Annotated in this window: 58 protein-coding genes, 1 tRNA gene and 1 pseudogene (1 of these 60 only partly in view); 26 read left to right on the plus strand and 34 right to left on the minus strand. The window is 59.3% G+C overall.

The annotated features are described in order from the left end of the window. Nucleotides 1–83 precede the first annotated feature (83 nt). The 7 genes from B9Z31_RS09060 to B9Z31_RS09090 are packed head-to-tail and all read right to left on the minus strand — an operon-like array spanning nucleotide 84 to nucleotide 9,887. The gene (locus tag B9Z31_RS09060) at nucleotides 84–1,577 is read right to left on the minus strand and encodes a sodium:solute symporter family protein (protein ID WP_100119243.1); all 1,494 of its coding nucleotides are present in this window, start codon (nucleotides 1,575–1,577) and stop codon (nucleotides 84–86) included. Between the two features lie 24 nt (nucleotides 1,578–1,601). After that, nucleotides 1,602–3,179: a ubiquinone biosynthesis regulatory protein kinase UbiB gene (ubiB, locus tag B9Z31_RS09065; protein WP_100119244.1), complete on the minus strand. Its 1,578-nt coding sequence runs from the start codon at nucleotides 3,177–3,179 to the stop codon at nucleotides 1,602–1,604. Continuing rightward, nucleotides 3,176–3,748: a hypothetical protein gene (locus B9Z31_RS09070; protein ID WP_100119245.1), complete on the minus strand. Its 573-nt coding sequence runs from the start codon at nucleotides 3,746–3,748 to the stop codon at nucleotides 3,176–3,178. Before B9Z31_RS09070 ends, ubiB begins: the two co-directional genes overlap by 4 nt. 46 nt (nucleotides 3,749–3,794) lie before the next feature. After that, the gene (locus B9Z31_RS09075) at nucleotides 3,795–4,796 is read right to left on the minus strand and encodes a Tim44 domain-containing protein (protein WP_100119246.1); all 1,002 of its coding nucleotides are present in this window, start codon (nucleotides 4,794–4,796) and stop codon (nucleotides 3,795–3,797) included. A gap of 35 nt (nucleotides 4,797–4,831) precedes the next feature. Then, entirely contained in the window at nucleotides 4,832–5,563 is a 732-nt protein-coding gene (gene ubiE, locus B9Z31_RS09080) for a bifunctional demethylmenaquinone methyltransferase/2-methoxy-6-polyprenyl-1,4-benzoquinol methylase UbiE (protein ID WP_100119247.1), read from the minus strand. 10 nt (nucleotides 5,564–5,573) lie between these two features. Continuing rightward, entirely contained in the window at nucleotides 5,574–5,993 is a 420-nt protein-coding gene (locus B9Z31_RS09085; RefSeq protein ID WP_100119248.1) for a gamma-butyrobetaine hydroxylase-like domain-containing protein, read from the minus strand. A gap of 15 nt (nucleotides 5,994–6,008) precedes the next feature. Further along, entirely contained in the window at nucleotides 6,009–9,887 is a 3,879-nt protein-coding gene (locus B9Z31_RS09090; RefSeq protein WP_100119474.1) for a DUF3683 domain-containing protein, read from the minus strand. Between the two features lie 278 nt (nucleotides 9,888–10,165). Here B9Z31_RS09090 and ugpB point away from each other — a divergent pair, with 278 nt between their 5' ends. The 5 genes from ugpB to ugpQ all read left to right on the plus strand — a co-directional run bounded on the left by ugpB (nucleotide 10,166) and on the right by ugpQ (nucleotide 15,269). Next, complete coding sequence (gene ugpB, locus B9Z31_RS09095) at nucleotides 10,166–11,470, plus strand: sn-glycerol-3-phosphate ABC transporter substrate-binding protein UgpB (protein WP_100119249.1); 1,305 nt, start codon at nucleotides 10,166–10,168, stop codon at nucleotides 11,468–11,470. 117 nt (nucleotides 11,471–11,587) lie between these two features. After that, entirely contained in the window at nucleotides 11,588–12,469 is an 882-nt protein-coding gene (ugpA, locus tag B9Z31_RS09100) for a sn-glycerol-3-phosphate ABC transporter permease UgpA (RefSeq protein WP_100119250.1), read from the plus strand. 34 nt (nucleotides 12,470–12,503) lie between these two features. Continuing rightward, nucleotides 12,504–13,358: a sn-glycerol-3-phosphate ABC transporter permease UgpE gene (ugpE, locus tag B9Z31_RS09105; protein ID WP_100119251.1), complete on the plus strand. Its 855-nt coding sequence runs from the start codon at nucleotides 12,504–12,506 to the stop codon at nucleotides 13,356–13,358. A 157-nt stretch (nucleotides 13,359–13,515) separates the two neighbouring features. Continuing rightward, nucleotides 13,516–14,538: a sn-glycerol-3-phosphate ABC transporter ATP-binding protein UgpC gene (gene ugpC, locus B9Z31_RS09110; RefSeq protein WP_100119252.1), complete on the plus strand. Its 1,023-nt coding sequence runs from the start codon at nucleotides 13,516–13,518 to the stop codon at nucleotides 14,536–14,538. Beyond that, nucleotides 14,535–15,269 (plus strand): glycerophosphodiester phosphodiesterase, encoded by a 735-nt coding sequence (ugpQ, locus tag B9Z31_RS09115; protein WP_199174469.1) that lies wholly within the window; start codon nucleotides 14,535–14,537, stop codon nucleotides 15,267–15,269. Before ugpC ends, ugpQ begins: the two co-directional genes overlap by 4 nt. A gap of 10 nt (nucleotides 15,270–15,279) precedes the next feature. Here the strand turns inward: ugpQ and B9Z31_RS09120 are convergent, their stop codons facing one another. Then, a complete protein-coding gene (locus tag B9Z31_RS09120) occupies nucleotides 15,280–15,555 on the minus strand; it encodes a hypothetical protein (protein ID WP_100119254.1) in 276 nt (91 codons plus the stop codon). A 138-nt stretch (nucleotides 15,556–15,693) separates the two neighbouring features. On the opposite strand from B9Z31_RS09120, the gene hemA reads away from it, so the two are divergent. The 4 genes from hemA to grxD all read left to right on the plus strand — a co-directional run bounded on the left by hemA (nucleotide 15,694) and on the right by grxD (nucleotide 19,411). Then, entirely contained in the window at nucleotides 15,694–16,965 is a 1,272-nt protein-coding gene (gene hemA, locus B9Z31_RS09125) for a glutamyl-tRNA reductase (RefSeq protein ID WP_100119255.1), read from the plus strand. A 103-nt stretch (nucleotides 16,966–17,068) separates the two neighbouring features. Next, entirely contained in the window at nucleotides 17,069–18,157 is a 1,089-nt protein-coding gene (prfA, locus tag B9Z31_RS09130; protein WP_100119256.1) for a peptide chain release factor 1, read from the plus strand. Beyond that, nucleotides 18,157–19,002 (plus strand): peptide chain release factor N(5)-glutamine methyltransferase, encoded by an 846-nt coding sequence (prmC, locus tag B9Z31_RS09135; protein WP_100119257.1) that lies wholly within the window; start codon nucleotides 18,157–18,159, stop codon nucleotides 19,000–19,002. The genes prfA and prmC overlap by 1 nt, the downstream gene beginning before the upstream one ends. Before the next feature lie 85 nt (nucleotides 19,003–19,087). Continuing rightward, nucleotides 19,088–19,411, plus strand: a complete 324-nt coding sequence (gene grxD / locus B9Z31_RS09140; RefSeq protein WP_053171770.1) for a Grx4 family monothiol glutaredoxin — start codon at nucleotides 19,088–19,090, stop codon at nucleotides 19,409–19,411. A gap of 108 nt (nucleotides 19,412–19,519) precedes the next feature. Here grxD and B9Z31_RS09145 read toward each other — a convergent pair whose 3' ends face one another. Then, complete coding sequence (locus tag B9Z31_RS09145; protein ID WP_100119258.1) at nucleotides 19,520–20,179, minus strand: cytochrome c; 660 nt, start codon at nucleotides 20,177–20,179, stop codon at nucleotides 19,520–19,522. 106 nt (nucleotides 20,180–20,285) lie between these two features. Between B9Z31_RS09145 and B9Z31_RS09150 the strand changes: the two genes are divergently transcribed. The 5 genes from B9Z31_RS09150 to B9Z31_RS09170 all read left to right on the plus strand — a co-directional run bounded on the left by B9Z31_RS09150 (nucleotide 20,286) and on the right by B9Z31_RS09170 (nucleotide 23,314). After that, nucleotides 20,286–21,128, plus strand: a complete 843-nt coding sequence (locus B9Z31_RS09150) for a MoxR family ATPase (protein WP_100119259.1) — start codon at nucleotides 20,286–20,288, stop codon at nucleotides 21,126–21,128. Between the two features lie 10 nt (nucleotides 21,129–21,138). Next, a complete protein-coding gene (locus tag B9Z31_RS09155) occupies nucleotides 21,139–21,378 on the plus strand; it encodes a hypothetical protein (RefSeq protein ID WP_100119260.1) in 240 nt (79 codons plus the stop codon). Next, nucleotides 21,375–21,986 carry a GNAT family N-acetyltransferase gene (locus B9Z31_RS09160; protein WP_100119261.1) on the plus strand — a complete coding sequence of 204 codons (612 nt, stop codon included), beginning with the start codon at nucleotides 21,375–21,377 and terminating at the stop codon, nucleotides 21,984–21,986. Before B9Z31_RS09155 ends, B9Z31_RS09160 begins: the two co-directional genes overlap by 4 nt. Before the next feature lie 15 nt (nucleotides 21,987–22,001). Beyond that, a complete protein-coding gene (locus B9Z31_RS09165) occupies nucleotides 22,002–23,186 on the plus strand; it encodes a VWA domain-containing protein (RefSeq protein WP_100119262.1) in 1,185 nt (394 codons plus the stop codon). 53 nt (nucleotides 23,187–23,239) lie between these two features. Further along, nucleotides 23,240–23,314: transfer RNA gene (locus B9Z31_RS09170), tRNA-Arg, on the plus strand. A gap of 147 nt (nucleotides 23,315–23,461) precedes the next feature. Here the strand turns inward: B9Z31_RS09170 and B9Z31_RS15490 are convergent. From B9Z31_RS15490 to B9Z31_RS09195, 5 genes are read right to left on the minus strand one after another with little or no spacing between them, the layout of a single operon-like run. Further along, the gene (locus B9Z31_RS15490) at nucleotides 23,462–23,863 is read right to left on the minus strand and encodes a hypothetical protein (RefSeq protein ID WP_158235674.1); all 402 of its coding nucleotides are present in this window, start codon (nucleotides 23,861–23,863) and stop codon (nucleotides 23,462–23,464) included. A 26-nt stretch (nucleotides 23,864–23,889) separates the two neighbouring features. Then, on the minus strand, nucleotides 23,890–25,620 hold the full coding sequence (locus B9Z31_RS09180) for a SulP family inorganic anion transporter (RefSeq protein WP_100119264.1): 1,731 nt from the start codon (nucleotides 25,618–25,620) through the stop codon (nucleotides 23,890–23,892). Between the two features lie 40 nt (nucleotides 25,621–25,660). Further along, entirely contained in the window at nucleotides 25,661–26,125 is a 465-nt protein-coding gene (locus B9Z31_RS09185; RefSeq protein WP_100119265.1) for a DUF6691 family protein, read from the minus strand. A 10-nt stretch (nucleotides 26,126–26,135) separates the two neighbouring features. After that, a complete protein-coding gene (locus B9Z31_RS09190) occupies nucleotides 26,136–26,573 on the minus strand; it encodes a YeeE/YedE family protein (protein WP_100119266.1) in 438 nt (145 codons plus the stop codon). Continuing rightward, the gene (locus B9Z31_RS09195; protein WP_100119267.1) at nucleotides 26,570–26,899 is read right to left on the minus strand and encodes a helix-turn-helix transcriptional regulator; all 330 of its coding nucleotides are present in this window, start codon (nucleotides 26,897–26,899) and stop codon (nucleotides 26,570–26,572) included. Before B9Z31_RS09195 ends, B9Z31_RS09190 begins: the two co-directional genes overlap by 4 nt. Before the next feature lie 101 nt (nucleotides 26,900–27,000). On the opposite strand from B9Z31_RS09195, the gene B9Z31_RS09200 reads away from it, so the two are divergent. Next, on the plus strand, nucleotides 27,001–27,876 hold the full coding sequence (locus B9Z31_RS09200) for an MBL fold metallo-hydrolase (RefSeq protein ID WP_100119268.1): 876 nt from the start codon (nucleotides 27,001–27,003) through the stop codon (nucleotides 27,874–27,876). A gap of 108 nt (nucleotides 27,877–27,984) precedes the next feature. Here B9Z31_RS09200 and B9Z31_RS09205 read toward each other — a convergent pair whose 3' ends face one another. The 10 genes from B9Z31_RS09205 to B9Z31_RS09250 all read right to left on the minus strand — a co-directional run bounded on the left by B9Z31_RS09205 (nucleotide 27,985) and on the right by B9Z31_RS09250 (nucleotide 36,864). After that, on the minus strand, nucleotides 27,985–28,983 hold the full coding sequence (locus B9Z31_RS09205; protein ID WP_100119475.1) for an MBL fold metallo-hydrolase: 999 nt from the start codon (nucleotides 28,981–28,983) through the stop codon (nucleotides 27,985–27,987). A 60-nt stretch (nucleotides 28,984–29,043) separates the two neighbouring features. After that, nucleotides 29,044–30,777: a thiosulfohydrolase SoxB gene (gene soxB / locus B9Z31_RS09210; protein ID WP_100119269.1), complete on the minus strand. Its 1,734-nt coding sequence runs from the start codon at nucleotides 30,775–30,777 to the stop codon at nucleotides 29,044–29,046. Between the two features lie 60 nt (nucleotides 30,778–30,837). Continuing rightward, nucleotides 30,838–31,494 carry a sulfur oxidation c-type cytochrome SoxX gene (soxX, locus tag B9Z31_RS09215; protein ID WP_100119270.1) on the minus strand — a complete coding sequence of 219 codons (657 nt, stop codon included), beginning with the start codon at nucleotides 31,492–31,494 and terminating at the stop codon, nucleotides 30,838–30,840. Between the two features lie 18 nt (nucleotides 31,495–31,512). After that, on the minus strand, nucleotides 31,513–32,316 hold the full coding sequence (gene soxA, locus B9Z31_RS09220) for a sulfur oxidation c-type cytochrome SoxA (protein ID WP_100119271.1): 804 nt from the start codon (nucleotides 32,314–32,316) through the stop codon (nucleotides 31,513–31,515). 76 nt (nucleotides 32,317–32,392) lie between these two features. Continuing rightward, nucleotides 32,393–32,704 carry a thiosulfate oxidation carrier complex protein SoxZ gene (soxZ, locus tag B9Z31_RS09225; protein ID WP_199174470.1) on the minus strand — a complete coding sequence of 104 codons (312 nt, stop codon included), beginning with the start codon at nucleotides 32,702–32,704 and terminating at the stop codon, nucleotides 32,393–32,395. A gap of 54 nt (nucleotides 32,705–32,758) precedes the next feature. Then, entirely contained in the window at nucleotides 32,759–33,214 is a 456-nt protein-coding gene (soxY, locus tag B9Z31_RS09230) for a thiosulfate oxidation carrier protein SoxY (protein WP_100119273.1), read from the minus strand. A 69-nt stretch (nucleotides 33,215–33,283) separates the two neighbouring features. Beyond that, nucleotides 33,284–34,357 carry a c-type cytochrome gene (locus B9Z31_RS09235; RefSeq protein WP_100119274.1) on the minus strand — a complete coding sequence of 358 codons (1,074 nt, stop codon included), beginning with the start codon at nucleotides 34,355–34,357 and terminating at the stop codon, nucleotides 33,284–33,286. After that, a complete protein-coding gene (gene soxC, locus B9Z31_RS09240; protein WP_100119476.1) occupies nucleotides 34,341–35,648 on the minus strand; it encodes a sulfite dehydrogenase in 1,308 nt (435 codons plus the stop codon). Before soxC ends, B9Z31_RS09235 begins: the two co-directional genes overlap by 17 nt. Before the next feature lie 461 nt (nucleotides 35,649–36,109). Next, a complete protein-coding gene (locus B9Z31_RS09245; RefSeq protein ID WP_100119275.1) occupies nucleotides 36,110–36,433 on the minus strand; it encodes a hypothetical protein in 324 nt (107 codons plus the stop codon). A 119-nt stretch (nucleotides 36,434–36,552) separates the two neighbouring features. Further along, complete coding sequence (locus B9Z31_RS09250) at nucleotides 36,553–36,864, minus strand: c-type cytochrome (RefSeq protein WP_100119276.1); 312 nt, start codon at nucleotides 36,862–36,864, stop codon at nucleotides 36,553–36,555. Nucleotides 36,865–37,274: 410 nt separating this feature from the next. Between B9Z31_RS09250 and B9Z31_RS09255 the strand changes: the two genes are divergently transcribed. Further along, on the plus strand, nucleotides 37,275–37,784 hold the full coding sequence (locus B9Z31_RS09255) for a demethoxyubiquinone hydroxylase family protein (RefSeq protein ID WP_100119277.1): 510 nt from the start codon (nucleotides 37,275–37,277) through the stop codon (nucleotides 37,782–37,784). 39 nt (nucleotides 37,785–37,823) lie between these two features. Beyond that, complete coding sequence (locus tag B9Z31_RS09260; protein ID WP_100119278.1) at nucleotides 37,824–38,444, plus strand: bifunctional 2-polyprenyl-6-hydroxyphenol methylase/3-demethylubiquinol 3-O-methyltransferase UbiG; 621 nt, start codon at nucleotides 37,824–37,826, stop codon at nucleotides 38,442–38,444. Between the two features lie 77 nt (nucleotides 38,445–38,521). Here B9Z31_RS09260 and B9Z31_RS09265 read toward each other — a convergent pair whose 3' ends face one another. Together B9Z31_RS09265 and B9Z31_RS09270 are read right to left on the minus strand one after the other, a co-directional pair. Then, nucleotides 38,522–39,223 carry a Crp/Fnr family transcriptional regulator gene (locus B9Z31_RS09265; RefSeq protein ID WP_100119279.1) on the minus strand — a complete coding sequence of 234 codons (702 nt, stop codon included), beginning with the start codon at nucleotides 39,221–39,223 and terminating at the stop codon, nucleotides 38,522–38,524. A gap of 51 nt (nucleotides 39,224–39,274) precedes the next feature. Next, a complete protein-coding gene (locus tag B9Z31_RS09270) occupies nucleotides 39,275–39,745 on the minus strand; it encodes a thioredoxin fold domain-containing protein (protein ID WP_233200870.1) in 471 nt (156 codons plus the stop codon). A 129-nt stretch (nucleotides 39,746–39,874) separates the two neighbouring features. Between B9Z31_RS09270 and B9Z31_RS09275 the strand changes: the two genes are divergently transcribed. Next, the gene (locus B9Z31_RS09275; protein ID WP_233200871.1) at nucleotides 39,875–40,939 is read left to right on the plus strand and encodes a YeeE/YedE family protein; all 1,065 of its coding nucleotides are present in this window, start codon (nucleotides 39,875–39,877) and stop codon (nucleotides 40,937–40,939) included. Between the two features lie 112 nt (nucleotides 40,940–41,051). Here B9Z31_RS09275 and B9Z31_RS09280 read toward each other — a convergent pair whose 3' ends face one another. The 4 genes from B9Z31_RS09280 to B9Z31_RS09295 all read right to left on the minus strand — a co-directional run bounded on the left by B9Z31_RS09280 (nucleotide 41,052) and on the right by B9Z31_RS09295 (nucleotide 43,522). Beyond that, complete coding sequence (locus B9Z31_RS09280) at nucleotides 41,052–42,326, minus strand: FCSD flavin-binding domain-containing protein (RefSeq protein ID WP_100119282.1); 1,275 nt, start codon at nucleotides 42,324–42,326, stop codon at nucleotides 41,052–41,054. 12 nt (nucleotides 42,327–42,338) lie between these two features. Continuing rightward, complete coding sequence (locus tag B9Z31_RS09285) at nucleotides 42,339–42,647, minus strand: c-type cytochrome (RefSeq protein WP_100119283.1); 309 nt, start codon at nucleotides 42,645–42,647, stop codon at nucleotides 42,339–42,341. Between the two features lie 49 nt (nucleotides 42,648–42,696). Further along, complete coding sequence (locus tag B9Z31_RS09290; RefSeq protein WP_100119284.1) at nucleotides 42,697–43,107, minus strand: DsrE family protein; 411 nt, start codon at nucleotides 43,105–43,107, stop codon at nucleotides 42,697–42,699. An 85-nt stretch (nucleotides 43,108–43,192) separates the two neighbouring features. Then, on the minus strand, nucleotides 43,193–43,522 hold the full coding sequence (locus tag B9Z31_RS09295) for a metalloregulator ArsR/SmtB family transcription factor (RefSeq protein ID WP_100119285.1): 330 nt from the start codon (nucleotides 43,520–43,522) through the stop codon (nucleotides 43,193–43,195). A gap of 514 nt (nucleotides 43,523–44,036) precedes the next feature. Here B9Z31_RS09295 and B9Z31_RS09305 point away from each other — a divergent pair. Next, nucleotides 44,037–44,981, plus strand: a complete 945-nt coding sequence (locus B9Z31_RS09305; protein WP_100119287.1) for an ion transporter — start codon at nucleotides 44,037–44,039, stop codon at nucleotides 44,979–44,981. A 44-nt stretch (nucleotides 44,982–45,025) separates the two neighbouring features. Here B9Z31_RS09305 and B9Z31_RS09310 read toward each other — a convergent pair whose 3' ends face one another. Continuing rightward, on the minus strand, nucleotides 45,026–46,660 hold the full coding sequence (locus B9Z31_RS09310) for an iron ABC transporter permease (RefSeq protein WP_100119288.1): 1,635 nt from the start codon (nucleotides 46,658–46,660) through the stop codon (nucleotides 45,026–45,028). Between the two features lie 47 nt (nucleotides 46,661–46,707). Between B9Z31_RS09310 and B9Z31_RS09315 the strand changes: the two genes are divergently transcribed. Next, a complete protein-coding gene (locus tag B9Z31_RS09315) occupies nucleotides 46,708–47,871 on the plus strand; it encodes an ABC transporter ATP-binding protein (RefSeq protein WP_100119289.1) in 1,164 nt (387 codons plus the stop codon). Nucleotides 47,872–47,926: 55 nt separating this feature from the next. Here the strand turns inward: B9Z31_RS09315 and B9Z31_RS09320 are convergent, their stop codons facing one another. Next, entirely contained in the window at nucleotides 47,927–48,877 is a 951-nt protein-coding gene (locus B9Z31_RS09320) for a hypothetical protein (protein WP_100119290.1), read from the minus strand. 212 nt (nucleotides 48,878–49,089) lie between these two features. Between B9Z31_RS09320 and B9Z31_RS09325 the strand changes: the two are divergent. From B9Z31_RS09325 to B9Z31_RS09350, 6 genes and pseudogenes are all read left to right on the plus strand, one after another. Further along, nucleotides 49,090–50,268: pseudogene (locus B9Z31_RS09325) on the plus strand (GspE/PulE family protein); the annotation flags it as partial. Beyond that, complete coding sequence (locus tag B9Z31_RS09330) at nucleotides 50,265–51,473, plus strand: type II secretion system F family protein (RefSeq protein ID WP_100119291.1); 1,209 nt, start codon at nucleotides 50,265–50,267, stop codon at nucleotides 51,471–51,473. The pseudogene B9Z31_RS09325 and the gene B9Z31_RS09330, both read left to right, overlap by 4 nt. A 1-nt stretch (nucleotide 51,474) precedes the next feature. Beyond that, nucleotides 51,475–52,317 (plus strand): A24 family peptidase, encoded by an 843-nt coding sequence (locus tag B9Z31_RS09335; RefSeq protein WP_100119292.1) that lies wholly within the window; start codon nucleotides 51,475–51,477, stop codon nucleotides 52,315–52,317. 3 nt (nucleotides 52,318–52,320) lie between these two features. After that, complete coding sequence (gene coaE / locus B9Z31_RS09340; protein ID WP_100119293.1) at nucleotides 52,321–52,938, plus strand: dephospho-CoA kinase; 618 nt, start codon at nucleotides 52,321–52,323, stop codon at nucleotides 52,936–52,938. A 22-nt stretch (nucleotides 52,939–52,960) separates the two neighbouring features. Further along, the gene (gene zapD / locus B9Z31_RS09345) at nucleotides 52,961–53,716 is read left to right on the plus strand and encodes a cell division protein ZapD (RefSeq protein ID WP_100119294.1); all 756 of its coding nucleotides are present in this window, start codon (nucleotides 52,961–52,963) and stop codon (nucleotides 53,714–53,716) included. Further along, nucleotides 53,713–53,928, plus strand: a complete 216-nt coding sequence (locus tag B9Z31_RS09350) for a DNA gyrase inhibitor YacG (protein ID WP_100119295.1) — start codon at nucleotides 53,713–53,715, stop codon at nucleotides 53,926–53,928. The genes zapD and B9Z31_RS09350 overlap by 4 nt, the downstream gene beginning before the upstream one ends. A gap of 22 nt (nucleotides 53,929–53,950) precedes the next feature. Here the strand turns inward: B9Z31_RS09350 and B9Z31_RS09355 are convergent, their stop codons facing one another. Further along, a complete protein-coding gene (locus tag B9Z31_RS09355) occupies nucleotides 53,951–54,433 on the minus strand; it encodes an NUDIX domain-containing protein (RefSeq protein ID WP_100119296.1) in 483 nt (160 codons plus the stop codon). Continuing rightward, nucleotides 54,430–54,602: the end of an ATP-binding protein gene (locus tag B9Z31_RS09360; protein ID WP_100119297.1), read on the minus strand. 718 nt of this gene lie beyond the right edge of the window; the window shows 173 of its 891 coding nt (coding positions 719–891); the start codon falls outside the window, past its right edge; the stop codon is at nucleotides 54,430–54,432. Before B9Z31_RS09360 ends, B9Z31_RS09355 begins: the two co-directional genes overlap by 4 nt.

The following is a 54,602-nucleotide window of genomic DNA, read 5'->3' on the forward strand; positions in this document are numbered from 1 at the left end:
AAAGGCCTTTGAGGGTGATGCAAGAAAACCTTCAATTATAGGCTTTGCAACGCTGTCCCCCTAGGACCTTTGGACTTGTCGGGTCACTTCACCGGGGCATCTTTGGCGCCATGGTGTGCGCCGCTCGCGTGATGCAGCGCACTCACCACCGATTGCCCTTGGTTGCGGACAAGCGATGGCAACAAGGAGCCCACCCACATCCCCACAACAGAGGCCAAAAGACCCCACAAATTGGCAGGCACCAGGGTTTCAAGGCCCAACAGGGTCAATGCGAGCCAAGTCCCCACGCCGCTGAGCACCGACAGCAGCGCACCTTGCGTATTGGCGCGGCGCCAAAATGCGCCCGCCATCAAAGGAACAAAGGCGCCAGTCAAGGTGACGTTGTAAGCGTTTTGGACCATTTCATACATGGTGCTGGTGCTGTTGAGCGCAAACAGCAAGGCACACGCGGTGAAAGTCACCAGGATGACACGCAGCAAGAGCAGGAATTGGCGGTCACTCATGCGGGGAACAAAAGGCTTGAGCACGTTCTCGGTGAATGTCGCGGTAGGCGCCAGCAAGGCACCGCTTGCGGTCGACAAAATGGCAGAAAGCAAAGCACCAAAGAACAAAATTTGCGCCCACAAAGGCATTTTTCCCAACACCAAATCGGGCAAGATGCGCTGGATGGTCCGTGCGTCCTCCGACTCAAACAAGGCCTTGAGTTCGGGGTGAGCCATCAGCGCCGCGTAGGCGATGTAGAGCGGAATGAAAGCGATCACGAAATACAGCAAGCCCCCCAAAATGGTGCCGCGCTGGGCTGTTTTTTCGTCTTTCGCACTGGTCATCTGTTGGAACACGTCTTGCTGCGGGATAGAACCAAAAGCGAAAGCGAAAAATGCACCGGCCATGGCCCACCATGCCGCGCCATCCATGTCTGCCGGGAACATGTCGAATTTGCCATCGGCCGCGGCTTGGGCCACCACCTTTTCAAAGCCACCCGCGTTGCCCCCCACCAGCCAGGCCACCAGCACCAAGCCCACGACAATGATCACCGACTGGAACAAGTCCGTGAAGGCCACCGACCACATCCCGCCAAAGACGGTGTAGACCAAGACCACGGCAGCGCCCATCATGATGGCGTGGTTCAACTCAATGGAACCTGCGGACAAGACATGGATGACCAAACCCAAAGCCGTCAACTGCGCTGAGGTCCAGCCCAGATAAGAGACGACGATGGCCACACTGGTCAAAACCTCTACCGACTTGCCGTAGCGCACTTTGTAAAAGTCACCGATGGTCAAGAGGTTCAAGCGGTAAAACAATTTGGCGAACAACAAGGCGGCCAAAACCAAACAAAAGGTGGCGCCAAATGGGTCGCCCGGTATGCCATTCAAACCGTCTTTGGCAAAGGTTGCCGATACCGACAACACCGTTTCAGCGCCGAACCAGGTGGCAAACACTGTGGCCACATTCATGTAAAGCGGCAAACTTCGGCCCGCCACCAAATAATCCTTGGCCCCATGGACCCGGCGCGCAGCCAACAAACCGATGCCGATGGTCACGGCCAAATATGCGATCACAAATGTCAGCAACACCTTCGTCCCCTCTTGATACAGCGTTTAAAAGAACCCATGCAAGCGTGTTCCGACTTGCAAGACCAACAAAGACAGCACAAAACCCAAACCCGCATACACCAGGGTTTGCAACAATTTGTTGGTGCGCTTTTGCTCAGCCAACAACTGATCGATCTGCTTGGCATCGTGCGATCGGTTTTGTTGCAAATAGTCATGCAACAAGCGCGGCAACTGAGGCAGCAGCTTGGCGTAATGCGGCGCTTGTCCCTTCAACTCTTCCCACAACTTCTTGGGGCCAATTTGCTCCAGCATCCAAGTCTCTAGAAAGGGTTTGGCGGTGCTCCACAGGTCCAACTCAGGGTCCAAATCGCGGCCCAAGCCTTCGATGTTGAGCAAGGTTTTCTGCAAAAGAACCAGTTGCGGCTGAATCTCCACCTGAAAGCGGCGCGAGGTCTGAAACAACCGCATGAGCACCATGCCCAGCGAAATTTCTTTGAGTGGGCGATCGAAATAGGGCTCACAAACGGCGCGGATGGCCGACTCCAATTCGTCCACACGCGTCTCGGCCGGAACCCAGCCCGACTCGATGTGCAGCTCCGCCACGCGCTTGTAGTCGCGGCGGAAAAAAGCAGTGAAGTTCTGTGCCAAGTACTCTTTGTCGTACTCGGTGAGGGTGCCCACGATACCGAAATCGAGCGAGATGTAGCGCCCAAAAGTTTCAGGCGCCAAGCTCACCTGGATGTTGCCAGGGTGCATGTCCGCATGAAAGAACCCGTCGCGAAACACCTGCGTGAAGAACAGGGTCACGCCATCGCGCGCCAATTTGGGAATGTCCACACCCGCTTCGCGCAAACGGTCGACCTGGCTGATGGGCACGCCGTGCATGCGCTCCATGACGATGACCTCAGGGTGACAAAAGTCCCAGATCATCTCGGGGATCAGCACCAAATGGAGGCCTTGCATGTTGCGGCGCAGCTGCGCGGCGTTGGCGGCTTCGCGCACCAGGTCCAATTCGTCGTGCAGGTATTTGTCAAACTCGGCCACCACCTCGCGCGGCTTGAGGCGTTTGCCGTCAGCGCTCAGGTTTTCCACCCAGCCGGCCATCATGCGCATCAGGCTCAGGTCTTTGTCGATGACGGGCAGCATGCCCGGGCGCAAAACTTTGACCGCCACCTCACGCAAGTCGCCTGTTTTGCCACGCAGGGTGGCAAAGTGGACCTGCGCGATCGAAGCGCTGGCCACGGGCTCGCGTTCAAACGTCTCAAAAATATCGTCCACCGGGCGGCTGAAGGCCCGCTCAATCGAGGCCACGGCAATGGCTGAACTGAAGGGCGGCACGCGGTCTTGCAGCTTGGCCAACTCCTCGGCGATGTCCGGGGCCAGCAAGTCACGGCGTGTGGACAAGACCTGTCCAAATTTCACAAAAATCGGACCCAAGCGCTCAAGGGCTTCACGCAGGCGCACGGCCCGTGGTGAGCGCAAATCGCGCCCCACCGACAGCACGCGCGCCAACACACGCAGCCATGGTTTTTGAAAGCTCGAGAGCACCAATTCGTCCAGGCCATAGCGCAAGACGATGAAGACAATGAAGGCGCCGCGTCCAAAACGGCTCCAGCGCATCATGCTGCGCCGCCTGTGCGAAGTTCAGTGCCAGGGCGCTTGGCCACAAAGCTGCGCAAAGCGCTCGCCGCTTGACGGGCAGCTTGCGCCAGGGTGTGCGCTGCTGCGTCCCCGATCAAGCGGGCCAAGTCCTCTTCGGCATCCCAGCGCACGTGATCGATCAGCCAATTGACTTCTGCGGCCAGTTGCACATCGCCTTCAATGCGCACCTTGGGCTTGTCGCCCCGCGCCAAAGCCGACACCAGTGTGGTGACCGATTCTTCGGTCACGGTCAGGCGCAAATCAAAGCCATCAAATCGGCCGCGCTCCAGCAGCCCCGCAGGGGTGGGCGTCAATTGCAATTCCAAGCGATCCCACACCAGCGCGATGCGCTGGTTTTTTTGGCGCGCCAAACGCGCCATGGCCTCAGGCTCGCTCATCAGGACATGGTTGAGAAACAGGACCAAACGGTTCACGGTTTCATCGATCACCCATTCAGGGGGGTGAAAAGAAGTGCTGAACTGCTTGGCCATTTGAGCGGCCAGGTCGGGAAGCGCCTGAGCGGCCCATGAAAAAGGGGACTGTGTTGCCATAGTCCCCGATTATTCCCGAAAGTGCAGGCCCCAAAGAGCCAGGGCTTTATTGCAGTGCTTGCACGCCAGCCACCAGCCAGCCACCGCCCTGCTTGGACTTGGTCATGTTCCAGACTTCGCGGAATGGGCTCGGGCCAGAAGCAGCGTCCTCACGGATCATGCCGTTGAACTCGACACTGGCCATGTAAGCATCGGCCTGCTCTTCAATGCCCAAGAGCTGGGCGTCGAGCATGACCACTTCGGTCTTGTTGGGCTGACCAGGGAACTGCGCTTCGCGCTCAGCCAACTGGTTGCGGATTTCCACCACCATGGCGTCCGTCATCATGGAGCGCAGTGCGCTGATGTCCGAACGGTCCCAGGCGTCTTGCAAGGTCACGAAATTGCGTTTGGCGGCTGTGATGAAACTGTCCACATCAAAGCCGGCTGGGATGCCCCAGGTTTGCGAACCACTCAGACCTGAGCCAATGCCCGAGCCGATCATGGAGCCCGTCGATTGGGAAGCAGCCGAGCTGTCGAAGCGGGTGTTTTGGCCTTCCCATGGGCGAGCCGAGGCGTCGTTGCCCACGTTTTGGGGGCTGTACTGTTTGTAGGTGGCCGGGTTTTCCGCAGAAGCGCCGGCCCCTTGGTAAGCCAGACCACCGTTTTGAGAAGCAGCGCCACGACGGGCCCGCATGACCATGCCAATCACCGCGACCACAGCCACACCGATCAACAAAGCCATCAAGATGTTGCCAAAAGCTTCACCCATACCGAGGGAGCTGGCCAACCAAGCCAGGCCCAGACCCGCGGCCAAACCACCCAGCATGGCACCCCAAGGCTTCTTGGGTGCGGCAGCAGCAGCAGGTGCAGCAGCCGGTTTGGCGACGTTCGCAGGTGCCGCATTTTGGGCAGGTGCAGCAGGTGTTTGAGGCGCGGCATCGCGCTTGGTGACCTGGTTCGACTGCTGACCAATGGATTTGCCACCCCCCATGCGGCGTGCGGCTTCAGCATTCAGACTGCCCAGTGCCATCACGCCAGCGAGCATCAGGGTCATCAACTTGTTGTTCATGGTGTCTCCAACTCAGGAAATTCGGTTTGTGGGCCTCAGCACTTGATGCCCATGTGCAAGGCTACCACCCCGGCCGATAAATTGTGAAAATCCACATGCCCAAATCCGGCATTTTTCATAAGGGTTTTCAAATCCTCTTGGCTGGGATGCATGCGAATCGATTCGGCCAGATAGCGGTAACTGTCGGCGTCTCCCGCCACCAGCTTGCCCAATTGGGGCAGTATCTTGAAGCTGTACCAGTCGTAAGCTTTTTCCAGGGGTTTGGCCACTTTGGAAAACTCCAGCACCAGCAATTTTCCGCCCGGCTTGAGCACACGGCACATTTCCTTCAGCGCCACGTCTTTGTGGGTCATATTGCGCAGCCCAAAAGCCACACTGACCACGTTGAAATGGGCATCTGGAAATGGCAGTTTTTCGGCATCGCACACCAGCGTGGGCAAGGCCAGGCCGTGATCGACCAAACGGTCACGGCCGGTGGACAACATGGCTTCGTTGATGTCGGTGTGAACCACGCGGCCCGTGGCACCCACTTTTTTGGCGAACGCCATGGACAAATCGCCCGTACCGCCTGCGATGTCGAGCACCTGATCGCCCTCTTTGAGGTTGGCCACCTGCACGGTGTAGGCCTTCCACACGCGGTGCAAGCCCATGGACATCAGGTCGTTCATCACATCGTATTTGGACGCAACCGAGTCGAACACGCCGCGCACATGCTTGGCTTTTTCTGTTTCATCGACGGTCTTGAAACCGAAATGGGTGGTGCTCATGACGGGGCCCTCAATGTTGGTGACCGCAACTGCCGCCGGCAGCGGCCTCGACCATGGGCGCATCGCGGCTCATGCCTGCAGCTTGCAGGCGGTCTTCGTATTGTTTCCACAAGGCCTCTTGCTGGTCACCCAAGAAGTACAGGTATTCCCATGTGAACAGGCCCGACTCGTGGCCATCGGTGAAGGTCGGCTTCACCGCGTAATTGCCCACAGGTTCGATTTCGGCAATGCCGACCTCGCGCTTGCCGGTTTGCAGCACTTCCTGTCCCGGGCCATGGCCTTGTACCTCGGCCGAGGGCGAATAAACACGCATCAGCTCAAAAGGGATGCGGAACTGCGCGCCATCGGAAAACCCGATTTCCAGAACCCGGGTCTGACCGTGCACGGTCAAGGACTCGGGGGTGGGCATGTCTTTTTTCAATCCGGCCATGTTCCGCTTTCCAATTTAAACCAACACGCGCTCAATGCCGCCCGCATTGGCTGCACTCACGTATTCGGGCATCCATGCTTCGCCCAGGATGTGCTTGGCCATCTCGACCACGATGTAGTCGGCTTCGAGCAGACCGTTTTTCATGTCGTCGCCAAAACGCGACAAGCCTTGCAGGCAGCTGGGGCAGCTGGTCAGGATTTTCACGTTGGCCTGAGGGGCCAGCGCACCGCTGCTGCGCAAAGCCGCTTCGCCTTTGAGCAGCTCTTCTTCTTTGCGAAAGCGCACCTGGGTCGAAATATCGGGGCGCGTCACGCCCAGCGTGCCCGACTCGCCGCAGCAGCGTTTGCTCTCGAGCACGTTATCCCCCATCAAGGCATTGACGGTCTTCATGGGCTCTTGCTGCTTCATGGGGCTGTGGCAAGGGTCGTGGTACAGATAGGCCCCGCCTGCGTCCAGCTTCATGCCTTTTTCGAGCAAGAACTCGTGGATGTCGATGATGCGGCAGCCCGGGAAGATCTTGTCGAACTGGTAGCCCTGCAGCTGGTCATAACAAGTACCGCAGCTCACCACCACGGTCTTGATGTCCAGGTAGTTGAGCGTGTTGGCCACGCGGTGGAACAGCACACGGTTGTCGGTGATGATCTTCTCGGCCTTGTCAAACTGGCCCGAGCCTTTTTGCGGGTAGCCGCAGCACAGGTAGCCCGGCGGCAACACGGTCTGCACACCCACATGCCAGAGCATGGCCTGGGTGGCCAAACCCACTTGGCTGAACAGGCGCTCGGAGCCGCAACCGGGGAAGTAAAACACCGCTTCGGATTCTGAGGTGGTGGCCTTTGGGTTGCGGATGATGGGCACGTAGTCGTTGTCTTCGATGTCCAGCAAAGCACGCGCGGTTTTCTTGGGCAAGTTGCCCGGCATCTTTTTGTTGATGAAGTGGATCACCTGCTCTTTGATGGGCGCGGTGCCCACCGAGGCCGGTGGCGCACTCGTTTGCTTGCGGGCCACGCCCTTGAGCAACCCAGCCACAAAGCGCTGCGCACGCATGCCCACGCCCACCATGGCGGCACGCGCCAACTTGATGGTTTCGGGGTTGGTGGCGTTGAGCATGAACATGGCCGCTGCGTTGCCGGGGCGGAAGCTTTTCTGACCCATCTTGCGCAGCAGGTTGCGCATGTTCATGGACACATCGCCAAAGTCGATGTTGACCGGGCAAGGCGTCAGGCACTTGTGGCACACGGTGCAGTGGTCGGCCACGTCTTCGAATTCCTGCCAGTGCTTGATCGAGATGCCACGGCGGGTTTGTTCTTCGTAGAGGAATGCCTCGACCAGCAAGGAGGTCGCCAAAATTTTGTTGCGCGGGCTGTAGAGCAAATTGGCGCGCGGCACGTGCGTGGCGCACACGGGTTTGCATTTGCCGCAGCGCAAACAGTCTTTCACGCTGGCGGCAATCGCACCGATGTCCGACTGCTGCATGATCAGCGACTCGTGGCCCATCAGGCCAAAGCTGGGGGTGTAGGCGTGGGTCAAATCGGCGGCATGCACATCGTCGCCCAAGCCCGTGAGGGCCGCGCCGCGCAGCAGCTTGCCTTTGTTGAAGCGCCCTTCGGGGTCCACTTTGGCTTTGTAGGCGGTGAAGTTGGCCAACTCGGCGTCGGTCAAAAACTCCAGCTTGGTGATGCCAATGCCGTGTTCGCCCGAGATCACGCCGTCCAGGCTGCGGGCCAGCACCATGATGCGGGCGACCGCCTCGTGCGCGGTCTGCAGCATCTCGTAGTTGTCGGAGTTGACCGGAATATTGGTGTGCACATTGCCGTCACCCGCATGCATGTGCAGCGCCACCCACACACGGCCTTTGAGGACGCGTTGGTGAATGGCCGTGACTTCGGTCAGGATCGGCAAAAAGGCCGAGCCCGAGAAAATGTTTTGGAAAGCCGGGCGAATTTGCGTTTTCCAGCTGGCGCGCAGGCTGTGCTCTTGCAACTGTGGAAACAAGGCGTCGACATCGGTCAACCAACCTTGCCACTGCGCACGCACCTCGCGCACCACGGCCAGGGCTTGCGCCACGCGGTCTTCCAACAACTCGGCCGAAGGCATGTCGTTGGCATCGTCTTGTTTGCCCAAAGGCAGGTTGCCCTTGACCAGAAAATCTTCCAGCTCGCGGCAAAACTGCAGCTTGTTGCGCAGGCTCAGCTCGATGTTGATGCGCTCGATGCCGTCGGTGTACTCGGCCATGCGCGGCAGCGGAATGACCACGTCCTCGTTGACCTTGAAGGCGTTGGTGTGGCGCGAAATAGCCGCTGTCTTTTTGCGGTCGTGCCAAAACTTTTTGCGCGCTTCGGGGCTGATGGCAATGAAACCTTCGCCACTGCGCGAGTTGGCAATGCGCACGATCTCGCTGGTCGCCTTGGCCACGTCGTCGGCGTTGTCACCGGCAATGTCACCGATCAAGACCATCTTGGGGAAACCGCCGCGCTTGCTCTTGGTCGAATAACCCACGGCCCGCAAATAGCGGTCGTCCAGGTGTTCCAAACCGGCCATCACGGTGCCGGTGCGCTTTTGCTCGGCAAACATGAAGTCCTTGATCTCGACGATGCTGGGCACCGCCTCGCGGGCGTGGCCAAAGAACTCCATGCACACGGTGCGGGTGTGCGTGGGCATGCGGTGCACCACCCAACGGGCGCTGGTGATCAGGCCGTCGCAGCCTTCTTTTTGCACGCCCGGCAAACCGCTCAAAAACTTGTCGGTCACGTCCTTGCCCAGGCCTTCTTTGCGGAAAGTCTTGCCCGGGATCACCAGGGTTTCGGTGCGGATCGGGGTTTTGCCATCGGCCTTGAAGTAGCGCAACTCAAAAGTGGCAACTTCGGCGTCGTGGATCTTGCCCATGTTGTGGTCCATGCGCACCACGTCCAGCCATTCGGCGTCGGGCGTGACCATGCGCCAGCTGGCCAGGTTGTCGAGCGCAGTGCCCCACAAAACCGCTTTTTTGCCGCCCGCGTTCATGGCGATGTTGCCGCCCACGCAGCTGGCTTCGGCCGAAGTCGGGTCCACCGCAAAGACAAAACCACCGCGCTCGGCCGCATCGGCCACGCGTTGGGTCACCACACCGGCTTCGGTGTAGATGGTCGGGATGGGGTGCGCGATGCCGGGCAGGTCGACCATCTCGACCTCGGTCATGGCTTCGAGCTTTTCGGTGTTGATGACCGCGCTCTTCCAGGTCAAGGGAATCGCGCCACCGGTGTAGCCCGTGCCGCCGCCGCGCGGGACGATGGTCAGCCCCAAGTCGATGCAGCCCTTGACCAGCCCCGCCATTTCGGTCTCGCTGTCGGGGGTCAGCACCACAAAGGGGTACTCCACGCGCCAGTCGGTCGCGTCGGTCACATGACTCACGCGCGAGAGGCCGTCGAACTTGATGTTGTCCTTGGCGGTCAGGCGCCCCAGCGTTTTTTGCACTTGGCTGCGCAGCTTGGCCATGCGGGTGAAACGTTCGCTGAACTGTGTCACGGCTTGGGTGGCCATGGCGAGCAACTGGCCCACCAGCTTGTCACGGGCCGTGTCGGCCTCGGGCGTGCGGCGCTTTTGGACCTCGCCCAAGCGGTGCTGCAAGGCTTCCACCAGCAATTTGCGGCGTGCCGGGTTGTCCAACAAGTCGTCTTGTAAATAGGGGTTGCGCTCCACCACCCAGATGTCGCCCAGGACTTCGTACAACATCCGAGCCGATCGACCCGTGCCCCGCTCTTGGCGCAATTGGTTCAAAAGATCCCAAGCCGATTCGCCCAGCAAACGCAGCACGATTTCGCGGTCAGAGAAGCTCGTGTAGTTGTAGGGGATCTCGCGCAGGCGCGGCGCATCGGCGTCGGCTTGCATCAAATGTTGGAGCGTGGTGGGTGCATTCATGGGTATGGCGCAGTCAAAGGCGTCGCTGAAGACGCTGTCAGCCAGACCCAAAACAGGTGTCAAAGCGGCTGAGGGGCAATGTTACCGCAGTGCAACAAACACACGCCGGGGGTGGGGGCACCTGTCACCCACAGGTCTGCGCTCATGGAAACCCCGGATTGCCTTGCAACTGTCACACAGTTTTAATCCATTTGACATCAACAGCCACGAAAGTGAAGCCTCGGAATTGCCTGTTTGTATTGGGCAAATCAAGACTTCCTTACTTTTCAGGAAACGCCATGAAATTCAAACTTACCCTCTCCGCCCTGGCTTTGGGCCTGGCCAGCCTCTCCGCCCAAGCCCAGACCGAGATCCAGTGGTGGCACTCGATGGGCGGCGCCCTGGGTGAGTGGGTCAACGATCTGGCCAAAGACTTCAACGCCAGCCAAAAAGACTACAAAATAGTGCCCACCTTCAAGGGCAGCTACGACGAGTCCATGACCGCTGCCATTGCCGCCTACCGTGCGGGCAATGCGCCCCACATCCTGCAGGTGTTCGAAGTGGGCACGGCCACCATGATGGCCAGCAAGGGCGCCATCGTGCCCGTGGGCAAGGTCATGCAAGATGCTGGCCTCAAATTTGACCAAAACGCCTATGTGCCCGCCGTGGCCGGTTACTACACCGCCCCCAACGGCCAAATGTTGAGCTTCCCATTCAACAGCTCCACCCCCGTCTTTCATTACAACAAGGACGCTTTCAAGGCCGCAGGCCTGGACCCCAACACCCCGCCCACCACCTGGCCTGAAGTGGCTTTGGCCGCCGCCAAGCTCAAAGCCAGCGGCCACAAGTGCCCCTTCACCACCAGTTGGATCAGCTGGACGCAGCTCGAGAGCTTCTCGGCCTGGCACAACACCGAATTCGCCACCAAGGGCAACGGCATGCGCGGCATGGACGCACGTTTGAGCTTCAACACCCCATTGCATGTGCGCCACATTGACAACCTGGCCAACATGGCCAAGCAGGGCCTGTTTGTCTACAAAGGCCGTGGCAACGCAGCCGACGCGACTTTTGTTTCGGGCGAATGCGCCATGGCCACCGGCTCCTCGGCTTTGTATGGCAGCGTGGTGCGCAACGGCAAATTTGGCTACGGCATCGGCACCCTGCCCTATTACCCCGATGTCAACGGTGCGCCCCAAAACACCGTGATTGGCGGCGCCAGCCTCTGGGTCATGAGCGGCAAAAAAGCCCCTGAATACAAAGGCGTGGCGCAGTTCTTTGCCCACCTGTCCAAAGACAATGTGGCGGCCGCCAGCCACCAGCGCACCGGCTACCTGCCCGTGACCAAGTCCTCTTTTGAGGTGACCGAAAAGTCGGGCTTCTACAAGAAGAACCCCGGCACCGACGTTTCTGTCACCCAGATGATCCGCAAGACCACCGACAAGTCGCGTGGCGTGCGTCTGGGCAACTTTGTGCAAATCCGCACCATCATCGACGAGGAGCTGGAAGGCGTGTGGAGCGGCAAAAAGGGCACCCAAGAAGCCCTGGACATGGCCATCAAGCGTGGCAATGAACAGCTCGAACGCTTCGAAAAAGCCAACAAGTGATGCAGTGACCGCTTGACCGTTCCATGGGGCGGCCAGCAGCAAAATGGAGCAGAGGCATGTCCTCTGCTCTTGCGCATTTTGGGGTGACACTTCAGACCCCAGCTTTGCAAAGAATTTATGGAAAAACGCGTCCGTTTCAAATCCCGCTGGCTGCCCTGGCTGCTGATTGCGCCCCAGCTGAGCATCGTGCTGGTGTTTTTTTTCTGGCCTGCCGGGCAAGCGCTTTACCAAAGCGTGCTGCAAGAGGATGCCTTTGGCGCTTCGCGTGAGTTTGTGGGCCTGGAGAACTTCTCTCGCCTGTGGAACGACAGCGGCTACCTGGACTCTTTCAAAACCACCGCCGTGTTTTCTGTCTTGGTGGCGGTCACAGGCCTGTCGGTCTCGCTGCTGTTGGCCGTGATGGCCGACCGGGTCGGGCGCGGTGCGGGCCTGTACAAAACCCTGCTGATCTGGCCTTACGCGGTGGCCCCGGTCGTCGCGGGCGTGTTGTGGCTGTTCATGTTTGCCTCGCCGATGGGCGTGGTGGGCTACGCGCTCAGGGCCATGGGCATCGAGTGGAACCACCTGCTCAACCCCAACCACGCCATGGCGCTGATCGTGATGGCGGCGGTCTGGAAGCAAATTTCCTACAACTTTCTGTTTTTTCTGGCGGGCTTGCAGTCCATCCCCAAATCGTTGATTGAAGCGGCTGCCATCGACGGGGCCAGCCCCTGGAGGCGTTTTTGGACCATCGTGTTCCCGCTTTTGTCGCCCACCACCTTCTTTTTGCTGGTGATCAACATTGTTTACGCCTTCTTTGACACCTTCGCCATCGTGGACGCCACCACCCACGGCGGCCCCGGCAAAGACACGGCCATCCTGGTTTACAAGGTGTATTACGACGGCTTCAAGGCGCTGGACATGGGCAGCTCAGCCGCGCAATCGGTGGTGCTGATGGTGATCGTGGTCTCGCTCACCGTGTTGCAGTTCAAGTTTGTCGAGAAGAAAGTGCAGTACTGATGTCGCCCTCACCCCTGGCCACTGGAGGCCGCACATGATCGAACGACGCCCTGGCCTGCAACTCTTACGGCATGTCATCTTGCTGATTGGCGTGGCCATCGTGGCCTTTCCGCTCTACCTGACCTTGGTCGGCTCAACCCAAACCGCCCAGCAAATCAACCAAAGTGTGCCCATGTCCATGGTGCCGGGCAGCCATTTTTGGGAAACCTACCGCCTGACATTGTTTGGCGGCAGCAACTCGCAAGGCAGTCCCTTGCCGGCCATGTGGCCCATGATGCAAGTCAGCCTGATCAGTGCCTTGGGCATCGCCATCGGCAAGATCGCCATCTCGCTGCTGTCGGCCTTTGCCATCGTGTATTTCCGCTTCCCGCTGCGCAACATGGTGTTCTGGATGATTTTTGTCACCCTGATGCTGCCGGTCGAAGTGCGCATCAGCCCCACCTACGAGGTGGTGGCAGGCCTGGGCTTGCTCAACAGCTTTGCGGGCCTGACGGTGCCGCTGATCGCCTCGGCCACGGCCACCTTTTTGTTTCGACAGTTTTTCCTGACCATTCCCGACGAGCTGGTGGAAGCCGCCCGCATGGATGGGGCTGGACCCATGCGCTTTTTCAAAGACGTGCTGCTGCCTTTGTCGGCCACCAACATCGCGGCGCTGTTTGTGATCCAGTTCATCTATGGCTGGAACCAGTACCTGTGGCCCCTGCTGGTGACCACCAACGAAGACATGTACCCCGTCGTGCTGGGCATCAAACGTCTGATTTCGGGCGAGTCTTGGACCGAATGGAACGTGGTCATGGCCGCGGCCATCCTGGCCATGTTGCCGCCGGCGCTGGTCGTGGTCCTGATGCAAAAATGGTTCGTCAAGGGCCTGGTCGATACGGAGAAATAATTACACCGGGGACAGACCGCTGCGAAGCGGCGCTCTGTCCTCGTCTGACTAAAACCGGGGACAGTCCGCTGCGAAGCGGCGCTCTGTCCTCGTCTGACTAAAACCGGGGACAGACCGCTGCGAAGCGGCGCTCTGTCCTCGTCTGATCAAAGAATTTATGGCTGCCATTACCCTCTCGCACATCCTCAAAACCTATGGCGCTGGCGCCAAGGCCAACACCGTCATCCACGACCTGAACGCCAGCATTGCCGACGGCGAGTTTGTGGTCATCGTCGGGCCTTCGGGCTGCGGCAAGTCCACCTTGCTGCGCATGGTGGCGGGCCTCGAGGACATCTCGGGGGGCACCATCTCGATTGGAGATCGGGTGGTCAACGATCTGGAGCCGGCCGAGCGCGACATCGCCATGGTGTTCCAGAACTACGCGCTGTACCCGCACATGAGCGTGTTCGACAACATGGCCTATGGCCTGAAGATTGCCAAGCGCCCCAAGGAAGAAATCCAGGCGCGGGTGGACAAAGCGGCAGGCATTCTGGAATTGAGCCACTTGCTGCAACGCAAGCCGCGCGAGTTGTCCGGTGGCCAGCGCCAGCGCGTGGCCATGGGCCGCGCCATCGTGCGCCAACCGCAGGTGTTCTTGTTTGACGAGCCGCTGTCGAATCTGGACGCCAAGCTGCGCGCACAAACGCGGTTAGAAATTCAAAAACTGCACCGCGAGCTGGGCATCACCAGTTTGTTTGTGACACACGACCAGGTCGAAGCCATGACGCTGGCCCAGCGCATGATCGTGATGAACGGCGGCCACATGGAGCAGTTCGGCACACCCGAAGAGGTCTACAACCGCCCGTCCAGCACCTTTGTGGCCAGCTTCATCGGCTCGCCGCCCATGAACCTGCTCAAGCAAGCACCAGGCACACCGGCTGGGCAGATCCTGGGCATTCGCCCTGAGCATCTGGACATCACCCCCTCGGGGGGCTGGACCCTGACGGTGGACACGGTTGAACTGCTGGGCGCCGAACGTTTGGTGCATGCCCGGCTGGGGGATGAGACGCTCACCTTGCGCGTGGACGAATCGGTCACGCCGCCGCAGCCCGGAAGCACCTTCCGCGCCACACCCCGCCCAGACCGTGTGCACGGGTTTGACGCGACAACCCAAAAACGCATCGCCCCATCAGCACCATGACACACTGGCCCTACCCCCGCTGGATCGCCCACCGAGGCGCTGGCCAACTCGCCCCAGAAAACACCTTGGCGGCCTTCCGGCTGGGAGCGACCTACGGCTACCGCATGTTCGAGTGCGACGCCAAGCTCAGCGCGGACGGCGTGGTGTTCCTGATGCACGACGCCACGCTGGAGCGCACCACCAACGGGCAGGGCATGGGCGGCGACTGGCCTTGGCATGCCTTGTCCCAGCTGGACGCAGGCGGCTGGCACTCACGCACCTACGCCGGCGAAGCGGTGCCGACGCTCGAAGCGCTGGCGCAGTTCTGTCGCGCGAATGGGCATTTGCTGAACATCGAAATCAAACCCACACCGGGCAGCGAGGCGGCCACCGGTGAGGCTGTGGCTCGACTGGCCAAACGCCTGTGGGCGGGCGAGCGCGTGCCGCCACTTTTGACCTCGTTCAAACCCGAGGCATTGGCCGCCGCTCAGCAAACCGCCCCCGAATTGCCGCGCGGCTTGCTGATCGACACGCTGTGGACAGGTTGGTTTGAAAAAGCCCAAGCGCTCGCTTGTGTGGCTGTGGTGGCCCACTACGCCTTGTGGGACGCGGCCACCGTGGCCCAAGTCCACAACGCCGGCATGCGGTGCCTGAGCTACACCGTCAACGACGACTCGGCGGCGCAGCACCTGCTGGACCTGGGCACCGACGGCATCATCACCGACCGCGTGGATCTCTTGCCCCCCCACTGAGCAGCGCCAGTCAACGGCCTTTCCAGGCCCGCTGCATCCCCCACTCCAGCGTCGCCGCCACCAGCACCAAAGCGATGTAGGTGCTCATTTTTCCGTCTTGGCCGTGCAGCCACAGCCCCGCCACGAGCACCACCACCCCGCTCACGGCATGCACCGCCATGCGCCGGCGAATGGGCCAGGGGCCTTTCCCCAAGGCCCAACGGCTGGCCCAAGGCATCAAAACCGCCATGGCCAGTGCAGGCATGACGAATCCCCAAAGGTGCAACAGCAACAAACCCAATGTCATTTGGCCTCTCATGGATACGAGGGATGCACCTGTTTGGCGTCACCCTTTCGGTCAAATTGTGCCTCGAATGCCACGTCAACGGCGAAAGCCACCAAAAGTGTCAAGCAAAGTTGACATGCCATGCCTATAATCACCTTCATGGCTGTCTGGACCTTGGGTTTGAACCACACGACTGCACCGCTGGATCTGCGCGGTCGGTTTGCGTTCGCCGTGGACAAACTGGTGCCCACCCTCCAAGGCCTGCGGCGCGATCTGGCCCACCGCATGGCGCAAGAGCCTGAAGCGGCCATTCTGTCGACCTGCAACCGCACCGAAATTTATTGCGCCGCCGACCAGGCCGCCACCAACGACACGCTGCGCTGGCTGGCCCAAACCGGCGGGGTGAGTGCCTCCGAGTTGCACGCGCACACCTATTTACTTGAAGGCAATGAAGCTGCCCGTCACGCCTTTCGCGTGGCCAGCGGTCTGGACTCCATGGTGCTGGGCGAGGCCCAGATTTTGGGTCAGCTCAAAGATGCTGTTCGGGCGGCCGAGCAAGCCGGCGCTTTGGGCAGCACCCTGAACCAATTGTTTCAGCGCAGCTTTGCCGTGGCCAAAGAGGTGCGCAGCGCCACCGAAATCGGGGCCCACTCGATCAGCATGGCCGCTGCTTCGGTACGTCTGGCCAGCCAGTTGTTCGAAGACCTCAAAGACATCCGCGTCCTGTTTGTTGGCGCCGGCGAAATGGTCGAGTTGGTGGCCACCCACTTTGCAGCCAAGCAACCCAAAAGCATGGCCATCGCCAACCGGAGCATGGACAGGGGTGAGTTGCTCGCCAGCCGTTTCGGGGCCGAAGTGATGCGCCTGGCCGATCTGCCTGACCGCCTGCACGAGTTCGATGCGGTCATCAGCTGCACCGCGAGCACCCTGCCCCTGATCGGTTTGGGCGCGGTTGAGCGGGCCCTGAAAAAACGCAAATACCGCCCCATGTTCATGGTCGACCTGGCTGTGCCCCGGGACATTGAGCCTGAGGTGAAATCGCTGGAAGACGTCTACCTCTACACCGTGGACGATTTGGCCAGCGTGGTCCAAGCCGGTCAGGCGCACCGACAAGCCGCCGTGGCCGAGGCAGAAGTCATCATCGACGCGGGCGTTCAAAGTTTCAGCCACTGGCTGGGCCAACGTGACACCGTGCCGCTGATCCAGCAACTGCAAAACCAAGCCGATGCTTGGCGCGAAGCCGAATTGGCCCGCGCTCGCAAGTTGCTGTCACGGGGCGATGACCCGATCGCGGTCATGGAAGCCCTGTCCAAGGGTCTGACCCAAAAAATGCTGCATGGTGCCATGGCCGAGTTGCGGGGGGCTGACCCCGAGCACCGCGAGCAGACCATGCACACGGTGCAACGCGTTTTCTTGCGCAAAGAGCGTTAGCGGCTGAATTTGCAGGTCGGCACTTCAGCGCCGACAAAACCTCGGCGCACCCGCGTGCACTGCTCGTCGGAGTTCAAGCTCTGACCTCCAAAAATTTGGCCGCATGAAACCCTTTTTGATCCAACAACTCGAACGCTACGCCTTGCGCTTGACGGAGCTGGACTTTTTGTTGTCGCGCGAAGACATCATGGCCGACATGACCCAGTTTCTGAAACTCTCGCGCGAACACGCCGAGGTCAGCGCAGTGGCTTCGCGGTTTTCCCGCTTCCAGCAACGCAGCGCCGATCTGACCGCCGCCCAAACCCTGCTGGCCGACGAGGACATGCGCGAGATGGCCGAAGAAGAAGTGGCCAGTGCCCGTGCCGAGTTGCAAAATTTGGAAGCGGAGTTGCAGCGCATGCTGCTGCCCAAAGACCCGGATGACGCACGCCCGGCGTTTGTCGAAATCCGGGCCGGCACCGGGGGCGACGAGTCGGCGCTGTTTGCGGCCGACTTGCTGCGCATGTACACCCGCTACGCCGAAAGCCAGGCTTGGAAGTGCGAGATCGTGTCTGAATCGGTGAGCGAGCTGGGCGGCTACAAGGAGGTGGTGGTGCGCGTTGATGGCGAGAACGTGTATGGCGCCCTCAAATTTGAGTCGGGCGGGCACCGGGTGCAACGCGTGCCGGCCACCGAAATCCAAGGCCGCATCCACACCAGCGCTTGCACCGTGGCGGTGCTGGCCGAGCCGGACGAAGCAGAGGCCATCAAAATCAACCCCTCGGATTTGCGCATCGACACCTACCGCGCCAGCGGCGCCGGTGGGCAGCACATCAACAAAACCGATTCGGCCGTGCGCATCACCCATTTGCCCACCGGCATCGTGGCCGAATGCCAGGACGGCCGAAGCCAGCACAGCAACAAGGCCCAGGCCCTGAAAGTGTTGACCGCCCGCATCCAAGAAAAAGACCGATCTGAACGCGCCGCCAAAGACGCGGCCGAGCGCAAAAGCTTGATCGGCAGCGGCGACCGTTCGGACCGCATCCGCACCTACAACTTCCCGCAAGGGCGCCTGACCGACCACCGCATCAACCTGACTTTGTACAAGCTGCTCACCATCATGGAAGGCGATTTGCAGGACGTGGTTCACGCGCTGCAAAGCTACGAAGCCGCTGAACAGCTGGCCGCGCTGGAGATCGGAGCCAACGCCTGATGCACAACGCTGCCACCGTCGACCAATGCCTGCGCCATGCGCAATCCCTGGGTTTGGCCCGGGTGGACGCGCAGATGTTGCTGCTGCACAGCCTGCAGCGCCCGCTGCACGAGCGCGCCTGGCTCTTGGCCCATGACAGCGACACCTTGACGGCGGCGCAATCGACCGCGTGGCAAGACGCACTGCAGCGCCGCCTGAGCGGCGAACCCGTGGCCTACATCACCGGCCGCAAGGACTTTTTTGGCCTGAGTTTGGCCGTGGACGCCCGCGTTCTGGACCCTCGCCCCGACACCGAAACCTTGGTGGAATGGGCCCTGGATTGCCTGCCAGAAACCGGCACGCCGCGCATTTTGGACCTGGGCACGGGCAGCGGCGCGGTGGCCTTGGCACTGCAACACAAGCGGCCCAATGCCACGGTCTGGGCCGTGGACGCCAGCGAGGACGCATTGGCCGTGGCCCGTGCCAATGCCACGCGCTTGCACTTGGGCGTGCAGTTCATCGCCAGCAACTGGCTCAAAGCGGTGGATGTGCAAGGGACGGGCCGCTTTGAGCTCATCGTCTCCAACCCACCCTATGTGGCCGAGGGCGACCCGCACCTGGCCGCCCTGAGGCACGAGCCCCTGCAAGCGTTGACCAGCGGCTCTGACGGGCTGGATGACATCCGCCAGATCATCGCCCAAGCCCCTGCCTTTCTAGCCCCGGGCGGCTGGCTGCTGCTCGAGCATGGCTGGGACCAAGCCGCCGCTGTGCAGGCCCTGCTGGGCGAGGCCGGTTTTGTGCAGGTGCAATCTCGCCGAGACTTAGGCGGCATGGCGCGCTGCACCGGCGCGGCCTGGCCTGTTTGACACCAACACCCCTGTGACGGTTGCAGACATTCAATCAGAGAGATAATCTCCCCCACACGATACCGACCCCATTTGGAGCAACACCATGAGCGACACCCAACAACGCATCGACGAACTCGTCAAAGGCAACGAGATCACCCTGTTCATGAAGGGCAGCGCCAGCTTCCCCATGTGCGGCTTTTCCGGCCGTGCCATCCAGATCCTCAAGGCCGTGGGCGTTGACCCCAAGACCGTCAAAACCGTGAACGTGCTGGACGACGCCGAAATCCGCCAAGGCATCAAGGAATACAGCAACTGGCCCACCATCCCGCAGCTGTATGTCAAGGGTGAGTTCATCGGTGGCTCGGACATCATGATGGAGATGTACGAGTCTGGCGAACTGCAGCAAGTGATCAACGGCCAAGCCTGAACCGGGCCAGGCGGGTCCGCCCCTTGACCGCAAGGGGCCATCCAAGCCAGCCGACACAAGAAAAAAGCCAGTCAACAGACTGGCTTTTTTGCTTGGAGGTGACTCAGATCAACGGAATTTGGACTGAGGCACCACTTTCATGTCGCCATCCAAAGAACCGATGTAACCGGCCATGGCCTTCAGTTCGGCATTGGAGAACTGCTTGGCAATGCCACCCATCACGCCGTTGTTGCGGCCCCATGTGGACTGGTTTTCAACTTTGTAGGACTTGAGCGCCACAAACAGAAAGTCTTTGTGCTGACCAGCAATTTTGGGGTAGCTGGGGTCAATGGGCTTGGCGAAGTTATCACCGTGGCAAGAAATGCAAGCGCCCTTTTGCAGCAAAGCGGCCACTTTGGCATCGGGTGTTTTGGGGGCTGTGGCCACAGGCTCGGTCTTGCCGTGCTGCTCGTAATAAGCGCCCAGATCGGCCATGTCCTGGTCGCTCAGGGTGTCGGCAATGCCGCGCATGGTGGGGTGCTTGCGCTCACCTTTTTTGTAGGCATTGAGGGCCGACACGATGTACTTGGCGTTTTGGCCAGAGATCATGGGCACGCGGTACACCTCAGGGAAACTGGCTTGGTAGCCTTTGATGCCGTGGCAGCCGATGCACATGGCAATCTTTTGCTCAGCGGCTTTGGCATCGCCCTTGATTTCTTGGGCTTGGGCGGAGATGGCGGTCACGGAAGCGACAGCCAAGGCGAACATCGAGGTCAACAGCTTATTCATTTTGCTCACACAATCCAAATGATTGATAAAAATCAACTGCGGATTATATCGGGCTGGCCCTCATAATCCTGACAAGCTTTATTCCTGTTTTTGAGAACTGCTCACCATGAAATTCCAAGGTACCGAAAACTACGTCGCCACACCGGACTTGATGCTGGCCGTGAATGCCGCCATCACCCTCAAACGCCCACTGCTGGTCAAAGGCGAACCTGGCACGGGCAAAACCATGTTGGCCGAGGAAGTGGCCGAGGCCTTGGGCCTGCCACTGCTGCAGTGGCACATCAAATCGACCACCAAGGCGCAACAAGGCCTGTACGAATACGATGCGGTGAGCCGTTTGCGCGACAGCCAGCTGGGTGAGGAAAAGGTCAAAGACATCGAGAACTACATCATCAAGGGCGTGCTCTGGCAGGCGTTCACCTCTGAGGTGCCCGTGGCCATCCTGATCGATGAGATCGACAAGGCCGACATTGAATTCCCGAACGACCTGCTGCGCGAGATCGACCGCATGGAGTTTTATTGCTACGAGACGCGCCAGCTGATCAAGGCCAAAACCCGCCCGCTGGTGTTCATCACCTCCAACAACGAAAAAGAGCTGCCTGACGCCTTCCTGCGCCGCTGCTTCTTCCACTACATCAAGTTTCCCGAAGCGGAAACCATGAAGCAGATCGTGGATGTGCACTTCCCCACCCTCAAAAAAGACCTGCTGGCCCTGGCGCTCAAGACCTTTTATGACGTGCGCGGACTGCCCGGCCTGAAGAAAAAGCCCTCCACCAGTGAGCTGCTCGACTGGCTCAAGCTGCTGGTGGCCGAAGACATCCCCCTCGAAGCCCTGCAAAGCGCCGACCAAAAGGTCTCGGTGCCGCCGCTGGTGGGCGCACTGCTCAAAAACGAGCAAGACGTGACCTTGTTTGAAAAGCTGGTGTTCATGAACCAGCGCAACCGCTGATCCAGACGCGATGACCACACCCAACCCCTTCATGGAAGGCATCTCGGATGCCGTGGGCTTTGTCGGCGGCGCCTTGACCGGTTATTGGGCGGGGCAATGGCTGGGCCTGAACATCTTCAGCGCCGGCTACGACAACGCCAGCATCGGTGGCATTTTGCTGGTGGGCTTGGGCGGTGGCGCGGGCTTGCATTTGGCCCGCTATTGGCGCAGCAAACAAAAAGCCAAAGACGCTGACACAGACGCATCATGAGCCCCTGGATTTCGCCCCTCACCCTATCGGCTCGGCACGTCCAGCTTGCGCCGCTGTCGCATGCACACCACGACGCGCTGCTTGAAGCGGTGCGTGACGGCGAACTCTGGAACCATTGGTACACCGCCATCCCCACGCCCGAAGGCATGCAGGCCGAAATCACCCGCCGTTTGGACCTGCAAGCCAAAGGCAGCATGTGCCCCTTCGCGGTGATCGATCCGGCAACCAACCAAGCCGTGGGCATGACCACCTACATGAACATCGACGCGGCCAACCGCCGTGTTGAAATTGGCTCCACTTGGTACCGCCAAAGTGTGCAGCGCAGCCCCCTCAATACCGAAGCCAAGCGCCTGCTGCTGGCACACGCCTTTGAGCAACTGAACTGCATCGCGGTGGAATTTCGCACGCATTTCTTCAACCAGCAAAGCCGCCGCGCCATCGAGCGCTTGGGTGCCAAGCTCGACGGTGTGTTGCGCAGCCACCAGATCAACCCACACCCCATGGCACCCGGTGCACTGCGCGACACCTGCGTCTACAGCATCGTGGCCAGCGAATGGCCCAATGTGAAAACGCATTTGGACTACCAACTCGCCCGCGTTCGGGCCTGAGCACGGAGACACGCCATGCTGATCGATTTTTTCTACACCCTGCGTGCCGCCAAGTTGCCGGTCTCGGTGCGCGAGTACCTGACACTGCTCGAAGCCTTACAAGCCCATGTCGTCGGCCCGGCATCTGAAGCCTGCAGCATCGACGACTTCTACCACCTGGCCCGCACCGTGATGGTCAAGGACGAGAAGCATTTCGACAAGTTCGACAAGGCCTTCGGCGCTTACTTCAAAGGCGTGGAAATGCTGACCGACTTCACCAAAGAAGTGCCCCTCGACTGGTTGGAAAAAATTCTGCAAAAGGAACTCACACCCGAGCAAAAAGCCGCCATCGAGAAGATGGGCTGGGATGAGCTGATGGACACGCTCAAAAAGCGCCTCGAAGAACAAAAAGAGCGGCACGAAGGCGGCAACAAATGGATCGGCACGGGCGGCACCTCCCCTTTTGGCAACGGTGGCCACAACCCGCAAGGCATTCGCATTGGCGGCAAAGGCGGCAACCGCAGTGCCGTGAAGGTGTGGGAACAACGCGCCTACAAAGACTACGACGACCAACAAGAGCTGGGCACACGCAACATCAAGGTGGCGCTGCGCCGCCTGCGCCGCTTTGCCCGCGAGGGCTCGGTGGAAGAGCTGGACTTGGATGGCACCATCCGCAAAACGGCGGCCAATGCCGGTTACCTCGACATCCTGATGCGGCCCGAGCGCCACAACAACGTGAAAGTGCTGCTGCTCATGGACGTTGGCGGCACGATGGACGACCACATTGCCCGCGTCGAAGAAATGTTCTCGGCCGTGAAGGCCGAGTTCAAGCACTTGGACTTTTATTACTTCCACAACTGCGTCTATGACTTCATGTGGAAAAACAACAAACGCCGCTACGCCGAAAAATTCCCGACCTGGGATATTCTGCGCAAGTACAACAAGGACTACAAGCTGATCTTCATTGGGGACGCCACCATGAGCCCCTATGAGATTTTGCAAAAGGGCGGCAGCGTTGAATACAACAACGAAGAAGCTGGCGCCGAGTGGCTGCAGCGCCTGACGCACACCTTCCCCAAATTCGCCTGGATCAACCCCGAGCCGCAAGGTGTTTGGCAATACCGCCAGAGCATCTCCATCATCCAGCAGCTCATGAGCAACCGCATGTTCCCGCTGACCCTCAAGGGCTTGGAAGACGCGATGCGCTTGTTGAGCAAGTAGCGCCAGTCCACCCGAGGCGGTGGACACAGACCGCCCTGTAAAATCGCCCTCGCGCCACCGTAGTTCAATGGATAGAACTCTCCCCTCCTAAGGGAGTGATACAGGTTCGATTCCTGTCGGGGGCACCAGCCATCGATGAGCGGTCTGTCCGCAACCCCCCCTGAAAATAACAAGGCCCCTGGTGTGCAACACCAGAGGCCGATGCGCCGTTCATTTCCTACAGGGCAGGAGGGCGGCGGGTCGTTGATGCTGCACTTGGTCAGCATCCGAACAACTTACTTCTTGAACAACTTGTCACCCTTTTCATGGGTCACTTGACATGCTTTGCTCAACTTGTCGTCGTGCTTTTCAAGGCATGCCCAGACGGCCTTGTCATCCCCTGAACACTTGAATTCTTTGACCTCTTTTTCGCAAGCTTTCCAATCCAGTTTCCCAGAAGCCATGCTGGCGGTGGATGTCAAAAATAAAACAAAGGACAGTGCTGCGATTTTTGGGATGTTCTTCATGGGGGTCTCCTGAGATGGGGTCAATGGACGCGCCCCCCAACGGTTGAGCGGCCAGCATCGCATGACGAGATGATTATGCTTGCGAATACCGCCCCCAATGTCGGGAAAGTTCCTCGCCCTGAATGTTGGGGACAGAACAAAATGCCGTGCTGAATCGGATGGATGGCTCACGCAGTGGCCTTAGGGCCAAGGCAACTTCAACAAACGACCTCGGGCGTGAGTGCTTGAATGGCTTGGTAATTGGTCAAAAATACCTGCCCATGCAAATGCCGAAAAAAATCTGTGGTGTTGAGCTTGTCCATCACCGGGCCTTTGATTTCCGAGAAATGCAAAGCAACCCCAGAGTCATTCAAACGACTGGCAATCGCCTCCAAGCTCTCCAAGGCACTGGCGTCAATGTCGTTCACCGCAGAGCATTGCAACAAAACATGCTCTAAGCCTGGATGCGCTGCCACCTCGGCATTGATGCGGTCTTCCACGCCCCGGGCGTTGGCGAAAAACAGGCTGGCATCCACCCGCAGGCAGACCAGCTTGGGACTGGTCAACACAGCATGGCGGAGCACATTGCGGAAATGCTCAGTGCCTGGCACCAAGCCCACAGTGGCGATGTGGGGACGGCTGGCTCGGAATAAAAACAGCGCCAAAGACACCACCACACCCAACACCAAACCACTTTCCACGCCCACCAACAAAGTGGCCAGCAAGGTCGTGGCCACGGCGATGAAGTCCAGTTTGGAAAAACGCCAAGTGGATTTGAAGATGCCAAAGTCAACCAAAGAGAGCACCGCCACGATGATGGTGGCCGCCAGTGTGGCCTGCGGCAGATAGTAAAGCGCAGGGGTTAGGAAAAGCGAAGCCAGTGTGATGCCCACTGCTGTGTACACGCCTGCGGCAGGCGTGACAGCACCAGCATCAAAATTGACCACAGAGCGTGCGAAACCACCGGTCACGGGGAAGCCACCCGTGAATGCCGCCGACAAATTGCTGGCGCCCAGTGCCACCAATTCTTGGTCGGGCTCAATGCGTTGACGACGTTTGGCGGCCAAGGTTTGGCCCACCGACACCGATTCAACAAACCCCACCACGCTGATCAGCAGTGCTGGCACCAGCAACTCTTGCCACAAAGCCAAATCCCACAAGGGTGCGGTGAGCGGAGGCAAGCCCTGCGGCACGCTGCCCACCAATTTCATACCCTGGCCTTGCCAGTCCAGCGCCCAAGCCAACACCGTGGTCAGGGCAATGGCGACCACGGGGCCCGCCTTGGCCAGCACATCGGCCAGCTTGGGTTGGAGGCCTGCAGAAATCAGCAGCGGTTTCAAGCCCTTGCGGACCCAGAACAAAAACACCGTGGCAGCGATGCCCACACCCAAAGTGAGCAGGTGCAGCTTAGAGGCTTGGTGCATCAGCGCAAGCAGCAGCTCTAAAAAGTTGTGGCCCTCGGCTTTGATGCCCATGAGGGTTTTCATTTGGCTCAAGGCGATCAGCAAACCAGAGGCGGAAATGAAACCAGAGATCACCGGATGGCTTAAGAAGTTGGCCAAGAAGCCCAAGCGCAGCAAACCCATGATGAGCAACATGCCGCCCGACAAAAACGCCAAAGTGATGGCCACTTGCCAATAAGCATGCGTCCCCGCAGCCGAATGTTCGGCCACCGCAGCGGCGGTCATCAAAGACACCACGGCCACAGGCCCCACCGCCAAGACACGGCTGCTGCCCAACACCGCATAGAGCAGCAAGGGCGCCACGCTGGCGTACAAACCCACCTCGGGCGGCAGGCCTGCCAGCAAGGCATAGGCCAAGCTTTGCGGAATCAGCATGATGGTGACAATGAGTGCCGCCACCATGTCGCTGGTGAAAGCTTCTCGGTTGTATTGGCGACCCCACACCAGCAAGGGAACATTGGGGAGCCATCGTCGCAGCGCAATCATGGGTTCACCCTTTCGGCCTTGTGGTCGTTCATCGTGAGGTTCAAGCCGCGTTGAGCTTGGCTTTGCGGGGTGCGTGGACAAAACGGTCCATCAACTCAAAGCCCAGCATGCCCACCAACATGGCCACGACAAACACCAGCGCCTTGGGTTGCCCATCGGCCATCGACACCAGGGCTGGGCCAGGGCAAAAACCGGCCAAGCCCCAACCTGCACCAAACAACAAACTGCCAATCACCAGTTTTTTGTCCATGTCCATGTTGGTGGGCAGGCGCATAGCGCCGCCCAAAAAGGTGCTGGTGCGTTTTTTGGCCACGGTGAAGGCGAAAAAGCCGACCATGATGGCGCCGCCCATCACCAGTGCCAAGGAAGGGTCCCAAGTGCCAAACAGGTCAAGAAAGCCAACGACTTTGCCAGGGTCGGTCATGCCGGAAAGCATGAGGCCCAAGCCAAACAGCAGACCCACAACAAACTCAGCGATGCGGTAGAGGTGGTTTTTGTTAAGCATGTTGATGTCCTTAGAGGATGTGACGCAGCACGTAGACCATGACAAAGCCGGCACCCATGAAAGACAGGGTGGCCACCAATGAGCGGGGTGACAGGCGAGACAAGCCGCACACACCATGACCGCTGGTGCAACCAGAGGCATAGCGGGTGCCGATGCCCACCAGCAAACCGGCGGCAATCACCATCCAGTCAGACGCGTCAACGCGCGGGGCGGTGATGTACTGCGCGGGCACCACGGCATGAAACACCGTGGGTGCGGCAAACATACCCAGGAGAAAAGCAACACGCCAAGTGGTGTCGCCCACTTTGGGAGGCAGCAGCCCGCCCAAGATGCCGCTGATCCCCAAGATGCGACCGTTGACCAAAATGAAGATGGCCGAAGCCAACCCCAAAATAATGCCGCCGATCAGGGATGCGAAAGGCGTGAAATGTGCCCAATCGATGTTCATGCTGATGCTCCTTCTTGTGGTTCGCAAAATTGCGCGAATAAAACGGTCATGACCGCCAGCGCTTGTGGGCTGGCGATTTGGTAGTAGATGTTTTTGCCATCTCGGCGGGTGGTCACCAGCTCTTCGTCACGCAAGACCGTGAGCTGCTGCGACAAGGTGGGCTGCACGATGCCCAAGATCTCTTCCAACTCGCCCACACGCTTTTCGCCTTGAGACAGTTGGCAAAGCAGCATCAAGCGGTCGGGGTTGGAGAGCACTTTCATCAGGCGGCAGGCATGGCCGGCTGAGGTCTTCATTTTTTCAAGGTCCAGTGTGGTGGTGTCCATGGGCGATTTCCCCGGTTGCATCAAAGAAAGTCTAAATTATATTTACTGATAAACTATTTGTCAATATACTATGCAAAACTTAATCAACAACGGAGTTCTCGATGACCACCACCCATCTCAACCCACTGGTCCACGGCATTTTTGACCCCGCCACTTGGACGGTGACTTATGTGGTTTACGAAAAACCCGGCTCTGCCTGCGCCATCATTGACTCGGTGTTGGACTACGACCCCAAGTCTGGCCGCACCAGCCACAAGTCAGCGGACAAGGTGATCGAGTTTGTCAAAGCCAACGACCTGAAGGTGGCCTGGATTCTGGAAACCCATGCCCACGCCGACCACCTGAGCGCCGCCCCTTATCTGAAACAGCATTTGGGTGGTCAAACCGCCATCGGTGACCACATCGGTGGCGTTCAAAAAGTGTTCAAGGGCATCTTCAACATGGAAGACAACTTCAAGGTTGACGGGTCGCAGTTTGACCATTTGTTCGCCGAGGACGAGGCCATCACCATGGGCAAGCTGACAGGCAACACCCTGTTCGTGCCGGGCCACACACCCGCCTGTGTGGCTTACCAGTTTGGTGATGCCGTTTTTGTGGGCGACACCCTGTTCATGCCGGATGTGGGCACCGCACGCTGCGACTTTCCCGGTGGCGACGCCAAAACCTTGTACGCCTCGACACGCAAAATTTTGAGCTTGCCACCCGCGACACGTTTGTTCATGTGCCACGATTACCCGCCCAATGGCCGCCCGGTGAATTTCGAAACCACGGTGGCCGAGCAAAAAGCCAAGAACATCCATGTGCACGACGGCATCGGTGAAGCCGCGTTTGTCGACATGCGCACAAAGCGAGATGCGACCTTGGAAATGCCGGTACTGATCTTGCCTGCAGTGCAAATCAATATCCGGGCTGGCGAGTTACCACCCAAGGAAGACAACGGCATTGCCTACGTCAAAATTCCTTTGAACGCACTTTGACCCTGTTTGGGTTTAAAACCCAAAGCCATTGATGGGGGTACCCGATGGCTGTAGCGGGAAAAAAACCTGAATCCGCACACCTTTTCAAACTGTGCGGATTTTTTGCATTCAGAACGCGACTTTCTCGGCTTCGAGATAAGCCAGACTCACATACTTGCCAATGTTGCGTTGAAAGCCTTCCATGGTCTTGGCACGCACGGCCACACGCGGGTCCTTCAGCACGGCAGCTTTGGCTTCGGCTTCGGATTGGCTGCCCTCCACCGCTTTGAGGCAAGGCTCCCAGATGCCCGCCATGAACTCGCCATAGGTCTTGAGCAGGTCTTTGCGGGCTAGGCCATGACCGGGCACCCACAGCTGCTCGCCCGTGGCCGCTTGCAGGGCTTTGTAATATTTGAAGGTACCAGGGTAGGAGCCTTCGTCCATATTGGCAATGCGGTTGGTCATGGCGATGTCACCCACTGCCGTCACCTTGTCTTGAACCACCTCGACACACAGATCCGATGGTGTGTGCGCAGTGCCATAGTGGTGCATGCGAAAGGTCACATCGCCGATCTGAATCGTTTGACCATGCGTTACGGACGTGTTGGGCAGTACCACTTGGGTGCCCAGCGTGGATTGGTTGGTCCAGCGTTCCATCAGGCTGCGCCACAAGTTGCCTTCTGAGCCTTTGAGTTTTTCAATGGTGCTGGGCAGAGCGTAAATGGGCAGCTTGTCACCGTAGCTTTTGACGAAGGCGTGGTTACCCAGCCAATGGTCACCGTGGTAGTGGCTGTTGAACACGGCCACCACAGGTTTGTCGGTCACCTTGCGGATCATGCGGATGGCCATCTGGCCGATTTGCAGCGAAGCACCTGAATCGATCACCACCACCCCGGCTGTGGTCACCACAAAGATGACGTTGGCCATCATGCCCTGGTTTTCAGGGGTGGGAAATCCGTCAGGGGAGTAGATCATCCACACATGGGGCGACAGCTGTTGCGCCGGTATGTCGGCCACGGGCGGGCCTTCGATGAAGTCCTGCGCTTGCTGCGCGAGCAAACGGGCCTCGGGCCACAGGGCTGCGCCGCCGATGGCAGCGCTGGCCCACAACAGTTGTCTTCTTATCATGGTCATCCCTCCTCTCGCGGTGCAGCGCTGGACAGTTCTATATGGCGCAGCACGCACTCGTCAACCGGCGTAGCCCTTGTTGGGCAATGCGCCCATGATTTTTGGGGTGTTGAGTTGGCGTGGCTTGATGCGACCGCCTTGGGCTTTGAGCCAGGTTTCCACCACATCCCACACCTGCTTGTTGCCTTGGTTGCGGGCTTCTTCAGCAACGGGGGCCCAGCCAGCCACCTTGTACTTTTTACCCGCGTCGATGAGCTGGCCTTTCAGACGCATATCGCCAATGCGTTGGCCTGCCTTGGCCACCGGGTTGCAGCTATAAGTCAGTCCGCCCACACGTACCATGTCGCCGCCTTGCTGGTAATAGGGGTCGGGGTTGAACAGGTTATCGGCCACGTCTTCGAGAACGGTCTTGATGGTCTCGCCCGTCATCTCGGTCACCGTGGCGTACGAATACGTGGTGGCGGTCATGTCGAGCAGCCATTCGCGCGTGATGGCCTGGCCCGGCAAGAGTGTGGTGCCCCAGCGAAAGCCTGGCGAGAAGGCGATGTCTGCGCCCTGCACGTCCAGCAGTGCGTCGATCAGCAACTGGTCACCCGTGCCGTTGAAGTTGCCGCGTCGGTACAGCAAGCCATCGGTCACGGCCAGCTTTTCGGCCAGCTTGGATTCGTAAGGCGCGCGGATCTTGGTGATCAACGCGTCCATCTCCTTGTCTGCGGGCAGCATGTTGGAGAACACCGGCAGCAATTTGTAGCGGAAGTCGCTGACCTTTTTGTTTTTGACTTCGAAGTCGAGTACGCCCAGAAATTTGCCGTTCGAGCCCGCATTGGTGACGATGGTCTTGCCACCTTTGTTGGACACCAGAGTGGCCACGGGCATGCCGTCGTGCGTGTGTCCACCCATGATGGCATCGATGCCGCTGACGCGGCTGGCCATTTTCAGGTCCACGTCCATGCCGTTGTGGCTGATGACGACAACGACCTGCGCACCTTTGCCGCGGGCTTCGTTGACCATCTGCTGCATGTTTTCATCTTGAATGCCGAAGGCCCAATCGGCCACCATGTAGCGGGGGTTGGCAATCGGGGTGTAGGGAAAGGCTTGGCCGATGATGGCGCAGGGGACGCCATTGATCTCGCGGATCACGTAGGGCTTGAAGACAGGGTCACCAAAATCATTGGTCTTGACGTTCTGCGCGACAAAGTCCACCTTGCCCGCAAAGTCTTTCTCGATGATTTCCTTCACGCGCTCCATGCCCAGGGTGAACTCCCAGTGACCGGTCATCACGTCCACGCCCAGCAGTTTGCAGGCGTCGACCATGTCCTGGCCGTTGGTCCACAAGCTGGTGCCCGAGCCTTGCCAAGTGTCACCACCGTCGAGCAACAAAGCGCCGGGGCGGCTGGCCTTCATGCGCTTGACCAGTGTGGCCAGGTGCGCAAAACCACCGACTTTGCCGTAGCGCTTGGCAGCTTTTTCATAGTCCAGGTAAGTCAGCGCATGGGCCTGTGCGGTACCCGGGCGGATCTTGGCCACTTGCAGCAAATACTCACCCACCAAATGCGGCAGATTGCCCTGCATGGATCCAACCCCTAAGTTGATGCTGGGCTCACGGAAATAAATCGGCTTGAGCTGGGCATGGCAATCGGTCATGTGCAGGAAAGACACATTGCCGAACTTGGGCATGTCATAAAGACCATTGGCGGCTGTGCTGGCACTGGACTGGGCGTAGGCGCCCATGCTCATGCCAGCCATCGTGCCGGCACCCATGACTTGGATAAATTCGCGTTTGGAGAGATTCATATTGGCAACCACTGATATATACGGAGCTAAAAAACCCGGACCAGCCGGGTTTTCATAGGCTTATTGGTTAACGGGCGACTTGGGGTCGAGTAACAAGCCCACGATGTGGCGAACTTGCGTTTCGTTCAGGATGCCCATGTGACCTGCGCGAGGCATGTTGGAGCAGGCGTTGTAGGCCTTGGCGTTCCAGATCTTGCCCCAGGTGTATTCCACAATGGCCTTGCTGGCCGGATCGTCGGGGTTGGACACGCCGCGAATCTTGCCGTAGTTATAGAGGCTAGGACCAATGGTGCCGTAAGAGATTTCTTTCTTGTCCATCTGGTGGCAGTTGTAACAGTTGCCACCATTCACGCCCGTGGCCGAATCGGTCCATGTCAGGCCGCGTCCGCTTTGAGCAATGGCTTCGCCTTGCTTCCAGTCACCGATGAACTTGCCGTCGGATGGCCACTTGATGGCTTTGAGGTTGGCTTCTTCGATGCGCTTGGCGATCTTCTCGTCCAGTGGCTTGCCCGCCACGTCGGCCTCACTGCAAGCGATGTTGGTTTCGTCGGTGGCGGTGATGCGTTCCACTTTCACATGGCTTTCATCGCGGAAGGAAGCCTTGACAATTTTGTCCGTCAAGGCATTGAGTTCGGCCACAGAAGGACCAGAGGCGCAGCCTGCAGCCACCAAAGCGGCAGACAAGCTGGCCAAAACGAGTTGGGTCTTTTTGTTCATGAGGGTCTCCTGTTCAGATCAGCGCTTGATGGCCGGGGCAATCGAAGCAGCACCCTTGGCGTTCACACCCAGATAGGTCGACAAGGCGATGGTGGCATCGCTGGCGAAACCTGGATAGGGGAAACGCTGCTGGCGGTAGCAGTCGTTCAGGCGCAGTTGCATGCTCCACATCTGACCGTTGGAGACGCGGTAGGCGGGCCAAGCAGCAAAGCCTACGCCATCACCCGGGTTCTTGGTCAGGATAGGCAAGTCTTGCAAACGGATGCGTTTGCCTTCTTCGCCGTGGCAGGAGGCACACGAAAAGTCGTGCGTACCACCTCGCTGGAAGAACAGGCGTTTGCCCACTTCGTAAAACGTTTTCTCTTGCGCGTGCGATTGCGACAAGTTGAACTTCATGCCCTTGGACTCTGCGGCGATCCAAGTGGCCAAGGCCGTGACGTTGGCCATTTCACCACGACCAAACGGGGTCTTGGAGATTTCAGCGGCATTGAAACCTTGCAGGGTTTCCATGCAGGTGACCAAACGGGACTCCAGGTCCTGCATGCGCTGGGTGTCTGCGAAGTACTTGGGCAATTCCACAAACACACCTTTGATCACGCCCGGTCCTTTGCCCAGATCGCATTTTTCGAGGCTGACGTTTTTAGGGCCGCGTGCTTTTTTCCAGAGGTCTTCGCCCTTGGCTTCAAACAGCTCAGCGGGGTTGCCGTCTTGCAGCATGGCACGGTATTCGTCAATGCCCTGACTGGCGGTTTTTTGGGCCAGCGCGGGCAATGTGCCCATGGCCAGTGCCACCGCCATGGCCAAAGTTGATGCTTTGTTCATTGTCACCTCTGTTTGTATTTTTCAAATGCGAAAAGGGTGAAGTACTGGCCCCATCCTTTTCTTTTTCACCGCGTGATCAAGAAACGGTGGCTTCGTCGGTACGGGTTTCGCCCTTGTTGTCTTTCCAGGTCACCGCAATCTTGTCGCCGGCTTTGGCGCCTTTGACAGAGAATTGAAGGAAGGGGTTTTTCGACACGGCGGGGCCCCACTCAGCGGAGAACACGTCTTTGCCGTTGAGTTTGGCTGTCACCTCCTGGATGAACCAGGCGGGCACGGTTTTGCCGGAAGCGTCTTTGCGTTGACCGGTTTCCATTTCGTGGCTCATGAGCACACGAACAGTTGCTTTGTCACCAGAGGCCTGGGCACGGATGCGCATTGGATCTGCCATTTTTCTCTCCTAAATCTTTCAGTGAATCAATGTATGAGGGATTTACTCAGGGGCTTAGCCGCCACAACCGCCCAAAGTGACCTTGACTTCTTTCTTGGCCCACAAAGCTTTGCCGTCGTTCATGATGGCCACAGCATAGACATCCGAGGACTGGCCCATCTTGGCGCGGGTCGAGAAGTTGGCGTCGACGGCAGGGGTCACATGGAACATGGCCACCAAAGCGGATGGGTTCTTTTCGACCATGATCAGCAACTGCTTGACACCGGGCAATGATGTGCTGGCACCCAATGGCACCACAGCGCCGTTTTCAGCGATGTCCGGACCGATGATGGTCACGTCTTTGCTCTCGGCCAAACTGGTCGCACCAGCGGCCTTGGCAGCGTCTTGCACCGACTTGGCGTCAAATGCGGTTTTGTTGAAGGCAGCATGGGCGAACTGTGGGAAACCCGCAGTGGCCAAGAGGCCCGCCACAACAGCGCTTTGCTTGAGTGTCTCGCGACGGTTTTGCATCTGATATCTCCTTGATGATTGAGTGATGCTATTGAAACAGGTTCAGAAGTGCGACGGTTATACCCCGTTTCACTTGCTGGCCCCCTTGGAAATCCATTCAGCAATTTGCTTGGCGTCAGCATCTGGCAGCGCCTGAGCGGGCATAGGGATTTGACCATAAACGCCCACACCACCAGCTTTGATTTTGCCTACCAAATAGTCGGTTTTACCGGCTTGCTTTTTGGCAATTTCATTGAAGCCAGGGCCCACAATCTTCTTGTCCACACCGTGGCAAGCTGTGCAGCTGTGTTTGTTTAAGAGTGCGATAGCAGCTTTGGCTTCGTTGTTCTCAGGCTTGACCACAACCACAGGGGCTGCTGGTACGACAGCGATGCCAGCTTTGGTTTCTGGCTTGGTCGTATCAACGCCATGCTGTTGACCCACGATGCGGTTTTGCTCTAGCAAATTACCGTGGGCATTGCGCGCAAAGTCGGGCAGCAATGATGCCACTTTGGCATCCGGCGTGCAGTCCTTCATGCAAATCTTGTTGGCTATGTCGGGTTTTTTAACACCACCGAATTCATTGCCGGGCCACATCGCATGAGCGGTGGTCATGCCATTGCGGTTGGGCATGCGCGCTTGGACTTCTGCGATGTTTTTGTCAGACAACACAAAGTTGTCCGGCACGATGTTGGCCAAGTTCAGCATGAAGGCGGTCACGGCATACACCTCTTCCGTGCTCAGCGTTTTGGGGTTGGTCCAAGGCATCGCACGGTTGATGTAGTCCCACAAAGTGGAAACAGTGGACACCTTCATGATGGTGGTGCGCCCGGGGTAATCGGCACGCTTCAAATTGGCCACGCGCCCATTTTTGATGTCTTCGGCAGTGGTCCCCCCAATCAGCGGACTGAACACCTCGTTGGACTCACCAAACACACCGTGGCAGTGGGCGCACTTAGATTCCCACACATCTTGGCCTTTTGCCACCGAGCCCGAACCGGCAGGCAGTCCCTTGAAGTCAGGGCGCACGTCTATGTCCCACTTGGCAACTTCTTTGGGTGTGGCTTCGCGGCCCACACCCGGAAACAGTTGACTTTGTGCAGCGGCCAATCCTGCCATGGCCAACCAACCCAGGGTCACAACGGCATTACGAAACTTGGACATTTTTCACCTCACCGTTCTCCTGCACCAACCACGACTGGATGGCGTTGTTGTGATAAATGGAGCGCGTACCACGCACGGTACGCAACTGTTGGTATGTAGGCTGCACATGGCCTGTTTCATCTTGCGCACGGCTTTGGATGATGGCGGGCTTGCCGTCCCACACCCAATCGAGGTTAAAACGGCTCAGAGCCTTTGACAAAACCGGCGTCTCCAGGCGCGCCTGACGCCAATTGCGTCCGCCATCGGTGGATACATCCACACGTTTGATCTTGCCTTTGCCCGACCAAGCCAGGCCCGTGATGTTGTAAAAGCCTTTGTCCAACAAGACCTGACCACCCGAAGGCGTGGTGACCACACTCTTGACTTCTTGGATATTGGTGTACTGGCGGTGCAGCCCACTGGGTTGCAAATCGATGTAGTGAATGGCCTCGTCTTTGGCGGCGTAGGGCTTGTCGCCCACTTCGATGCGGCGCAGGTACTTGACCCAGCTCACACCTTGCACGCCTGGCACCACCAATCGCAGGGGGTAGCCGTTTTCGGGGCGCAACATTTCACCGTTCTGTCCATAGGCCACGATGACCTCGCCCGAGGTGATCAGGCTCATGGGGATGGTGCGGGTCATGGACGAACCGTCGCCGCCTTCGGCCAAAACGAACTTGCCGTTTTTGAGGTCAGCACCCGCCAATTCCAGCAAGGTGATCAAAGGGACGCCCGTGAACTCGCTGCAAGACAACATGCCGTGGGTGTACTGCACCGTGGGAACCGCCACGTTACCCCAATCGACAGCCGTGTTGGCACCGCACTCGATGAAGTGGAAGCGGGACACGGATGGCAAACGCATGATCTCGTCCATGGTGAACACCATGTTCTTTTTGACCATGCCGTTGATCATGAAACGGTGCTTGGATGGATCGATGTCCCACCACCCCTGGTGGTGGCGCTCGAAGTGCAAACCGCTGGGCGTGACGATGCCAAACAAGGACTGCAGGGGCGCAAACGACACCGAGGCTTGCGTGGTTTGTGTCAGACCGGGGCTTTGGCGGCGCTGCAAGTTCGCCTCGAACTTGGAGGGCTTGCCATAACCTTCAACGGCCACCCCCTGACCCAGACCCGTCGCGTGCTCAGGCAGGTTCAGGATATTGGGGTCCCCGCCTTCAACAGGCACCGGGTTGCCCTGGGCCATGGCCATAGGCGCAGCAACGCCCGCAGCAGCAGCTGCAAAGGCATTGCGAATGAAATCGCGACGCCCTTCTTTGCCTTCGGAAAAAACTGCCTTGATGCCACTTGGCATCAGGAAATTTTCTGGCGCTTTTTGCACCCTTCCTGAGTTGATGTTGTCTTCTTTCACACAAACTCCTTGTTTCGAATTGTCAATTCACGGCAGATTCAATGACGACCTGCGTGCTCACCGCACACCACCACGGCTGTTTGATTGGCGATCCCATCTTCATCCAGACCCCTTGCCTAGCACCCCATCTTTTCGCTGTTCAAGCTTGCTTCACGATTAAGTTCGTATATTCGGATATGCGAATATATAGGTTAAACAGAGAATCTGAATCAGGGATTACACCGAGCGTCTTTCCCGATCAGGACAAACCCTGATCCGACATCCATTGCCTGTCGGGGTGTAGACCGCAGCCGAACCCAATGCCCCGCAGCAAAAAGATCATGTGGAGGTTTGCGGTCAATGCTGCAACGTGGCAGGCAGTCCGTTTTGGCGTGATCTTGGGGCCAAAGCCATTTGTTAATGCCTCACTTGAACTTGTAATGGTCGCGGTTGAGCACTGCCGCGACCGAGGTCACATCCTCCGGAAACATGCCCAAGTTCAATTCGGTGTTGCATTGCTCCACCATGCCGCGCAACAAGGAAGCGTTGTTGATCCGGCCCTGCGGTTTGTAAATGGCACTGCCATTGCCACCGACCTTGGAGACATGGCAGGCCACGCACTTGCTTTCGGCAATCAATTTTTCACCCAATTTGTAGTCCGCATCTTTGTAGATGACCGGCTGCGAATGGGCAAAAGTTGCACAAAAGAAACTGACACAGACGAGCGCAATCTTGTTTCGGGTGTTCATTCAAGTCTCCCATCAAAAAAGCCGCTCAAGGGTAGACCCTAGAGCGGCAAAAAAAGCCACGAGTATCCATCGAGCTTTCTAAATCATGCTGTTGGCATCAAGCCTGACCAGACTTGGATTTATTTGGCACCGGCCAAAATCCAAGTGGCCAAGGTCAATGCATCGGCTTCACTCAAAGCGGCTTGGGCGGGCATGGGCACAGGGCCCCACTTGCCCGAACCACCGGCTTTGATGCTTTTGGCCAAATTGGCTGCTGCGTCTTTTTGACCGGCATATTTCTTAGCCACGTCTTGGTAAGAAGGACCCACCAGTTTCTTGTCCACAGCGTGGCAGGCCATACAAGCGTTTTTCTTGGCCATGTCCATGTTGGCAAAGGCGGGTGCTGACATCAGGGCAGAGACAGCAACAGCAGCAGCAAAAATCAGTTTCATGAGAGCTCCGTGTGAGGGGTTTTAAATATAATTAATCGCTAATTTAACCGAAATCAAGACAGCTTTACGCAAAGCTGCTCAACTTTAGCCTCAAGGATTTTACTGAGGACCCGCTGCATAAAGACGGAAAGCCATCCCCAAAACGCGGCCATAGGACTCAGTCAAAAACAGACTGCTCGACCTTGACCACCGATTTGCTTGCAGCGGCCCAAGCGTCAAACTACTCGCAATCAATGCAACATTCAGATCGCGGCTCGACAAGGCATCAACCATGGCAGAGGGCCTCGGCAGCTCAGGGGGAAATTTGACCTATACGATGCGCATTCGAACCGAAACACGATCGCCATCCCCTCTGTGCCGTGAAAAAATCTGCACCTCCTGAACATCCTACAAGCAGCCTATCGGAACACATGGTCCGCGAACTGCGCTCCGATCACGCGGGCGAGTCCGGGGCTGTCTACATTTACAAAGGCATCACGGCAGTGGCCCACTGGCGACAAGATGTCGAGTTGCTGGCCTTTGCCCGCCAGCATGGGGACACCGAAACCGAACATTTGCGCCTGATTGAGGACTGGCTACCCGCTGAGCGCAGAAGTCGTTTGCTGCTGCCCTGGCGCATGGCGGGTTGGCTGACCGGAGCGCTGCCCGCGCTGTTCGGCCGACGTGCCGTTTACGGCACCATCGCCGCCGTCGAGACCTTTGTGGATGTGCATTACCAACAGCAAATTGACCACCTGCGACAGCACGGCGGCCCCGCAGGCCTGCTGCCTTTGCTGGCACGCTGCCAGGTCGACGAACAGCACCACCGAGACGAAGCCGCCGCCCTAGCAGGGCACGATTCGCCTTGGCTGTTACGCTGGTGGTGCAAGGTGGTCAGCTCAGGTTCTGCCGCAGCAGTTGTGCTGGCACGGCGCGTATAAAGATCCGAGCCTTCTCAGCGCATTGAAAGCATTTCCCCCATGAGCTCTTTTCATAACCCCCAACAGACGTGGAACCAACGCTTTGCCGCCGAGCACTATGTGTTTGGCCAAGCGCCCAACGCCTATTTGCAATCACAAGCGGCGCACCTCTCGCCTGGGAATGCCCTGGCCGTGGCCGATGGCGAGGGCCGCAACGGCGTGTGGCTGGCCCAGCAAGGCCTGCAGGTCGATGCCTTTGATTTTTCGGACAACGCCATCCGCAAAGCCCGTGCTTTGGCGCAAAGCCGACAAGTGGCCGTGAATTTTGTCTGCAGCGATTGGCAGTCGTTTGATTGGCGGCCTGCGCATTACGACAACGTGGTGGGCATCTTTTTTCAGTTCGCCACACCCGAAGAGCGCGGCGCCCTGTTTGCGCGCATGCTGAGCAGCCTCAAGCCCGGGGGCACCCTGATCGTTCAGGGCTACACGCCGCGCCAACTGGACTTCAACACGGGCGGCCCCGGCAAACTGGCGCACCTGTACGACGAAGCCCTGATGCTGAATGCCTTCGGCGCACTGGACATCCTCGACCTGCGCACCTATGAGGCTGAGATCACCGAGGGCACAGGCCACCAGGGCATGTCGGGCCTGTTGGGTCTGACGGCACGTAAGCCTGTTTGAGGCAAAAATGGCCGGAACACCACCAGGGTTCCAAGAGAATGAATCACATTTTGCATGCAGCTTGCGATGTTCAGACCCTAGCGTATCAACAAAGCTTCATTGGTAATTTCATAACGCCGGCCCTGTTTGTCAAAGGGCTTTAAGGCACCGTCGCGCACCAGGCTGCTGATTTCGCGGCTGACGGTTTCGAGTTGGATGTCGAGCATGGCGCCCATGTCGTCGCGCGCAAACAACGACGTGAAGTCTGGTTGGTCGGGGTCACGCATCTTCAGGGCCAAGGCGGCCACGCGTTGGCGGGCTGATCCGAAGTTCAAATCAGCCAGCCAATCGTCGGCGTCTTTCAGGGCCTGTTGCCACTTTTGCATCAGGCGCTTGTGCAGGCGTGGCGAGTTGGACGACAAATGGTGCAAGACCGACAAGGGAATGCGGCAGACCTGGGCTTCGACCAAGGCGATGGCTTCGCTGTCATAGCGGGCGGTGGCCAGGGCTTCGAGCCCGATCACGTCGCCCGGGCGCAGCACGCGCACGATGCGTTCGCGGCCGTCGGCAGTGGCCCGCACCAGTTTGACCATGCCTTTGCGCAAGGTGAACACGCCCACGGCGGTTTGACCTTCGGTGTACAGCGCCGTGTCGGGCGCGAACACCATGTCGTCGATGGGGGTATGAATCTCGCCAAAGTCCTGTTCGTTCAAGTCGGCAAACAGCACCATGTCGCGGATACCGCAGCTGCGGCAGTCTGAGGTGCCTTTCCAGGCTGAGTCAATCTTGATGGGGATCATGTTTTGAATCTAGCATGTGGACAATGCCGCCAGCTGACGCGGTCATTGTATTTACAGGGCCTTGCGTCCTTGTGCCATGCGCTCTTCAAGATAGGGACCGTAAAAATCGGGCAGGTAGGCACCCTCCATGCGATCAGCCACTTCTTTGCCGCCGGAACCAAAAAACAGCAGTGTGGGCGTGATGGAGACTTTCCACCGCCGGGTCAGTTCATCGTGCGTGGTGAGCTTGCCCGCAAAGTCGAGCACAGGCTGGTTGTTGCGCATGTCCACCTGCACGATCGCAGTGCCGGCAAGCGCCATGGGAGAGAGGTGACTCTGCCTGGCTTGTCGGCAAAACACGCAACCGTCCAAGCTGACCATGACGATCAGGGGCTGCTTGTTTTTCAGAGCACGGGACAGTTCGTCGGGCAATGATTGGGCTGCGGGCAAGGTGGCCGCACGGCCCGATTGTGCCCAAACGGGAGTGACCGCAAGAGATACCCCCACCCGTAAAAGCCAGTCGCGACGGCGCAAAGCAGACAAAGAAAATAGAGACGGGTTGGAATCCATGAATTGCAGACAGTGGACAATAGCGGGTTTTGTGCAGCGGCCTGACGCATCGCCAGTGCCGCACGTTGAATATAAGAACCCAATGAATTATTGGAGAAATCCATGAATCTCGCAAGCTTGCTCGAAACCTGGGGAGACTCGAATGTACTGGCCATGGCGGGTGCATTGGTGGGCTTCATCTTTGGCCTGGCGGCTCAGCGCAGTCGGTTTTGTGCGCGGGCAGCCGTGGTGGAGTGCTGCGAGGGCCAAACGGGTGACCGCTTCAGCGTGTGGTGGCTGGCTTTTGGGGCGGCACTGGTGGGCGTACAGGCGCTGGTTTGGGCGGGCGGGCTGCAGCCTGCCAACTCGCGCTACATCTCCGGGGTAGGCAGTGTGTCTGGCGCGGTTCTGGGCGGATTGTTGTTTGGTGCGGGCATGATTTTGACGCGCGGCTGCGCCAGCCGCCTGCTGATTTTGTCGGGCAATGGCAATTTACGCGCCTTGCTGGCTGGCCTGGTCTTTGCCGTCACGGTGCAGGCCAGCATTGCGGGTTGGCTGGCCCCTGCACGCCAGGCCATGGCAGGCTGGTGGGTCATCGATGGCGGGCCCGGGCGTGATTTGCTTCACATCACAGGCCTTGGCCCCACGGGTGGGCTGGTGTTGTCGGGGCTGGCCTTGGGCACAGGGGTTTTCTTTTTCTTCAAGACGCACCAGCGTCGCTGGGGCTTGGCGCTGGGGGCCATCGTGGTGGGCCTGAGCATTGCTATGGGCTGGGGCCTGACGCAGGCCATCGCCTCGCAGTCGTTTGAAGCAGTGCAGATTCAGGGCCTGAGCTTCAGCAGCGCATCGGCCGAGATGTTGATGCGGGTGTTGTCCACCGCCACATCGCCCAGCCTGGGCTTTGATGCCGGTTTGCTGCCCGCCACTTTTGCGGGTTCTTTGTTGGGCGCTCTGGTCGGTGGTGACTTCAAGTTCGAGGGCTTCAAGACTGAGAACAAGCTGGGCCACTACCTCACCGGTGCAGTTCTGATGGGTTTTGGTGCGGTGTTGGCAGGCGGCTGCACCGTGGGCGCGGGCATGACTGGGGGCTCGGTGTTCTCGCTCACGGCCTGGCTGACCCTCATCGCCATTTGGCTGGGTGCGGGCCTGTCTTGGCGCATTCACCGCAGCATGGGCTGGCAGATCTGAATTTTTTCTGAGTGCGGTCTACCGCGCACTCACCGAGCATAAAAAAAACGCCGCCAGTCCCATGGACTGCGGCGTTTTTTTGTAGCGTGGCAACAGCCACGCTCGGGGTGCATCAAGCCAGTGTGTCGGCCCAGATGTTTTGCGCCCAAGACCAAGCGTACACACCTTCGAGTTCATTGGCCGCGCTGGACACGCCGCCCGAGCCGGGCACGGTCAGCATGGTTTTTTTCTCGGCGTCGTACTTGTGCACGCTGGCAACGTGGACCACGTCTTTGCTGCTGACATAGCTGTAGCAGGTGTTGTTGTAGATCGGCATGGGGTTGACCTCTTTGCCCATCAACAAGGCCACCACGGCCGCAGCGCAGGTTTTGCCATGCTGGTTGGCCATGTGGCCCGACTTGGGCATGCCTGGCGCAATCTGGATGGCGTCACCCAAAACGTGCACGTTTTTGGCGGCTTTGGATTCGAAGGTGAGGAAGTCCACTTCGCACCAGCGCTTGTTGGCCGTGGCCAAACCGGCGTTGACGGCGATGTCACCGGCACGCATGCTGGGGATGACGTTGAGCACGCCGGCTTTGATGTCGTCGTTGAACTCGAACTTCAAGGTGTTGGTGGCCGCATCAACATCGGTCACATTGTGTTTGCCACGGTACTCAACGATGCCTTTGTAGCGCTCGGCCCAGGCTTTTTTGAACAGCGGGCCTTTGGACGTCACGTCGTCGTTGGCGTCCAGGATCAGCACCTTGCTCTTGGGCTTGGCCTTGGTGAAGTACTCGGCCACTTGGCAAGCACGCTCGTAAGGGCCGGGGGGGCAGCGGTAAGGGGCCAGCGGGATGGACATGGCGAAGACGCCACCATCGGGCATGGCTTCGAGTTGCTTGCGCAGCGTGACGGTTTGTTCGCCCGCCTTCCAGGCGTGCATGACTTTGTCTTTGGCGCCGGCCTTGTTCATGCCGGGCAAAGTTTCCCACATGAAGTCCACGCCGGGCGAAACGATCAGGCGGTCATAGCTCAGCTCGGCACCACTGGCCAGCTTGACGATGCGCTTGTCGGCGTCGATGCTGTTGACGCGGTCCTTGATGACCTTGACGCCATGGCGTTTGGTCAGGTTGTCATAAGGCGTGGTGATTTCGGTGATGGTTTTGCTGCCGCCAATGACCAGGTTGGACATAGGGCAGGAGATGAAAGCATCACTGGGCTCGACCAGAGTGACTTGGATTTTGTGCTCTGACCACATGCGCAGGTATTTGGCGGCCGTGGCACCGGAGTAGCCACCGCCAATCACCACCACCTTGGGGCCGCTGCCACCACCCACGGTGGCGCAACCCGAAACCAGTCCCATGGCACCCAAAGCGGAGCCAGTCTGCAGAAAATGACGACGTTGCATGACAGTTCTTCCTTATTTCTTCTGGGCGGCAAAGTAGCCAGCGATGGCAGCAATCTGCTCATCGGAATAGCCCTTGGCGAGCTGATGCATGATGGTGGCTGCAGGCACGCGACCGGCTTTGTAGTCCATCATTTTTTGAATGGTGACCTCTTTGGGCACACCCGCCAAAGCAATCATGCCCGGCTGAGCATGGCCATTGGTGCCGTGGCAGGCAGCGCACGAAGCGGCCCAGCTGCGCACATGCAGCGGATCGACCTGGGCTTGGGCCAGGCCGGACAGGGCGACCAAGGCGGCCGCTGTCAAAGCGTGTTGAATCTTCATGGGTTTTCCTCGAAAAAAAAGTCGGGGCTTGTGAATGTCTCAAAGCCCATCAGGGGCGCAGATACACAAATCTTTCATTGGCCTGCAGCTTGGCCACTTCGGCCACACCGGAGGGCACCACTTTGGCTTCCATCAGCAGTTTGTCGGCAGAGATTTTGCGCGACACCAGGGTGTTGTTGCACACACGGAACTCCACGCCCTTATTGACCAGGTCACTGACGCCGCCGGCAAAAGGCTGGTCCATCTGATTGGTGGCACCGTCAAGCAGGAAATCGATGCCCAAACCGTGGGTCACGACCACGATTTTGGCAGTCGGGTCAGCAGCCAGGTGGTTGCGGATGTTGCCTATGGCCCGTGATGCTTGGGGGATGCCCTCGCTCAAGTGGTAAACCACCTTGATCTCTGCCCAGCTCAGGGTACAGGCCAGCAGGCCAGTCATCCATAACAAGTGTTTCTTCATTCGTTGCTCCTTAAGTATGGATATTAGCCGCGTCGAGGGTTGAATCGTGCCCGTGAAAACCCGGCCTGAAACTGACATCGATCTTTCAATCGTTTTCGCTGGCAATTTGCACGCAAACCGAGCGGCACAAGGTGACCACGCGGTCGTTGACGATTCGGTAAAAAATTTGCACGCCCTCTCGGCGCTTGCCCAGCACGCCTGCTTGGTAGAGGGTGTTCAGGTGCTGCGACATATTGGGCTGGGTGGTGTCGATCTCGGCCAGCAACTCACCCACGTTCTTTTCACCATTGCACAGGGCACTGATGATGCGCAAGCGCATGGGGGCCGACATAACGCGAAACAACTCCGCGGCTTTGTCAAAAACCTCTTCCGATTCGGTCAGGACGTTGTCTTCGGGTGCTGCTGTTTTGGCCATGGTGTCATTTCTTCGAATGTCTAAAATGCCGCACGATTGTCCTGCAAAAAGCCACGAGGCAGGTCAATGCGAAATTGGCTGCCAGCTGCGCGGCAGCCTCGCAGGCATCCATCCCAGTGATTGTTGCCAATTTTGGCGCAGTTTCAAACCATTGATTTGTTCTTTGCTTATGTGCAAATACAGATAAGCGGCGAGCCATGCCCAGGGTCATCACCCTCAGCCGACAGGTCAGCGCAGAGTTCCAGCAACCCATCGGCTTTTTCGGTCCGTCTACCCTGCTGCGCACGCAAGAGCTCAGCAACCACCCGGAACTGATCCGCGGCCTGGGCCTAATCACCTTCAACTGCATCCGAGCCCCAGGCCGAATTCGCGGGACTAATTGGCCTAAGCCCGCTTAAGCAGTGTGGGCTTGCACACGCCCCAACTGCTGGACGAGGCCCTGGGATGACACGTCCTCTGCCTCAAGCCCAGGCCGAGGTCAAAGGGCCTTGTCAATCTTGAATAAGATGGGCGGATGAACGTACATCACCCACTGAGACATCGGCTGTTTCTGATCCTTGAATTTCAGAGCCACAAAGACAAAAAAACGGCTTGGGTGTTTTCTTGGGTTCTGACCCTGATGGTACTGTCCAGTGTCCTGGCCGTGATCCTGGAATCAGTGCCCGCCATCGAAGCGCTGTATGGGAAAAGTTTGGCCATTTTCGATGCCATATCGATGGTGTTTTTCAGTGTGGAATACCTTCTGAGAATCTGGACAGCCGCAGACAGAAGAACCTCAGCTCTGCACAGCGACCACGGCCGACGCCTTCGCTACGTGTTGAGCTTTCATGGTTTGATTGATCTTCTGGCCATCTTGCCCTTTTTCCTTCAGGCTTTGTTACCAGGCTTGGACCTGCGGTTCTTGCGTGTTATCCGCATCATGCGCATCTTGAAGTTGTCGCACTACTCCACCGCACTGGAGGACCTGCTGGCCTCCATTTACGCCGAAAGAGACGCTTTCATCTCGGCGCTTTACCTGCTGGCGCTGTCCATCCTCATCACCTCGTGTCTGATGTACTTTGCCGAACACGCCTTGCAACCCGACAAATTGGGCACCATCCCCGATGCCATGTGGTGGTCCATCGTCACCATCACCACCGTTGGCTATGGCGATGTGACGCCTGTGTCGAGCTGGGGCAAAGTGATCGGCGCTTTCACGGCCTTGTCCGGCGTCTTCACCGTGGCATTGCTCACCGGCATCGTGGCCTCGGCTTTTGCCACCCGGGTGCGCACGCACGAGTTGGAGTTCACCACCGAGGTGGAGGAACTGCTCAAAGATGGGCAAGTGGACCCCAAAGAACGGCGCACCATCGAGCATTTGCGCCGGGAATTCAGCATCACCGAAGAACATGCGCGGGCCATCATCCGGCAAATTTTGGAAGAGAAAACGCTGCTGCGCCCCAAAGACGGCCAACCCTGAGGGGACCGACCCGGGGCCTGGGCGCAGGTTTCAGGGCGCAGGTCTCAGGGCGGCGTTTGTCGCAAAGTCCGGCTGAGCAAAATCACCGGGATCAAACCCACCAGCACCAGCGCCAGCGAAGGCAAAGCGGCCTCGCCCAAGCGCTCGTCGCGGGCCAGCTGGTAGGCCACCACGGCCAGTGTGTCGCTGTTGAAGGGGCGCAGCACCATGGTGGCGGGCAGCTCTTTCATCACGTCCACAAACACCAGCAAGGCGGCGGCGATGGTGCTGCGCTGCAACAAGGGCGCATGCACCCGTCGCATCAGGCCCCAGCCGGTGACGCCCAGCATCCGGGCTGAGTCGTCCAAACTGCCCGGTATGCGCGCATAGCCGCTTTGCACCGACTGCAGGGCCACCGCACAAAACCGCACCAAGTAGGCCCACACCAAGCCCAGCGAAGTGGCCGTGATCCAGGCCCCCGCAGACGAGGCGGGCCAGGTTTGCTGGATCCAACCCACCGGCAAAAGCAAACCGACCACCACCACCGCGCCGGGAATGGCATAACCCAAGCCCACCAACTCAATGGCGCCCTGGCTGATGCGGTCAGCCCGGGTGCGCACGCTGAACGCCAGCGCCAGCGCCACGCCCACTGCCAGCACAGCGGTCACCGCGCCCAAGCGCAAGCTGGTCCAGGCCCATTGGCCAAAGCGTTCCCAGGGCATGTCGCTCGTCTCGCCCACAAAAGCCCGCAGCATGATGAGCACCGGCAGCACAAAGCCCAGCAGCACGGGCACGCTGCACACCGTCCACGCCAAAAAGCGGCGGCTGCCCTGCAGCTGGAACGGCTGCGCCTCGGCCGAGCCCTGGCGCGAGCCGCGCCCTTGGTTGAAGCGCATGCGCTTTTGGGCACGTTGCTCCAACTGCAGCAACAACAAAACCACGGCGAGCAGCAAAGTGGCCAGCTGCGCGGCGGCAATGCGGTTGTCCATGGACAGCCAGGCCTTGTAGATGCCCGCCGTGAAGGTCTGAATGCCGAAGTAGCTGGACACGCCAAAGTCGGCCAAGGTTTCCATGAGCGCCAGCGCCACCCCCGCAGCCACGGCCGGGCGGGCCAGGGGCAAGGCAATTTCGCGGATGCGTCGGGACAAGGGGGCACCCAGCAAGCGGGCCGCTTCCATCAAACCCGAAGCCCTCTCCACCAAAGCGGTGCGGGCCAGCAAATATACGTAAGGGTAAAGAGACAAAGTGAACACCAGCGCCGCGCCCCACACGCTGCGCACATCGGGCCACAAGCGGCCTTGCAAACCCAGCGCTTCGCGCAAAGCCATCTGCAGCGGCCCGCTGAACTGCAAGAAGTCGGTGTAGGCATAGGCCACCACATAGGCCGGCATGGCCAGCGGCAAGAGCAGCAGCCACTCAAAAACGCCGCGCCCCGGAAAATCAAACAGCGTGACCAGCGCCGCCGTGGCCAGGCCCAAGACCGTCACGCCCACCGCCACCATCAGGCACAGGCCCAGCGTGGTCAGCGCGTAATCGGGCAGCACGGTGGCGGCCATCTCTCGCAAAATGTGGGCACTCTCACCATTCCACTGCAGCCACGAGCCCAGCACGGCCAAAACGGGCAAGGCCAAAGCCAATGCCAACAGGGCCAAGAGCAAGGAGGGGAGACCCGATAAACGGCGGGCCAAGGTGGACAACATAGTCTGGGATTGTAGGAGCGCGGGCCAACCTGCCTACAATCCCAAACATGTTTCTAGAACTGCGCCAACTGGACATCCAATACCCCGGCAGCACCTCGCCCGCCGTGCAGGGTGTGAACCTGAGCTTGCGGGCTGGCGACATTGGGGTTTTGATTGGGCCGTCGGGTTGCGGCAAGACCACTTTGCTGCGCGCCGTTGCCGGACTCGAGCCGGTCTCGGGTGGGCAAATTTTGCTGTCCGACCGGGTCGTCAGCGACAACCACCACACCGAGCCCGCCGAGCGCCGCCGCATTGGCATGGTGTTCCAGGACTACGCGTTGTTTCCACACATGGACGTGGGCCACAACGTGGGGTTTGGTCTGGCGCACCTGCCCAAAGCCGAGCGCCAACAGCGCGTGGCCGAGGTGCTGACTTTGGTGGGGCTCGAAGGTTCTGACCGACGCTTTGCGCATGAACTGTCAGGGGGTCAACAGCAACGCGTGGCGTTGGCCCGCGCACTGGCACCGCGCCCCGACCTGCTGCTGCTGGACGAGCCGTTTTCCAACCTCGATGTGGACCTGCGCGAACGCTTGGCCCACGAAGTGCGCAACATCTTGAAGGCGGCCAAAGCCACGGCCTTGCTGGTCACGCACGACCAATTGGAGGCCTTTGCCATTGGCGACGTGATCGGCGTCATGAACCAAGGCCAGTTGCACCAATGGGACGATGCCTACAGCCTGTACCACCGTCCGGCCACCCGTTTTGTGGCCGACTTCATCGGGCACGGCGTCTTCACCCCCGCCACCCTGCGTGAGGTGGACGGGCATATTTGGGTCAGCACCCCCGTGGGCGAGCTGCGCGATGTGGCCGAATGCCCCCTGCCCTGTGCGTTCGAAGATGGGCAATGCGACGTGCTGCTGCGGGCGGACGACATCGTGCACGACGACGACGCCCCAGTGAAAGCGCAAATTGTGCGCAAGGCCTTCCGAGGTTCAGAGTTTTTGTACACCCTGCGCTTGGCCACGGGCGAGCAACTCATGGCCCATGTGCCCAGTCACCATGATCACAAGCTGGGTGAATGGATCGGGATCCGGGCCGAAGTGGACCACGTGGTCACGTTCAACCGCGCTTGTCCGGTGAACGACCGGGATCTGTGCCACATGCCTTGTGCCAAGGCCGAAGCGTGCGAGCACACCGAGCCTCAGTACCAACCGGTCAAATTCCTTGGATAGCGGCTCAGCCGCTGGGGCTCAGACGAGCCCGAAAATCCAGGCCCGTGCAGACCGGTCACCGAACGCAGTAGTAATACAGCTCGCGGGCACGGACTTCGCTTTCCGTGCGGACGGGTGAGGGGTTGGGCAACTCTGGCGCCAGCACCATCTTGTTGGCCAAGGCCCAAACGCGACCCACGGTGCGAATGCCTTGGTTCCAGTCCCCCAAATTGGACATGAACTCATACTCCTCAGCTGTGGGCAAACGGGCCTGAATCCCTTTGCAGGTCCGCTCTGCGGCTTCTGCACTGCGGGTTTCACTGATGGGCACGCCGGGCGCACCGACCAACTCCAAGGTTCGTTGGCCGATCTGGACTTTGGATGGGAACTGGGTGTGCTGGAACTCGGCAAACAGTTGGGTGCTGATGGCCCGCATGACCAGCTCGGGGCGGCCAATGGCTTGGTAGTTGTAGGTTCGGCCTGACGAGACCTGAATGTGCAGCGTCACCACCACATCGCCCTTGCAAGAAGGCGCATAGGAATAGGTGCCCCAGGCCATGGCGTTGAGCTTGCCCAACATGCTGGCGTCCAAATAGCCTTGGCGTTTTTCTTCACGCAAGTCACGGGCCAAAGCAAAAATCGGGGCCGGGTTGAAGAAAGTGATGTTGCGGTTGCGTGGCTGCAGCTTGGTGTACTGCGCGTCCAAAGCGGCTTTGAGACTGCCTTCCAGCAGCGTGTCCATGCCTTTGCCGGCACTGGCGCGCTCACGGTTTTGCTGGGTGTAGCGGTCCAGTGCGCTGATCAAATCGATCAACTGGGCGGGGTCTGCACCGGCATTGAGCAAAGTGACGAGCTGTTGGCTCAACTTTTTCTGGCTCTCTTGCGCGCTGCTGCCGTAGGCGTCTTGAAACTGGCACAGGTCTTGGCCTTTGATGAATGGCACGGTTTGCCAAACCGTGATCGGGCTGTAGTGGTCAGCCCAAACCGGGAGGCAGAACAGCAGTGCAAGGAGTCCCGTGAATTTCATGCGAAGTCTCAATCTAGAAAACTGAAAAAACCTCAAAAAGTTTTGATCAGATCATCCATCTTAGTTGGCTTTACCCGGTGCTTCAGCGCACCCACCGCCTCGCGATTTACAAAAGCAAAAACTGGGACCATGATGCCCACCTCCATGCAAACAAAATAGCTCAAGGGGGTGCCATGCAGGACAAACCCAACCACCGAACACCCGTGCCCGCCGTGGACGATGCCCCGGTCGTGCAGTGGGTGCAGCAGCTGCTGGAGCAGGCGGTCGAACTCAAAGCCTCTGACCTTCACTTTGAGCCTTACGAACACCAATACCGCTTGCGCTTTCGCATCGATGGCGAGTTGCGAGAAATGGCCGCTCCCCCTGCCGCGCTGAAAGACCGTTTGGCCTCGCGCATCAAGGTGTTGTCACGGCTGGACATTGCCGAAAAGCGCTTGCCGCAAGACGGCCGCATGAAATTGGTTTTGGGAAATGGGCGCCCACTGGACTTGCGGGTGAGCACCTTGCCCACTTTGTTCGGCGAAAAGCTGGTGATCCGGGTGCTCGATACCGCGCAAGCCCAACTCGACTTGACCCAACTGGGCTACGAAGCCGAAGACCTCGCCCGGCTGGAGGAGGCGATCCACCGTCCGCACGGCATGGTGCTGGTGACCGGGCCGACGGGCTCGGGCAAAACGCAGTCGCTGTACGCCTGCCTGAGTCGGCTCAACACGGCCGAAGTGAACATCGCCACGGTCGAAGACCCCTGCGAAATCCAGCTCCAAGGCATCAACCAGGTGAATGTGCAAGACAAACCCGGGCTGACCTTTGCCATCGCCTTGCGGGCTTTTTTGAGGCAAGACCCGGACATCTTGATGGTGGGCGAAGTGCGCGACCTGGAAACGGCCAACATCGCCATCCAGGCCTCTCAAACAGGGCATCTGGTGCTGTCGACCCTGCACACCAATGACGCCCCCAGCACCTTGGTGCGTTTGCGCAACATGGGCACAGCGCCTTACAACATTGCCGCCAGTGTGACCCTGATCACGGCCCAGCGCTTGGTGCGCTGCCTGTGCCCACGGTGCAAAGTGCCCGCGCATTTGCCGGCCGATGTCTGCCTGAAAGCCGGCTGGCCCGCCCCGTGGCTGAGCGGGCCGACGGTCGAAGTCTTCCAGCCTGTCGGTTGTGCGCACTGCCACAAAGGCTTCGCCGGACGCACCGGCATTTTCCAGGTCATGCCCATCAGCGCCGAGCTGCAGCGTCTGATTCTGCAAGAGGCGGGCAGCCAAGCACTGACCGATCAGGCCCACCGCGAAGGGGTGAGCACCCTGCGCCTGGCGGGTCTGCGCAAAGTGCGCCAAGGCCTGACCTCGCTGGACGAAGTCTTGGCCAACACCCGGCACGACGCATGAGCGCGCCCCGCTCTTTCGCTTGGCAAGGGCAAGACGCTCAGGGCCGCCCCAGACAAGGCCGCCTCAAGGCCCCCAGCGCTGGACTGGCACGGGCCCAATTGCGCAGGCAGGGCCTGCGGGCATTGCGGCTGCAACGGCTTTGGTGGGACCGCATGCCCCGGGTGAGGCCCCAAGACTTGGCGCTCATGACCCGGCAACTCGCCGCCTTGCTTCGGGCGGGCGTGCCCTTGCTGCAGTCGCTGGACATGTTGTCGCGCAGCCTGCCCTCTTTGGCCCTGAGCGAGGTGATGGCGCAGGTGCACAACGACGTGGCCTCGGGGATGGCCTTGCACGACGCTTTGGCGCTGCACCCTGAGCCGTTTTCCGGGCTTTACATCAGCATGGTCCACGCGGGCGAGTCGGCCGGCATTTTGGACACCATGATGGAGCGCCTGGCGCTGACACTGGAGAAAAACGAAGCACTGCGCTCGCGGGTGCGCTCGGCATTGATGTACCCCACGGCCGTGCTGGGCGTGGCCATCGCGGTCTTGGTGCTGATTTTGGTGTGGGTGGTGCCGGTCTTTGAGGATGTGTTCAAGTCATTCGGGGCCGAATTGCCCTGGCCCACCCAAATGGTGGTCGCGCTGAGCGGTGGGGTGAGTGCAACAGGGCCATGGGTGCTCGTGCTCGTGTTGCTTGGGCTGATGGGGTGGGGCTCTGCGCAGGCCCAAACTAAAGCAAGCGCCAGCCCTGTGCGGCTTTGGCGAGACCGCTGGCTGCTCAAACTGCCAGTCATCGGCAGGCTGTTGGAGACGGCCGTGGTGGCGCGTTGGGCCCAGACTTTGTCGGCTTTGCTGGCAGCGGGTGTGCCCTTGGCCGAAGCCTTGGGGCCTGTGGCGCAGGCCTGCGATCAAGCCATTTATGAGCGCTTGACTTGGCAGCTGCAACGGCAAGTGACGCAAGGCAGCCGCCTGAGCGAGGGCATGGCCCAAAGCGGGCGCTTTTCCAGCATGGTCGTGCAGCTTTGCGCGACGGGAGAAGAGACGGGCGCCATGGACCCTTTGTTGGCGCGCGCCGGCGCTTTGATGGAAACCGAACTCGACGATCGGGTCCATGGTTTGTCGAGTTTACTGGAGCCTTTGATCATCGTGGTGCTGGGCGGTCTGATTGGCGGTATTCTTGTGGCCATGTATTTGCCCATTTTTCGCTTGGGTCAGGTCTTTTGACATGAACCTGGACCTCTTGACCTGGACCTTGGTGGTCCTGCTGGGCTTGGCCATCGGCAGCTTTTTGAACGTGGTGATTCACCGCCTGCCCCGCATGATGGCCGCGCAATGGGCCGCCGAAGTGGCGGCGCAGGCCCCCAGCCCCGAAACAGCGCAGGCCTCACCGCCACAACGCTACAACATCGCGGTCCCCCACTCGCATTGCCCACACTGCGGCCATGCACTGTCGTGGCTCGAGAACCTGCCCGTGGTCAGCTATTTGTGGCTCAAAGGCCGCTGCCAACAATGCCACGCCCCGATTGGGTGGCGTTACCCAGCGGTGGAGATCTTGTGTGCCGCCGTGTTCAGCTGGAGTTTTGCCCACTTTGGCCTGAGCGCCCAAGCCCTGGCCTGGGCTGGTTGGGGTGCGGCCTTGATCGCCTTGGCGGCCATTGATGCCGACACCCACTTGTTGCCGGACGTCATCACCCAACCTTTGGTGTGGGCCGGCTTGCTGGCGGCCAGCTTGGGGCTCAGCCAAGTGGGCCTGAGCACCGCGCTCTGGGGCGCGGTGCTGGGCTACTTGTTTTTATGGTCGGTGTATTGGCTCTTCAAACTCATCACGGGCAAAGAAGGCATGGGCCAAGGCGACTTCAAACTGCTGGCGGCTTTGGGCGCTTGGCTGGGCTGGCCCGCCCTTTTGTCTGTGGTGTTGATCGCCTCCCTGACAGGTGTGGCCTGTGGCCTGTGGCTACGCCTGCGCCAGCGCCTGCCGCAAGACGCTCAAATGCCCTTTGGTCCCTTTTTGGCTTTGGCAGGCCTGTGGATCATGGTTTGGGGCCCCCTGCCTCACTTTCAGGTTTAACGCATGAAGACTCCACACATCTGGCGCTTGGGCCTCACGGGCGGCATCGGCAGCGGCAAAAGCACCGTGGCCAGCATGCTGGCGGCCCAAGGGGCCGCAGTGATCGATGCTGACGCGATTTCGCGCAGCCTGACCGCGCCGGGCGGACGCGCCATGGCCGCGATTGCACACACTTTTGGTCCTCAACTGATCGATGCCCAAGGCGCCATGGACCGACAGGCCATGCGGGAAGTGGTGTTTCAAGACCCGCAAGCCAAACAAAAGCTGGAAGCCATCATCCACCCCTTGGTGGCCCAGATCACCGCAGAGCAAGCGCAAGCCGCGGTGCAAAGTGGTCATCGGGTGTTGGTGTTCGATGTGCCTTTGCTGGTCGAATCGGGCGAACGCTGGCGCAAACAGGTGGACCGGGTGATCGTGGTGGACTGCGATGCCCAGACCCAGCGGCAGCGGGTCTCGGCGCGCAGTGGCTTGGCTGCCGAGGAAATTGACCGGATCATCGCCTTGCAAGCCTCCCGTGCGCAGCGCCTGGCTTGCGCCGATCTGGTGATCCTCAATCAAGGCCTGAGTCTGTCCCAATTAGCGTCCAAAGTGGCTCAAGTGGCCGCTGACTTCGGGCTATGATGGCGGCACTGGAAGACGCCGCGTGATACTGTACGAATACCCTTTTAACGAACGCATCCGCACTTACCTGCGCTTGCAACAGCTGTTCAACCGCCTGGGCCAATTGATGGGCCGCTACGAGGCCTTGGACCACCACTTTGCGCTGACCACTTTGTTCGAAATCATCGAAGTGGCTTCGCGCTCGGAACTCAAATCCGATGTGCTCAAAGACCTGGAACGCCAAAAACAGCTGTACAACGGCTACCGTGGCAACCCGGCCATCTCGGAAAAAGCCTTGGATGGCCTGATCGCCCAACTCGACGAGCACTTTGAAGCGCTGAACCAAATCAGCGGAAAAATCGGCCAAAGCCTGAACGACAACGATTTCCTGATGGCCTTGCGCAGCCGCGCCGTGATCCCGGGCGGCACTTGCGAGTTTGACCTGCCCGCCTACCACGCGTGGCAACACCACGATGCCGCCAGCCGCGCCCAAGACCTGTCGCAATGGGTCGCACCCTTTGGCCCCTTGGCACAAGCCGTTCAGTTGCTGCTGAAAATGCTGCGCGAGTCTGGCGCGAGCCAGAAGGTCATGGCCACCGCCGGTCAATTGCAGCAAAACCTGCCGCAAGGGCGCACCTTTCAGCTGCTGCGGCTCAAAATTGACCCCGCGCTGGGCATCACCCCAGAAATCAGCTGTAACCGCTTGCTGGTGGTGATCCGCATGCTGCGCCAGCAAAGCGATGGCAAATTGGTGGCCACCACCGAAGATGTGCCGTTTGAGATGTCTTTGTGCGCATGAGCGACTCGAACCAGCCCCAAGACTTCGCCCCGCGAAAGGTGCGCTGCCCTGCCTGCGCAGGCACCAGCCTGTACAGCCCCCACAATCCCTACCGACCTTTTTGCAGCGCCCGCTGCAAGGGGGTGGACTTGGGAGCCTGGGCCAGCGAAGAATTCAAACTGCCCGACGACACCCCGCCCGACGAGCCCTTTGGCGATCCGCGCTTGCAGTGAGCAGCCCGCAAGCCGAGGGGTTTCAAGCGTGCGTGGCGTCCGTGAACTGACGCTCTTGGGCCAGCCAAGCGAGCACGGGCACGGTGCCCGGCAGCACCGGCGTCACGACCACCGGGAGCCGCTGCCAAGCGTGTGATTGCGCCTCGCGCATTTGCAGCTCGCCCTGCCAGTCCCACACTTTGCAAAAATGCAGCCGCACCAAGGCGTGCGGGTAATCGACCATCTGGGTTTTCCAAATCTGCGCGGCACCGATGGTGATGCCCAGCTCTTCTTGCAGCTCGCGGCGCAGCGCTTGCTCCACCGACTCGCCCGCTTCGAGCTTGCCGCCCGGGAACTCCCAGTAGCCTGCATAGACCTTGCCTTCGGGGCGCGAGGTCAGCAAAAAATGGCCATCGGCTTGCAGCAACACCCCCACCGCCACATCCACCACGGCACGCTCGGCCTGGCCTGCGCTCAGGTCTTCGCGGGCGCGCTCGCCATCGGCGACCAGCAGGCCGGTACTCATGCGGGGTTCGCTTGGCGGCCCATCATGTCCCGCGCAAACTGGTAAGCCACACGGCCGCTGCGCGAACCGCGCTCCAAAGCCCAGAGCAAAGCATCGGGGCGGGCGGCGTCGATTTGTGCAGGCGTGGCGCCCAAAGCGCTGAGCCACTGCCCGACAATGGTCAGGTACT

It is taken from the genome of Limnohabitans sp. G3-2, assembly GCF_002778275.1.
Classification (GTDB): Bacteria; Pseudomonadota; Gammaproteobacteria; order Burkholderiales; family Burkholderiaceae_C; genus Limnohabitans_A.

Bases quoted from the DNA above. Each gene is read 5' to 3' on its own strand.
- B9Z31_RS09265 (WP_100119279.1), bottom strand. From the start codon at position 39,223: ATGATCCCCATCAAGATTGACTCAGCCTGGAAAGGCACCTCAGACTGC.
- soxA (WP_100119271.1), bottom strand. From the start codon at position 32,316: ATGAACAAAGCATCAACTTTGGCCATGGCGGTGGCACTGGCCATGGGC.
- B9Z31_RS09245 (WP_100119275.1), bottom strand. From the start codon at position 36,433: ATGAACACCCGAAACAAGATTGCGCTCGTCTGTGTCAGTTTCTTTTGT.
- B9Z31_RS09320 (WP_100119290.1), bottom strand. From the start codon at position 48,877: ATGAAATTCACGGGACTCCTTGCACTGCTGTTCTGCCTCCCGGTTTGG.
- B9Z31_RS09310 (WP_100119288.1), bottom strand. From the start codon at position 46,660: ATGTTGTCCACCTTGGCCCGCCGTTTATCGGGTCTCCCCTCCTTGCTC.
- B9Z31_RS09085 (WP_100119248.1), bottom strand. From the start codon at position 5,993: ATGGCCGGATTGAAAAAAGACATGCCCACCCCCGAGTCCTTGACCGTG.
- B9Z31_RS09350 (WP_100119295.1), top strand. From the start codon at position 53,713: ATGAGCGACTCGAACCAGCCCCAAGACTTCGCCCCGCGAAAGGTGCGC.
- ugpB (WP_100119249.1), top strand. From the start codon at position 10,166: ATGAAATTCAAACTTACCCTCTCCGCCCTGGCTTTGGGCCTGGCCAGC.
- grxD (WP_053171770.1), top strand. From the start codon at position 19,088: ATGAGCGACACCCAACAACGCATCGACGAACTCGTCAAAGGCAACGAG.
- hemA (WP_100119255.1), top strand. From the start codon at position 15,694: ATGGCTGTCTGGACCTTGGGTTTGAACCACACGACTGCACCGCTGGAT.
- soxC (WP_100119476.1), bottom strand. From the start codon at position 35,648: ATGCCAAGTGGCATCAAGGCAGTTTTTTCCGAAGGCAAAGAAGGGCGT.
- B9Z31_RS09160 (WP_100119261.1), top strand. From the start codon at position 21,375: ATGAGCCCCTGGATTTCGCCCCTCACCCTATCGGCTCGGCACGTCCAG.
- B9Z31_RS09295 (WP_100119285.1), bottom strand. From the start codon at position 43,522: ATGGCCAAAACAGCAGCACCCGAAGACAACGTCCTGACCGAATCGGAA.
- ugpC (WP_100119252.1), top strand. From the start codon at position 13,516: ATGGCTGCCATTACCCTCTCGCACATCCTCAAAACCTATGGCGCTGGC.
- B9Z31_RS09290 (WP_100119284.1), bottom strand. From the start codon at position 43,107: ATGAAGAAACACTTGTTATGGATGACTGGCCTGCTGGCCTGTACCCTG.
- B9Z31_RS09075 (WP_100119246.1), bottom strand. From the start codon at position 4,796: ATGAACAACAAGTTGATGACCCTGATGCTCGCTGGCGTGATGGCACTG.
- B9Z31_RS09205 (WP_100119475.1), bottom strand. From the start codon at position 28,983: ATGATAAGAAGACAACTGTTGTGGGCCAGCGCTGCCATCGGCGGCGCA.
- B9Z31_RS09155 (WP_100119260.1), top strand. From the start codon at position 21,139: ATGACCACACCCAACCCCTTCATGGAAGGCATCTCGGATGCCGTGGGC.
- B9Z31_RS09315 (WP_100119289.1), top strand. From the start codon at position 46,708: ATGTTTCTAGAACTGCGCCAACTGGACATCCAATACCCCGGCAGCACC.
- B9Z31_RS09235 (WP_100119274.1), bottom strand. From the start codon at position 34,357: ATGTCCAAGTTTCGTAATGCCGTTGTGACCCTGGGTTGGTTGGCCATG.
- B9Z31_RS09180 (WP_100119264.1), bottom strand. From the start codon at position 25,620: ATGATTGCGCTGCGACGATGGCTCCCCAATGTTCCCTTGCTGGTGTGG.
- B9Z31_RS09165 (WP_100119262.1), top strand. From the start codon at position 22,002: ATGCTGATCGATTTTTTCTACACCCTGCGTGCCGCCAAGTTGCCGGTC.
- B9Z31_RS09120 (WP_100119254.1), bottom strand. From the start codon at position 15,555: ATGACATTGGGTTTGTTGCTGTTGCACCTTTGGGGATTCGTCATGCCT.
- B9Z31_RS09150 (WP_100119259.1), top strand. From the start codon at position 20,286: ATGAAATTCCAAGGTACCGAAAACTACGTCGCCACACCGGACTTGATG.
- ugpQ (WP_199174469.1), top strand. From the start codon at position 14,535: ATGACACACTGGCCCTACCCCCGCTGGATCGCCCACCGAGGCGCTGGC.
- ugpA (WP_100119250.1), top strand. From the start codon at position 11,588: ATGGAAAAACGCGTCCGTTTCAAATCCCGCTGGCTGCCCTGGCTGCTG.
- B9Z31_RS09250 (WP_100119276.1), bottom strand. From the start codon at position 36,864: ATGAAACTGATTTTTGCTGCTGCTGTTGCTGTCTCTGCCCTGATGTCA.
- ugpE (WP_100119251.1), top strand. From the start codon at position 12,504: ATGATCGAACGACGCCCTGGCCTGCAACTCTTACGGCATGTCATCTTG.
- B9Z31_RS09145 (WP_100119258.1), bottom strand. From the start codon at position 20,179: ATGAATAAGCTGTTGACCTCGATGTTCGCCTTGGCTGTCGCTTCCGTG.
- soxX (WP_100119270.1), bottom strand. From the start codon at position 31,494: ATGAACAAAAAGACCCAACTCGTTTTGGCCAGCTTGTCTGCCGCTTTG.
- B9Z31_RS09255 (WP_100119277.1), top strand. From the start codon at position 37,275: ATGGTCCGCGAACTGCGCTCCGATCACGCGGGCGAGTCCGGGGCTGTC.
- B9Z31_RS09330 (WP_100119291.1), top strand. From the start codon at position 50,265: ATGAGCGCGCCCCGCTCTTTCGCTTGGCAAGGGCAAGACGCTCAGGGC.
- B9Z31_RS09260 (WP_100119278.1), top strand. From the start codon at position 37,824: ATGAGCTCTTTTCATAACCCCCAACAGACGTGGAACCAACGCTTTGCC.
- prfA (WP_100119256.1), top strand. From the start codon at position 17,069: ATGAAACCCTTTTTGATCCAACAACTCGAACGCTACGCCTTGCGCTTG.
- ubiB (WP_100119244.1), bottom strand. From the start codon at position 3,179: ATGATGCGCTGGAGCCGTTTTGGACGCGGCGCCTTCATTGTCTTCATC.
- soxY (WP_100119273.1), bottom strand. From the start codon at position 33,214: ATGCAAAACCGTCGCGAGACACTCAAGCAAAGCGCTGTTGTGGCGGGC.
- B9Z31_RS09070 (WP_100119245.1), bottom strand. From the start codon at position 3,748: ATGGCAACACAGTCCCCTTTTTCATGGGCCGCTCAGGCGCTTCCCGAC.
- B9Z31_RS09305 (WP_100119287.1), top strand. From the start codon at position 44,037: ATGAACGTACATCACCCACTGAGACATCGGCTGTTTCTGATCCTTGAA.
- B9Z31_RS09195 (WP_100119267.1), bottom strand. From the start codon at position 26,899: ATGGACACCACCACACTGGACCTTGAAAAAATGAAGACCTCAGCCGGC.
- soxB (WP_100119269.1), bottom strand. From the start codon at position 30,777: ATGAATCTCTCCAAACGCGAATTTATCCAAGTCATGGGTGCCGGCACG.
- B9Z31_RS09185 (WP_100119265.1), bottom strand. From the start codon at position 26,125: ATGCTTAACAAAAACCACCTCTACCGCATCGCTGAGTTTGTTGTGGGT.
- B9Z31_RS09090 (WP_100119474.1), bottom strand. From the start codon at position 9,887: ATGAATGCACCCACCACGCTCCAACATTTGATGCAAGCCGACGCCGAT.
- B9Z31_RS09190 (WP_100119266.1), bottom strand. From the start codon at position 26,573: ATGAACATCGATTGGGCACATTTCACGCCTTTCGCATCCCTGATCGGC.
- soxZ (WP_199174470.1), bottom strand. From the start codon at position 32,704: ATGGCAGATCCAATGCGCATCCGTGCCCAGGCCTCTGGTGACAAAGCA.
- B9Z31_RS09285 (WP_100119283.1), bottom strand. From the start codon at position 42,647: ATGAAGATTCAACACGCTTTGACAGCGGCCGCCTTGGTCGCCCTGTCC.
- coaE (WP_100119293.1), top strand. From the start codon at position 52,321: ATGAAGACTCCACACATCTGGCGCTTGGGCCTCACGGGCGGCATCGGC.
- B9Z31_RS09275 (WP_233200871.1), top strand. From the start codon at position 39,875: ATGAATCTCGCAAGCTTGCTCGAAACCTGGGGAGACTCGAATGTACTG.
- B9Z31_RS09355 (WP_100119296.1), bottom strand. From the start codon at position 54,433: ATGAGTACCGGCCTGCTGGTCGCCGATGGCGAGCGCGCCCGCGAAGAC.
- B9Z31_RS09280 (WP_100119282.1), bottom strand. From the start codon at position 42,326: ATGCAACGTCGTCATTTTCTGCAGACTGGCTCCGCTTTGGGTGCCATG.
- B9Z31_RS09200 (WP_100119268.1), top strand. From the start codon at position 27,001: ATGACCACCACCCATCTCAACCCACTGGTCCACGGCATTTTTGACCCC.
- prmC (WP_100119257.1), top strand. From the start codon at position 18,157: ATGCACAACGCTGCCACCGTCGACCAATGCCTGCGCCATGCGCAATCC.
- B9Z31_RS09335 (WP_100119292.1), top strand. From the start codon at position 51,475: ATGAACCTGGACCTCTTGACCTGGACCTTGGTGGTCCTGCTGGGCTTG.
- ubiE (WP_100119247.1), bottom strand. From the start codon at position 5,563: ATGAGCACCACCCATTTCGGTTTCAAGACCGTCGATGAAACAGAAAAA.